The sequence below is a fragment of the Streptomyces sp. KL116D genome (assembly GCF_030766975.1).
In the GTDB taxonomy this organism is placed as follows: Bacteria; Actinomycetota; Actinomycetes; order Streptomycetales; family Streptomycetaceae; genus Streptomyces; species Streptomyces longispororuber_A.
The window spans coordinates 1-57,252 of sequence record NZ_JASERH010000018.1 but is presented as its reverse complement, the minus strand read 5'-3'; the positions used below and the strand labels follow the sequence as shown (position 1 = coordinate 57,252).

45 protein-coding genes, 5 tRNA genes and 9 pseudogenes (1 of these 59 only partly in view) are annotated in these 57,252 nt (G+C 71.3%); 18 read left to right on the top strand and 41 right to left on the bottom strand.

The window, feature by feature from the left end:
- The 5 genes and pseudogenes from RBJ77_RS06485 to RBJ77_RS06465 form a co-directional block, all read right to left on the bottom strand.
- A pseudogene (locus tag RBJ77_RS06485) lies at positions 1–1,485 on the bottom strand ([protein-PII] uridylyltransferase); it reaches 958 nt to the left of the window's first position.
- A gap of 66 nt (positions 1,486–1,551) precedes the next feature.
- Positions 1,552–1,944, bottom strand: a pseudogene (locus RBJ77_RS06480) (P-II family nitrogen regulator).
- 785 nt (positions 1,945–2,729) lie between these two features.
- Positions 2,730–2,897, bottom strand: a complete 168-nt coding sequence (locus RBJ77_RS06475) for a hypothetical protein (RefSeq protein ID WP_372344073.1) — start codon at positions 2,895–2,897, stop codon at positions 2,730–2,732.
- 20 nt (positions 2,898–2,917) lie between these two features.
- Positions 2,918–3,214: a hypothetical protein gene (locus RBJ77_RS06470; protein ID WP_372344072.1), complete on the bottom strand. Its 297-nt coding sequence runs from the start codon at positions 3,212–3,214 to the stop codon at positions 2,918–2,920.
- Between the two features lie 420 nt (positions 3,215–3,634).
- Positions 3,635–5,139: pseudogene (locus tag RBJ77_RS06465) on the bottom strand (hypothetical protein).
- 473 nt (positions 5,140–5,612) lie between these two features.
- On the opposite strand from RBJ77_RS06465, the pseudogene RBJ77_RS06460 reads away from it, so the two are divergent.
- Positions 5,613–6,283, top strand: a pseudogene (locus tag RBJ77_RS06460) (bifunctional DNA primase/polymerase).
- A gap of 306 nt (positions 6,284–6,589) precedes the next feature.
- Here RBJ77_RS06460 and ftsY read toward each other — a convergent pair.
- Positions 6,590–7,812, bottom strand: a pseudogene (gene ftsY / locus RBJ77_RS06455) (signal recognition particle-docking protein FtsY).
- 200 nt (positions 7,813–8,012) lie between these two features.
- Here ftsY and RBJ77_RS06450 point away from each other — a divergent pair.
- The 4 genes and pseudogenes from RBJ77_RS06450 (at position 8,013) to RBJ77_RS06435 (ending at position 10,484) form a co-directional block, all read left to right on the top strand.
- On the top strand, positions 8,013–8,324 hold the full coding sequence (locus RBJ77_RS06450; protein WP_372344097.1) for a cytosine permease: 312 nt from the start codon (positions 8,013–8,015) through the stop codon (positions 8,322–8,324).
- Between the two features lie 173 nt (positions 8,325–8,497).
- Positions 8,498–8,929: a cytosine permease gene (locus RBJ77_RS06445; RefSeq protein WP_372344071.1), complete on the top strand. Its 432-nt coding sequence runs from the start codon at positions 8,498–8,500 to the stop codon at positions 8,927–8,929.
- A gap of 100 nt (positions 8,930–9,029) precedes the next feature.
- On the top strand, positions 9,030–9,491 hold the full coding sequence (locus RBJ77_RS06440; protein WP_372344070.1) for a cytosine permease: 462 nt from the start codon (positions 9,030–9,032) through the stop codon (positions 9,489–9,491).
- Between the two features lie 14 nt (positions 9,492–9,505).
- Positions 9,506–10,484, top strand: a pseudogene (locus RBJ77_RS06435) (LLM class flavin-dependent oxidoreductase).
- Positions 10,485–10,621: 137 nt separating this feature from the next.
- Here the strand turns inward: RBJ77_RS06435 and RBJ77_RS06430 are convergent.
- The 7 genes and pseudogenes from RBJ77_RS06430 to RBJ77_RS06400 all read right to left on the bottom strand — a co-directional run bounded on the left by RBJ77_RS06430 (position 10,622) and on the right by RBJ77_RS06400 (position 17,005).
- Positions 10,622–10,900: a hypothetical protein gene (locus RBJ77_RS06430; RefSeq protein WP_372344096.1), complete on the bottom strand. Its 279-nt coding sequence runs from the start codon at positions 10,898–10,900 to the stop codon at positions 10,622–10,624.
- A gap of 121 nt (positions 10,901–11,021) precedes the next feature.
- Positions 11,022–11,243 (bottom strand): annotated as a pseudogene (locus RBJ77_RS06425) (MFS transporter); the annotation flags it as partial.
- A gap of 207 nt (positions 11,244–11,450) precedes the next feature.
- Complete coding sequence (locus RBJ77_RS06420; protein ID WP_372344095.1) at positions 11,451–11,855, bottom strand: MFS transporter; 405 nt, start codon at positions 11,853–11,855, stop codon at positions 11,451–11,453.
- 35 nt (positions 11,856–11,890) lie between these two features.
- Positions 11,891–12,121: a hypothetical protein gene (locus RBJ77_RS06415; RefSeq protein ID WP_372344069.1), complete on the bottom strand. Its 231-nt coding sequence runs from the start codon at positions 12,119–12,121 to the stop codon at positions 11,891–11,893.
- Between the two features lie 212 nt (positions 12,122–12,333).
- Positions 12,334–15,920 (bottom strand): annotated as a pseudogene (gene smc / locus RBJ77_RS06410) (chromosome segregation protein SMC); the annotation flags it as partial.
- Positions 15,921–16,138: 218 nt separating this feature from the next.
- The gene (locus RBJ77_RS06405) at positions 16,139–16,342 is read right to left on the bottom strand and encodes a hypothetical protein (RefSeq protein WP_018531075.1); all 204 of its coding nucleotides are present in this window, start codon (positions 16,340–16,342) and stop codon (positions 16,139–16,141) included.
- 381 nt (positions 16,343–16,723) lie between these two features.
- Entirely contained in the window at positions 16,724–17,005 is a 282-nt protein-coding gene (locus RBJ77_RS06400) for an acylphosphatase (protein WP_372344068.1), read from the bottom strand.
- Positions 17,006–17,138: 133 nt separating this feature from the next.
- On the opposite strand from RBJ77_RS06400, the gene RBJ77_RS06395 reads away from it, so the two are divergent.
- Positions 17,139–18,221: a CAP domain-containing protein gene (locus RBJ77_RS06395; protein WP_372344067.1), complete on the top strand. Its 1,083-nt coding sequence runs from the start codon at positions 17,139–17,141 to the stop codon at positions 18,219–18,221.
- A 64-nt stretch (positions 18,222–18,285) separates the two neighbouring features.
- A complete protein-coding gene (locus tag RBJ77_RS06390) occupies positions 18,286–18,690 on the top strand; it encodes a winged helix-turn-helix transcriptional regulator (protein WP_372344066.1) in 405 nt (134 codons plus the stop codon).
- Here the strand turns inward: RBJ77_RS06390 and mutM are convergent.
- The 8 genes from mutM to recG form a co-directional block, all read right to left on the bottom strand.
- The gene (gene mutM, locus RBJ77_RS06385) at positions 18,663–19,532 is read right to left on the bottom strand and encodes a bifunctional DNA-formamidopyrimidine glycosylase/DNA-(apurinic or apyrimidinic site) lyase (protein WP_255972309.1); all 870 of its coding nucleotides are present in this window, start codon (positions 19,530–19,532) and stop codon (positions 18,663–18,665) included. The genes RBJ77_RS06390 and mutM overlap by 28 nt on opposite strands.
- A 173-nt stretch (positions 19,533–19,705) precedes the next feature.
- Entirely contained in the window at positions 19,706–20,500 is a 795-nt protein-coding gene (gene rnc / locus RBJ77_RS06380; protein WP_372344065.1) for a ribonuclease III, read from the bottom strand.
- A 19-nt stretch (positions 20,501–20,519) separates the two neighbouring features.
- Positions 20,520–20,693 (bottom strand): 50S ribosomal protein L32, encoded by a 174-nt coding sequence (rpmF, locus tag RBJ77_RS06375; protein WP_030361955.1) that lies wholly within the window; start codon positions 20,691–20,693, stop codon positions 20,520–20,522.
- Between the two features lie 2 nt (positions 20,694–20,695).
- Positions 20,696–21,340 (bottom strand): DUF177 domain-containing protein, encoded by a 645-nt coding sequence (locus tag RBJ77_RS06370; RefSeq protein WP_255972329.1) that lies wholly within the window; start codon positions 21,338–21,340, stop codon positions 20,696–20,698.
- A 153-nt stretch (positions 21,341–21,493) separates the two neighbouring features.
- On the bottom strand, positions 21,494–22,582 hold the full coding sequence (locus tag RBJ77_RS06365) for a cell division initiation protein (RefSeq protein ID WP_372344094.1): 1,089 nt from the start codon (positions 22,580–22,582) through the stop codon (positions 21,494–21,496).
- 91 nt (positions 22,583–22,673) lie between these two features.
- On the bottom strand, positions 22,674–23,153 hold the full coding sequence (gene coaD / locus RBJ77_RS06360) for a pantetheine-phosphate adenylyltransferase (RefSeq protein WP_255972305.1): 480 nt from the start codon (positions 23,151–23,153) through the stop codon (positions 22,674–22,676).
- Positions 23,154–23,179: 26 nt separating this feature from the next.
- Entirely contained in the window at positions 23,180–23,776 is a 597-nt protein-coding gene (rsmD, locus tag RBJ77_RS06355) for a 16S rRNA (guanine(966)-N(2))-methyltransferase RsmD (protein ID WP_255972303.1), read from the bottom strand.
- Positions 23,777–23,873: 97 nt separating this feature from the next.
- Complete coding sequence (gene recG, locus RBJ77_RS06350) at positions 23,874–26,081, bottom strand: ATP-dependent DNA helicase RecG (protein WP_372344064.1); 2,208 nt, start codon at positions 26,079–26,081, stop codon at positions 23,874–23,876.
- Positions 26,082–26,274: 193 nt separating this feature from the next.
- Between recG and RBJ77_RS06345 the strand changes: the two genes are divergently transcribed.
- Both RBJ77_RS06345 and RBJ77_RS06340 read left to right on the top strand, forming a co-directional pair.
- Positions 26,275–28,113 (top strand): HSP90 family protein, encoded by a 1,839-nt coding sequence (locus RBJ77_RS06345; protein ID WP_372344063.1) that lies wholly within the window; start codon positions 26,275–26,277, stop codon positions 28,111–28,113.
- Entirely contained in the window at positions 28,110–30,827 is a 2,718-nt protein-coding gene (locus RBJ77_RS06340) for a tetratricopeptide repeat protein (RefSeq protein ID WP_372344062.1), read from the top strand. The genes RBJ77_RS06345 and RBJ77_RS06340 overlap by 4 nt, the downstream gene beginning before the upstream one ends.
- Positions 30,828–30,845: 18 nt before the next feature.
- Here the strand turns inward: RBJ77_RS06340 and RBJ77_RS06335 are convergent, their stop codons facing one another.
- A complete protein-coding gene (locus RBJ77_RS06335; RefSeq protein WP_372344061.1) occupies positions 30,846–32,567 on the bottom strand; it encodes a DAK2 domain-containing protein in 1,722 nt (573 codons plus the stop codon).
- A gap of 231 nt (positions 32,568–32,798) precedes the next feature.
- Between RBJ77_RS06335 and rpmB the strand changes: the two genes are divergently transcribed.
- From rpmB to RBJ77_RS06320, 3 genes are all read left to right on the top strand, one after another.
- Positions 32,799–32,984, top strand: coding sequence for a 50S ribosomal protein L28 (rpmB, locus tag RBJ77_RS06330; RefSeq protein ID WP_003957616.1), 186 nt, complete (start codon positions 32,799–32,801; stop codon positions 32,982–32,984).
- A gap of 145 nt (positions 32,985–33,129) precedes the next feature.
- Positions 33,130–36,144, top strand: coding sequence for a BTAD domain-containing putative transcriptional regulator (locus RBJ77_RS06325; RefSeq protein WP_372344060.1), 3,015 nt, complete (start codon positions 33,130–33,132; stop codon positions 36,142–36,144).
- 489 nt (positions 36,145–36,633) lie between these two features.
- Positions 36,634–38,055, top strand: coding sequence for an FAD-dependent monooxygenase (locus RBJ77_RS06320; protein ID WP_372344059.1), 1,422 nt, complete (start codon positions 36,634–36,636; stop codon positions 38,053–38,055).
- Here the strand turns inward: RBJ77_RS06320 and thiD are convergent.
- Together thiD and RBJ77_RS06310 are read right to left on the bottom strand one after the other, a co-directional pair.
- Positions 38,040–39,068, bottom strand: a pseudogene (thiD, locus tag RBJ77_RS06315) (bifunctional hydroxymethylpyrimidine kinase/phosphomethylpyrimidine kinase); the annotation flags it as partial. The gene RBJ77_RS06320 and the pseudogene thiD overlap by 16 nt on opposite strands.
- Positions 39,065–40,048, bottom strand: coding sequence for a thiamine-phosphate kinase (locus RBJ77_RS06310; RefSeq protein WP_372344058.1), 984 nt, complete (start codon positions 40,046–40,048; stop codon positions 39,065–39,067). The gene RBJ77_RS06310 and the pseudogene thiD, both read right to left, overlap by 4 nt.
- A 244-nt stretch (positions 40,049–40,292) precedes the next feature.
- Here RBJ77_RS06310 and RBJ77_RS06305 point away from each other — a divergent pair, with 244 nt between their 5' ends.
- Together RBJ77_RS06305 and RBJ77_RS06300 are read left to right on the top strand one after the other, a co-directional pair.
- Complete coding sequence (locus RBJ77_RS06305) at positions 40,293–40,526, top strand: Lrp/AsnC family transcriptional regulator (protein WP_016642988.1); 234 nt, start codon at positions 40,293–40,295, stop codon at positions 40,524–40,526.
- A gap of 20 nt (positions 40,527–40,546) precedes the next feature.
- On the top strand, positions 40,547–41,065 hold the full coding sequence (locus RBJ77_RS06300) for a DUF3515 domain-containing protein (protein WP_372344057.1): 519 nt from the start codon (positions 40,547–40,549) through the stop codon (positions 41,063–41,065).
- 102 nt (positions 41,066–41,167) lie between these two features.
- Here the strand turns inward: RBJ77_RS06300 and RBJ77_RS06295 are convergent, their stop codons facing one another.
- The 3 genes from RBJ77_RS06295 to RBJ77_RS06285 form a co-directional block, all read right to left on the bottom strand.
- Complete coding sequence (locus RBJ77_RS06295) at positions 41,168–42,352, bottom strand: D-alanine--D-alanine ligase family protein (RefSeq protein WP_372344056.1); 1,185 nt, start codon at positions 42,350–42,352, stop codon at positions 41,168–41,170.
- Positions 42,353–42,422: 70 nt separating this feature from the next.
- Positions 42,423–43,433, bottom strand: a complete 1,011-nt coding sequence (locus RBJ77_RS06290; RefSeq protein ID WP_372344055.1) for an NAD(P)H-dependent glycerol-3-phosphate dehydrogenase — start codon at positions 43,431–43,433, stop codon at positions 42,423–42,425.
- Positions 43,430–44,212, bottom strand: coding sequence for a lysophospholipid acyltransferase family protein (locus RBJ77_RS06285; RefSeq protein ID WP_372344054.1), 783 nt, complete (start codon positions 44,210–44,212; stop codon positions 43,430–43,432). Before RBJ77_RS06285 ends, RBJ77_RS06290 begins: the two co-directional genes overlap by 4 nt.
- A gap of 135 nt (positions 44,213–44,347) precedes the next feature.
- Between RBJ77_RS06285 and cofC the strand changes: the two genes are divergently transcribed.
- Both cofC and RBJ77_RS06275 read left to right on the top strand, forming a co-directional pair.
- Positions 44,348–44,983 carry a 2-phospho-L-lactate guanylyltransferase gene (gene cofC / locus RBJ77_RS06280; RefSeq protein WP_372344053.1) on the top strand — a complete coding sequence of 212 codons (636 nt, stop codon included), beginning with the start codon at positions 44,348–44,350 and terminating at the stop codon, positions 44,981–44,983.
- A gap of 13 nt (positions 44,984–44,996) precedes the next feature.
- Positions 44,997–45,200 carry a hypothetical protein gene (locus RBJ77_RS06275; protein ID WP_255972274.1) on the top strand — a complete coding sequence of 68 codons (204 nt, stop codon included), beginning with the start codon at positions 44,997–44,999 and terminating at the stop codon, positions 45,198–45,200.
- Positions 45,201–45,309: 109 nt separating this feature from the next.
- On the opposite strand, the gene RBJ77_RS06270 is transcribed toward RBJ77_RS06275, so the two are convergent.
- The 4 genes from RBJ77_RS06270 to leuC all read right to left on the bottom strand — a co-directional run bounded on the left by RBJ77_RS06270 (position 45,310) and on the right by leuC (position 48,698).
- Complete coding sequence (locus tag RBJ77_RS06270; RefSeq protein ID WP_372344052.1) at positions 45,310–45,987, bottom strand: HU family DNA-binding protein; 678 nt, start codon at positions 45,985–45,987, stop codon at positions 45,310–45,312.
- Between the two features lie 132 nt (positions 45,988–46,119).
- The gene (locus RBJ77_RS06265; RefSeq protein WP_255972270.1) at positions 46,120–46,359 is read right to left on the bottom strand and encodes a hypothetical protein; all 240 of its coding nucleotides are present in this window, start codon (positions 46,357–46,359) and stop codon (positions 46,120–46,122) included.
- 308 nt (positions 46,360–46,667) lie between these two features.
- Positions 46,668–47,261 carry a 3-isopropylmalate dehydratase small subunit gene (gene leuD, locus RBJ77_RS06260; protein WP_372344051.1) on the bottom strand — a complete coding sequence of 198 codons (594 nt, stop codon included), beginning with the start codon at positions 47,259–47,261 and terminating at the stop codon, positions 46,668–46,670.
- Between the two features lie 6 nt (positions 47,262–47,267).
- Positions 47,268–48,698: a 3-isopropylmalate dehydratase large subunit gene (gene leuC, locus RBJ77_RS06255; RefSeq protein WP_372344050.1), complete on the bottom strand. Its 1,431-nt coding sequence runs from the start codon at positions 48,696–48,698 to the stop codon at positions 47,268–47,270.
- Between the two features lie 192 nt (positions 48,699–48,890).
- Between leuC and ndgR the strand changes: the two genes are divergently transcribed.
- Positions 48,891–49,607 carry an IclR family transcriptional regulator NdgR gene (gene ndgR / locus RBJ77_RS06250; RefSeq protein WP_135330737.1) on the top strand — a complete coding sequence of 239 codons (717 nt, stop codon included), beginning with the start codon at positions 48,891–48,893 and terminating at the stop codon, positions 49,605–49,607.
- A 174-nt stretch (positions 49,608–49,781) separates the two neighbouring features.
- On the opposite strand, the gene RBJ77_RS06245 is transcribed toward ndgR, so the two are convergent.
- The 10 genes from RBJ77_RS06245 to RBJ77_RS06200 form a co-directional block, all read right to left on the bottom strand.
- Positions 49,782–49,854: transfer RNA gene (locus RBJ77_RS06245), tRNA-Glu, on the bottom strand.
- 40 nt (positions 49,855–49,894) lie between these two features.
- Positions 49,895–49,966: transfer RNA gene (locus tag RBJ77_RS06240), tRNA-Gln, on the bottom strand.
- Between the two features lie 30 nt (positions 49,967–49,996).
- Positions 49,997–50,069: transfer RNA gene (locus RBJ77_RS06235), tRNA-Glu, on the bottom strand.
- Positions 50,070–50,132: 63 nt separating this feature from the next.
- Positions 50,133–50,205, bottom strand: a tRNA-Glu gene (locus RBJ77_RS06230).
- Between the two features lie 42 nt (positions 50,206–50,247).
- Positions 50,248–50,319, bottom strand: a tRNA-Gln gene (locus RBJ77_RS06225).
- 88 nt (positions 50,320–50,407) lie between these two features.
- On the bottom strand, positions 50,408–51,133 hold the full coding sequence (locus tag RBJ77_RS06220) for an HAD family hydrolase (protein WP_372344049.1): 726 nt from the start codon (positions 51,131–51,133) through the stop codon (positions 50,408–50,410).
- A gap of 18 nt (positions 51,134–51,151) precedes the next feature.
- Positions 51,152–51,820 carry a DUF4241 domain-containing protein gene (locus RBJ77_RS06215; protein WP_372344048.1) on the bottom strand — a complete coding sequence of 223 codons (669 nt, stop codon included), beginning with the start codon at positions 51,818–51,820 and terminating at the stop codon, positions 51,152–51,154.
- A gap of 74 nt (positions 51,821–51,894) precedes the next feature.
- Positions 51,895–53,379, bottom strand: coding sequence for a glutamate--tRNA ligase (gltX, locus tag RBJ77_RS06210; RefSeq protein ID WP_372344047.1), 1,485 nt, complete (start codon positions 53,377–53,379; stop codon positions 51,895–51,897).
- A complete protein-coding gene (locus RBJ77_RS06205; protein ID WP_372344046.1) occupies positions 53,372–54,169 on the bottom strand; it encodes a fumarylacetoacetate hydrolase family protein in 798 nt (265 codons plus the stop codon). The genes gltX and RBJ77_RS06205 overlap by 8 nt, the downstream gene beginning before the upstream one ends.
- A 104-nt stretch (positions 54,170–54,273) precedes the next feature.
- Positions 54,274–54,459: a hypothetical protein gene (locus RBJ77_RS06200; RefSeq protein ID WP_255972254.1), complete on the bottom strand. Its 186-nt coding sequence runs from the start codon at positions 54,457–54,459 to the stop codon at positions 54,274–54,276.
- Positions 54,460–55,036: 577 nt separating this feature from the next.
- On the opposite strand from RBJ77_RS06200, the gene RBJ77_RS06195 reads away from it, so the two are divergent.
- Positions 55,037–57,252, top strand: a 2,216-nt coding sequence (locus RBJ77_RS06195; RefSeq protein WP_372344045.1) for a nitrate- and nitrite sensing domain-containing protein, incomplete at its 3' end; no start/stop codon positions are given.

Sequence of the window (57,252 nt, the reverse complement as noted above, 5' to 3'; positions counted from 1 at the left end):
GTGGCGGTCTCGATGAGCGGCAGGTGATGCCGGACGAGCGAGGCGAGGACGGCGACGTCGGTCCGGTCGAAGCCGATCCGCGCGGCGACGTCCCGGGCGATGATCTCGCCCGCGACCGAGTGGTCGGCCAGCCCTTCCCGATGTCGTGCAGCAGGGCCGCGACCAGGAGCAGGTCGGGGCGGCCGACGCGCCGGGTCAGTTCGGCGGCGCGGACGGCGGTCTCGACGAGGTGCCGGTCGACGGTCCAGGTGTGCACGGCGTTGCGCTGCCGGCAGCGGACCGCTCCCAGTCCGGCAGCAGCCGGGTGATCAGGCCCTCCGCCTCCAGTGCCTCCCACACCTCGACGGTGGGCCGACCGGCGCCGAGCGGCGTCACCAGCTGCTCGCAGGGCCTCGGCGGGCCAGGGGGTGGGCAGCGGGCGGGCGGCCGCGGCCATCCGCCGCACCGCGTGCAGGGACAGCGGCAGACCGGCCTGTGCGGCAGCGGCGGCGGCCCGCAGCGGGAGCACGGGTCCCGGTCGGGCTTGGCGGCGCGGGCCAGCACCACCTCGCCGTCCATCTCGACGACGCCCTCGGCGAGCAGGGGACCGCTCGACCGGCGCCGACCGGCTGCCGCCGCCGAGCATGGCGCGCAGCCGGGGCCGCACGGCACGGGACTTGAGGACGCGGCCCACCTCCCGCCAGGTCACGTCGCTGGCGTAGGAGACGGTGCGCGCGGCCTCGTAGACCTGGCGCAGCAGGGTGTCGGCGTCCAGCAGAGCCGAGTTCGGCGGCGACCTGGTCCTGTTCCTGGAGGGCGAGCCGGTCGGTGGCCCGGCCGGTGGTCAGATGCAGCGCGTCGCGCACGTCGAGCAGCCGGCGCCGGGCGTCGGCCAGGCCCTCGCGCGCGGCGCGTCCGCCAGCCACGAGGCGGCGACGGCCCGCAGCGCGGTCACGTCGGAGGCCGCCCCGCGCCTCGCTTCAGATCGGGTTCGAGCAGATACTGCAGTTCGCCCTGGCGCTCGGCGCGCTCCTCGCACAGCTCGCGCAGTTCCGGCAGGCGCTTGGGCGCCTGGTTGCGCCAGTCCGCGAGGACGGCGGTGCGCAGGCCCGCGGTCAGGTCACGAGGTCACCGGCGACGTGCCGGGCGTCGAGCAGGCCGAGCTGCTACCTGAGGTCGTCGCCCGCGGTCTTGCGCGCCTCCGCCGGGGTCGCGCAGCGGAGTGGTCGAGGGCGAGGCCCAGATCCCAGACGGGGTACCAGATGCGGTCGGCGAGCGCGGCGACCTCGCCGTGGTCCGCGCTGCCGTCGTGCAGCAGGAGCAGGTCGAGGTCGCTGCGCGGGAGAGTTCACCGCGGCCGTATCCGCCGGCGGCGACCAGGGAGACACCCGCGGAGGTCGCTGCCGAGAGTTCGGTGAGACCGGTCGTCGGTGAGAGCTCCGCGAGGACCGCCGAACGGCGCGGCGGCCCGGACCGCGCCTCCCTGGAGGAGGCGCGGCCGGGCACGCACGCACTTAGCCGCTGGGTGCAGGAGCCTTCGTCGTCCGTGCTCCCGGTCCGTGCGTCGTTCACCTACTCGTCGCCCGAGCAGGACTCCCGTTCCGTCCGCGAACGATCGGTTACAGCAGCGTCGGTCCGCGCGCGCTCAGCCGGTCGGACCCGGACGGCGAGTCTCGGCGGGGACCGCCCAGACACTCGCCGTCGATCTTGCCGGTCGCTGCCGCCTTCACTCACGACGTCGATCCGCTGCTCGGCGTCGTCGTCCTCGACCAGCACCTCGATGCGGATCTTGGGCACCAGGTCGACGTGTACTCGGCACGGTAGGCCTCGGTGTGGCCGCGCTGGCGGCCGTAGCCGCTGGCCTCGGTCTACGGTCAGGCCCTGGACGCCGAAGGCCTGGAGGGCCTCGCTGATCTCGTCGAGCCGGTGCGCGGCCCGAGCGGCCCGCTGGTGATGAGACTTCATGCGTCCACCTTCTTGGAGTCCTTGGCAGCGGCGACCGAGATTTGCGGGCACGGCCGTTCGGGCCGCGGTGCCGCCGCCCGCGCCACTGAAGTCGTACGCGGTCTCGGCGTGCTCGACCTGGTCGATGCCGGAGACCTCGTCGTCCTCGCTGGCCACCGCATACCGATCGTCTTGTCGATCAGGAAGGCGAGGATCGCTGGAGGCGACGTAGCTGAGTACGCGAGGACGCGCGCGGCACCCGCGGCTGCTTCCACGGCTGGGCGAGGAGGCCGCCGCCGTAGAAGAGGCCCACACGCCGCGTCGGACTGACCGCCGCCGGTGGCGAAGAGCCGATCGGAGGGAGCCGACGATGCCGCCGACGGGTGGACACCGACGGCGTCGAGAGTCGTCATGTAGGCGACTTGTCTTGAGGCCCACGGCCATGGCGCACAGCTACACCGACGATGAGCGCCGATCGCGATCGCGCCGAGCGGCGAGCAGGACCCACCGGAAGAGCGATCGCGACGAGCGCCGGCGACACGGCACGAGGCGGCACCGAGAGGCGAAGCGCCGCGGGCGCAGCTTCTCGTAGGCCAGCCAGGCGAGCATCGCGGCGGCGGTGGCGACCTGGGTGTTGACGAACATCAGCGCGCCGACGCCGTCGTCGCTGCCGAGCGCGAGCCGGCGTTGAAGCCGAGACCAGCCGAGCGCCCACAGCAGGCCGGCGCCGAGCGTGCGTCACACGGCAGCGGCGTGCGGCGCATCGGGTCCTTCTTGAAGCCGACGCGCTTCGCCGATGACGAGGATCACGCCGAGCGGCGGCAGCGGCGCTGATGTGCACGGCACGTACCACCGGCGAAGTCGATCACGCCGAGGTCGAAGGCCCAGCCGCCGGTCCCCCACGCAGTGGGCGACGGGAAGTAGACGATGGTGGCCCACAGCGCGGTCGAACAGGGCCCAGGCGCTGAACTCACGCGGTCCGCGAGGGCACCGCTTATCCGGCGGGCGTGATGATGGCGAACATCAGCTGGAAGACGGCGAAGACGTAGATCGGGATGGTGTAGCCGTCCCAGAGCTGGGTCAGTCCGATCCCGCTGAGGCCGACGAAGTCGCCGTCCCAGCCGATCAGCGATCCCTTGTCGGTGCCGAATGCGAGAGAGAAGCCGTGCAGCACCCACAGGATCGTGACGATCCCGAGGCTGATGAAGCTCATCATCAGCATGTTCAGGATGTGCTCTTGACGCGGACCATGCCTCCGTAGAAGAAGGCCAGGCCCGGGGTCATAGAGCATCACCAGGGCGGAACAGATCAGCGCATGAAGCCTGTGTTGGCGGACGACAGTGTGGGTGCGTCCGCCGCAAGCGTGATGGCTGATGCCATCGGCGTCTCCTCGTCGTTGGTACGGCCCCGTGCGGGCGCAAGCCTGAAGCGGTCATGAGGGGTGGGCCTGTTATGCGCCAGACTTTGGCCCAGCGCGGTTTCCGTGGGCGCCCCTCGATGTTTCGCCGCAGTGACGAAGAGGTCCTGGGTGTTACGCGTCAATGAACTGCCGGATGGCGGGTCCGCCGATCGTTATCGTGGCGGAACTTCCGCGGACGGCGCCGACCGCGGCCGTCCGTCCTCGATGACCTGGCGTGGGGAGCCGAGTCGAGCTGTTTCGGGACGATCGTGGTCGCGGCCGGGGTCGCGGGCGTGATCCCAGGGATCGGGGTCAGACCGCCGCTTCGGCGGCGGTCTCGGGCAGGTGCACGGCGAGCTGCTCGGTCAGCTGGATGACCTCGGCGACGTCCCGAAATCCCGCACGGCGGTGTCGACGGTCTTGCGGACTCGGGTGCGCGACCCGCTCGAGCGCACCTTCCTGGCGATGCCGAGTGCGTCGCCGGCCGGGAGTCGTGGCCTCGCTCCGGCTCCTTCTGGAGCAGGTGCACCGTGGCCATGCCGATGAGGTTCAGCGCGTACGAACGCTGGTGCTCGGCATCCTTCCTCTGGAACGAGCTCGGCGGCGCGCCGCATCAGCGGCTCGGCCATCGACGCGTACGCGCTGCGCCCGGCGGCAGACGTAGGCGAGGTCGCGGAACGAGCGGCCGTTCTCCCCGTGCAGTTCGGCCTCGGAGAAGAAGCGGATCCAGTCGGGATCGGATCGTCCCAGTCGTCCGCGTCGGTGAAGGTCTCCTCGGCCGATCCGCACGGCGCGCCGGCACCTGCCGGGCCGCCCCATGTTCGCGTACGCGCGGGCCTCCATCGCATGCTACGCATGGACTGGGTGCGGGGGCTGGCGCAGTCGCGGCCGCCGTCGCTGGGCGAGGTGGATGAGCTCCAGGGCGTCCTCGGGGCGGCCGAGGTGGATCATCTGGCGGCTCATGCTGCTGAGGACGTACGAGCGAGCGGCTTGTCGCCCGCTTCCTTGGCGGCGTGCAGGGCGAGCACGAAGTACTTCTGGGCGGTGGGCTGCAGGCCGACGTCGTAGCTCGTCCAGCCGGCCAGCTCCGCGAGTTCGGCAGCGACCTTGAACAGGCGCGCGCACGGTGCTCTCGGGCTGGGACTCCTGAGGCGTCAGGCGACCACGTGCAGCTGCCCCACGGCCGCCTAGCGGCGCAGGCCTCCGCCGCACTGGGCGTCCCACTGCCGGAACATGACGGTGGTGGACTCCAGGAGGTCCAGCTCCGGTTTGGACGGCCGGTTGCCGCGGCGCGTGGCCGGCTGCTCGAGGCTCGGGCTTCGCTTCGACGAGCTGCCGCTTTGGCGTCGGCACTCAGCCGGCGCTGCATCGGCTCGATGAGTCGAGCGGCCCGCGGCGAGGCCGCCAGGGAGCTGCCGAGCGAGCCGCGGCGCGCGAGACATCAGGCGTCGCTGCGCGAGAACTCGCCGATCAGCGCCACGGTCTCGCGGTCCGGTCCACGGCAGGTCGACGCCGGACACCGAGGGCGACTGGTGCGCGGCGCGCAGGCCGAGGTCCTCGACGGCGACGACGCAGCCGAACCGCTCGGAGAACAGCTCGCTGAGGATGCGCGGGGATCGGCTCGCGCGGGTTCTCCCGTCCAGCCAGCGCCGCGCCGCGAGCGTCGACGAGATGTGGTTCGCGCCCAACTGTCGTGCCCGGCGGTTCACCTGGCGCGCCAGCTCGCCCTTGGACCAGCCACTGCGCACGAACCACGAGCCGAGCGGTTCGTTCGGGCGCTTCTCAGCGTTCATCACGCTTCCGCCGCTGCCGCCCACTGGAACGCCCCCATCCCTGAAGCCTCTTAGGCGACTCAACGCCAAGTCCTGTGTCGGCCACTCTTGTCAGCAAGCCCTACCAGGAGCGCCGGCGTCAACCACGGCCTCCCGTCCGGCAGTTGTCACTCCTCGAACAGGAAACCGACTTGCCTGCGGCATGCCCACACGGGTGCACTCACCCTCAGGGTTCGATGCGCTGAAAGTAATCCTACGATCACCCCTCCGGCGAGGGCGAGCCCGGAAACGCCACCTCATTCGCCACCCCTTCGAATGAACTCAGCGGCGGCCACACGCGATTCACTTGACATGGACAACTGGAACTGCGAACGGTGTGCGCCGGGAGCGCGTGGCACGGGGCGCACCACCCTCGAGCACGTCGCGGCGCCGTCACGATACCAGGCGGCGTGCGCAATCCGGGTCACGATCGATTCCGTCACGTAACCACCGACGCGCAGGACCCGCCGGAGGTGCGCATGGGCTTCACGATCGGCGGCACTCGCGAGATGCGCGCTCCGGCTCACGTCGCCGCGGCCGCACGTCCGGCCGCGCTTCGGACTGCACCACGGTGGCGGAGTTCACCGGACTGTGGGGCTGGGACGTGGTGCCGGGCGCGCGTGCCGCGGCGGCGCGTGCTCCTGCGGCAAGGCGGACTGCCCGGCACCGGGCGCGCGCCCGCTCGACCCGGCGGCGGTGGTGCCGGCGGGCGCCACGCTCGACGAGGTGACCGAGTCCTGCGGGACGGTTCCCTCGGCGCCGCGGTGCTGCTCGTGGGCCGCGCCTTCGACATCGCCCGACGTCGAGCCGGCCGATGGCCGCCGCGCCCTGACCCGCCTGGAGCGCATGGGGCCGCCGCTGGGCCCGGTCGTCGCCACGAGGGCCGCGCGCACTGCTTCGTCGCGCGGCGCGGCCGCCGAGCTCCCCGCCCTGCTCTACCGCATGGGCTGGGACGACGCGTCCCTCGACCTGCACGCGCGCTGGGCGCCGGCGCGTACGTATCACGGCCCCGCCCTCGGACCGCGCGGGCCTAGGCCCCACGTCCTGGCTGCGCGCCCGTCCCTGGACACCGCAGCACAACTCACCCCAGAGCACGCCTGCTCCACTCGGCACCCTGGCCTACGTGGCCCACAGGTCCCCCTGCACGTAAAAACAGCGCCCCTGAAAGGGGCGCGAACTGCGCGACCAGCCACACACGGGCCCCGAAAGAGGACGCGCGCAACTCCACGACCGGCGACACACAGAGCCCTGAAAGGGGCGCGCCGAACTCACACGCCCAGCCACACACGGGCCTGAGGGGCGCGGGAACTGCGCGACCAGCCGCAACGGCCCCGCAGTCCACACACACAGAACACCCCACGACGCGAGATCCACACACGGCGCACGCACCACATCGGGCACGCGCCCCAGCACACACCCATCACGGGCACACGATCGGACCCCGCAAGCGGAGCGCCTACTCCCCGATCAACGCATCCACGAGCGCACTCAGGCTCGAACGGCGCCAGATCGTCCGCCCCTCGCCGAGACCCACGCTTCACCGGCGCGCCCAGCTCCCGCTGCACGGCCACGACGATGCCGCCCTTGGCCAGCGCCGTCCAGCTTGGTCAGCACGATGCCGGTGATGTCGACGACCTCGGCGAACACCCGGGCCTGCACGAGCCCGTTCTGCCCGGTCGTCGCGTCGAGCACCAGCAGCACCTCGTCGAGCGGGGCGTGCTTCTCGACGACGCGCTTGACCTTGCCGAGCTCGTCCATCAGACCGGTCTTGGTGTGCAGACGCCCGGCGGTGTCGATGAGCACGACGTCCGCGCCCGCCTCGATGCCCTCCTTGACGGCGTCGAAGGCGATGGACGCCGGGTCGCCGCCTCGGGGCCGCGCACGGTGCGGGCGCCGACGCGCTCGCCCCAGGTCTGCAGCTGGTCGGCGGCGGCGGCCCGGAAGGTGTCCGCGGCGCCCAGCACGACGTTCTGCCGTCGGCGACCAGGACGCGGGCGAGCTTGCCGGTGGTGGTGGTCTTGCCGTGCCGTTGACCCCGACGACCATCACGATGCCCGGCGTGTCCAGGTTCGAGTCCGTCTTCACGGAGCGGTCGAACCCGGGCACGAGCAGCTTGAGCAGCTCCTCGCGGAGCAGGCCGCGCAGTTCGTCCGGCGTGCGGGTGCCGAGCACCTTCACGCGCTCGCGCAGGTTCTCGACCAGCTCCGTGGTGGGCTGCACACCGACGTCGGCGGTGAGCAGGGTGTCCTCGATCTCCTCCCAGGTGTCCTCGTCGAGGTGCTCGCGCGACAGGAGCGTCAGCGGCCCCTTGCCGAGCGCGTTCTGCGAGCGGGACAGCCGGGCGCGCAGCCGCACCAGGCGGCCCGCGGTCGGCTCCGGCACCTCGATCTCGGGTGCGGCCGGAGCCGTCGGAGCTTCTTCGACGACCTCCTCGGTGGCCGGCTCGGCAGCCGGGAGGTCGACCTCCTCGATCGTGCGCGGCGCGCCTCGTCGCGCGGTGTCTCGGCCTCGTCGCCGACGTGCGGCTCGGCCGGCGGAGCGGCGGTGATGTCGGGCGCCGAGCGGCGGGGGCAGCTGCTTCTTCCTGCGACTGCCGACCACGACGCCCGCCGAGCGCGCCGATCACGACCACGGCGATGACCATACAGCAAGGATGACGATGTCGCATAACCCGTCCAGTATCAGCCATGGGGCCTGCGCGAGGCCGTTCTGGTTGCTTCCTCCAAAGAACATACGGAACCGGAGGGACGACTCGGACTAAAGTACGATGGAAGAGGCCGCGTCAACGCGCGTAGAGTCCATCGCGATCACCCTCCCCGTGGTCATCCCCGCCCCACCCCACAGAGGCACGGAACCCCACCGCATGAGCAAGACCGCGAATCCGAAGGCGCCCTGAGACGCGCGGCATCGAGCCCGTCCCCGATTCCGAGCGCACCGCCCAGACCCGCGAGCTCTTCCCTACGTGGGTCGCGGCCAACATCAGCGTGCTGCTGCTCACGATGGGCGCGAGCCTCGTCGTGGCGTACAAGCTCAACTTCTGGCAGGCCCTCGTCGTCGCGATCGCGGCGCCGATCGTGCCGTACGGCCTCGTCGGTCTCATCGGCATCGCGGGCAAGCGCGGCGGCGCCCCGGCATGGCCCTGTCCCGCGCGGTCTTCGGGCAGCGCGGCAACCCGCCGCCCGGCTCGCTGATCTGGGTGGCCCGCTGGCTGGGAGACGATCAACGCGGTGACGGGCGCGTACGCCGTGCTCACCGTCCTGGACATCCTGTTCGACATCAGCAGAACGACTCCTGGTGATCGTCACGCTGCTGTGCTTCGTGGTCGCCACGTTCGCGATCTCGGGCCTCGGCATCAACGCCGTGCATGAAGTGCAACAAGTACGCGACGTACCTCTTCGGTATCTTCTCGGTCCTGGTCCCGGTGTGCCTGATCATCGACACCGACTGGTCCGAGGTCTTCGGGCGGCCCGCCGGCTCGACGTCGCTGATGGTCGCGGGCATCGGCATGATCGCCGCGGGCGGCGTCAGCTGGATCCCGTCCTCCCCCGACTTCACGCGCTACCTGCCGCGCACGGCCTCGTCGAGGGCGATCGTCGGGAACTCGATCGGCGGCGCCGGAATCGTCGTGCTGCCGATGCGTCCTGATGGGTGCCGTCATGGCGGTCTCCGTGCCGGACCTGGCGAACGCCCCGACCCGGTCTCCTTCCTCGGCGAGATCCTGCCGATGTGGATCGCGGTGCCGTACCTGTTGATCGCCCTGGTCGGCATGCTGCTGATCAACGCGATGTCGATGTGACTCGGCCGGCTTCACCGCCAGACGCTCGGCTTCAAGGTCCCGCGCCACTGGGCCGTGTCCATCAACGCGCTGATCTCGCTGGTCTTCGGCGCCACTCCTGATGCTCGTCGCGACCAGCCCGCATGGGTCGTCCATCGCGTTCCTCTCGCTGCTCGCGGTCGTGCCTTCTCCGCGTGGGCCGGCGTCTTCGGTGCGGACATGTACCAAGCGCAGGCACTATCTGACGGCGCCGCCCCGATCGACACGACTCCGCACCAGCGCCTACTGGTACAAGGGCGGCTTCTCCCCCGCGGCGGTGATCGCGTGGGCGGTCGGCCTGGTGAGCGGGCTGCGCTTCACGTCCTCCGACCGACCTACGGACCGCTCGCCTCGAACAACTTCATCGCGAGCACGGCCTCGGCTGGGTCGTCACGATCGTCGCCTCAGGACTGCTCTACCTGGCCCTGCCGAAAGCCAGCGGACACCACGACGGCGCACGGACGATTGGTCTGGCCGAGGAGTCCGCGGCCCTGGCTGTCTGACGCTCCGTCGCTACCGTCCCGCTTCACCCGAGTCCGTGTGAAGGGGACTCGTCGCATGCCCGTGTCCGCCGCACGGTTCAACCTGGTCGACCCCGCCGGTGCGCCGAGCCGCTGAGCTGCCTTCCCGCCACAAGCGCGGTGCACGTGGAGATGGCGGCGTACGCCGACGACCGGGAGCATCGACACCGTCCAGACCGAGGAGCACCACGGGGTCGCCAGCAACTGCGCGTGCCCTCGCCCTTCACCTTCGCGGCGCGCGGTCTTCGGCGCCACCCGCCGCATCGCGAGTCACGGTCTCGGCGATCATCGGCCCGCTGCACGATCCAGCTGCGGCTCGCCGAGGACATCGCCGTACCGGACCCGGCGAGCGGCGGACGCCTGAGACGGTCGCCGACCGGCTACCGGCGCGGAGGACGCGCAGATCGACGTGGAGTGGAAGCGGCGCGGCGAGGCTCCAGGACGAGCTGCTCGAGACGCTGCTGACGGCGTGGACCGGCGAGGAGTTCACGTTCCGGGGGCGTGCCGGGTCCGCGTCACCCCGCGCCCGTTCACCGTAGCCCGTCCGCTCCTGCTGGTCGGCGGCTCCTCGCAGGCGGCGCGCGCCGGGCGGCCCGGCTCGGCCTCCTTCTTCCCGAGCGCGCACCTGCCGGACAGCTGAGACGTACTACAAGGAGCGCCTGGTCGAGTACGGGACCGAGTGGCTGGACCATGATAGCGGCGAGACGACCCCGCTCCTGCACCTCTCCGAGGACGCGACCGCACCTGGGCCGAGCACGGCGCGCACTCTCCTGCACGAGGCGCGGACCTACGCGTCGCGCAGTCGCAGGACATCAAGTCGGCGGTGCGCTCGGGCGCCACGACGGTCGAGGAGCTGCGCGCCGAGGGCGTGTACCGGATCGTCACGCCCGACGGTGCCTGGCGCAGGGCCTCGACAACTACGTCACTGCATCCACTGAGCGGCGGCATGCCTCGACGAGGGCTGGCGCAGCCTCGGGCTGTACTGCGAGAGCGTGCTGCCGCGGCTCAAGGACTGAGCAGGGATCCTCGACGCCGCACGGATACCGGGGACCGCGCCTCGAATTCGCCGTCGGGACGCGTGGCCGGGAATCGACCTCGCGACATGACGACGCCGCCCTCCGGTCCGCGCGAGGCGGGTGAGAGGGCGGCGACGTCAACGGGGGGCCGGCAGCGGGGACTTGACCCGTCCCCCGGGTCTCGCGGGAGGAGCGGGGGTCAGCCCATCTCCTCCAGTGCCTTGCCCTTGGTCTCCTTGACGAGCTTGAGCACGAAGGGGATGGAGAGCGCGGCGAAGATCGTGCAGATGACGTACGTCGCGGAGAGGTTCCAGCTCGGACAGCGACGGGAAGCTCGCGGTGATCGCCCAGTTGGCGAGCCACTGGGCCGAGGCGGCCACGCCGAGCGCCGCGGCGCGGATGTTGGTCGGGAACATCTCGCCGAGGAAGACCCAGACGACGACGCCCCACGACATCGCGAAGAAGAAGACGAAGAGCGTGCGCCGCGATCAGGGCGACCCTAGCGCCCTGCGTGCTCGGCAGCTTGCCGTCGACGAGGTCGTAGCTGAACGCCCAGGCCTCGAGGGCGAGCCCGATCACCATGCCGACGGAGCCGACGAGGGCCAGGGGCCTGCGGCCGATCCGGTCGACGAAGATCATCGCGACGACGGTACCGATGATGTTGATGATCGACGTCGTGAACGAGTAGAAGAACGAGTCGGTCGGGTCGACGCCAACGGACCGCCACAGCGTCGAGGAGTAGTAGAACGCGACGTTGATACCGACGAACTGCTGGAAGACCGACAGGCCGATACCGACCCAGACGATCGGCTTGAAGAAGCAGCTGCGCCGAGCAGGTCCTCGAAGGTGGACTTGTGCTCGCTGCGCATGGCCGTGTGGATCTCGGCGACCCGGCGTCGAGGTCGACCTCCTTGCCCTCGACCTCCTCCAGGACTTCTTGGCCTCTCTCCTCCTTGCCGGCGGAGATCAGGTAGCGCGGGGACTCGGGGATCGCGAGGACAGCAGGCCGTAGAGGACGGCCGGGATGACCATGACGCCGAGCATGACTGCCAGGCCTCCAGGCCCATCAGCTCGCCGCGCTGGTCGCCGCCCGCGAGCGTTCAGCAGGCCCCAGTTGACGAGCTGCGAGATCGCGATGCCGATGACGATCGCGGCCTGCTGGAAGGAGCCAAGACGGCCCGGTACGCGGCGGGCGACCTCGGCGATATAGGCCGGGCCGATCACGGACGCCATGCCGATGGCGAAGCCGCCGATGATCCGCCAGAACGCGAGGTCCCACAGTGCGAACGGCAGCGCGGAACGACGGCGCTGACGGTGAAGAGACCGCCGCGATCTGCATGCAGCGCGGATCCGGCCGATGCGGTCGGCGATCCGGCCTGCGGTCGCCGCGCCGATCGCACAGCCGATCAGCGCGATGGCGATGACCTGGCGAGCGCGGCGGAGCCGACGCGTCGCTGGCGGTCGCGGATGGCCTCGACCGCGCCGTTGATGACGGCGCTGTCGTAGCCGAAGAGGAAGCCGCCCATGGCGGCCGCGGCCGCGATGAAGGCGACGTGGCCGAGGTGGTCGGGCTGGGCGTGCCCGGGCGCCCGGCTGCGTGCAGCGCAGTGCTGGTCGACGTGTGCTCCTCGGGCCACCGGCCTCGCTCGCCGTGGGGCGAGCCCTTCGGTTGCGCTCCAGTGGCGCACAAGCTCGCGCCGCCCACCACCTGAAGGTAAAAGCAACGTCGCAGAGACTATGCCTTCAGCTTTCGAAGTCAACAGGTGGTGTCGTGACTTTTCGGCATGGAAGTAGCACAGCTTGAGCTCAAGACTTGAGACATGACTCGGCGCCAACCCGCAGCAGCTGACCGCGGCCGCTGGCTGATCACCTTCGACACCCCGTCGCCCTGCATGGAGACGCCGTACAACGCGTCGGCGACCTCCATCGTGCGCTTCTGGTGCGTGATCACGATCAGCTGCGAGGCTCCTGCAGCTCCTGCATGATGCGGATGAGCCGCTGCAGGTTGGTGTCGTCGAGGGCGGCCTCGACCTCGTCCATCACGTAGAACGGGCTGGGCCGCGCCTTGAAGATGGAGACCAGCAACGCCACGGCGGTCAGCGACCGCTCACCGCCGGAGAGCAGGCTCAGACGCTTGACCTTCTTGCCCGGCGGACGGGCCTCGACGTCCACGCCCGTGGTGAGCATGTTGTCGGGATCGGTCAGGATCAGCCGGCCGTCGCCGCCCGGGAAGAGCCGGCCGAAGACGCCCTCGAACTCCCGGGCCGTGTCCCGGTAGGCCTCGGTGAAGACCTGCTCCACACGCTCGTCGACCTCCTTCACGACCTGAAGGAGGTCGGCCCGGGTCTTCTTGAGGTCCTCCAGTTGCTCACTGAGGAACTTGTGGCGCTCTTCCAGCGCCGCGAACTCCTCCAGGGCCAGCGGATTGACCTTCCCGAGCTGCTGGTACGCCCGTTCGGCTGACTTGAGCCGCTTCTCCTGCTCCGCCCGGACGAACGGCCGCGGCTTGTTCCGCGGGTGCTCCGGGTCCTCCGGCAGCTCCTCCCCCTCGGCGGGGAGCGAGGGCGGCACGAGCTGTCCGGGACCGTAGTCCGCGACGAGCCCGGCCGGTTCGACACCCAGTTCCTCCAGCGCCTTGGTCTCCAGCTGCTCGATCCGCAGCCGCTTCTCGGCGCCGAGTACCTCGCCGCGGTGGACCGAATCCGTCAGCTTGTCGAGTTCCGCCTTGAGATCACGGCCCCGGGTCCGCTCGGCGACGAGCTCCTGCTCCCGCGCGGCCTTGGCCCGCTCGGCGAGGGTCCGCTCCGCGTCGGCCCGCGCGATGGACACCTCCACGTGCCCGAGCAGCTGCCGGGCGCCGGACGCGACGGCCTCGGCGACGGTGGCCTCGTGCTTCAGGCGGGCCCGCTGCCGCTCGGCACGCGCGCGTGCCTCGCGTTCGGCGCGGGCGGCCCGGTCGAGGGAGTCGGCCCGGCCCGCGAGCCCCTTGACCCGCTCCTCGTGCGTACGGGCCTGGAGCCGCGCCTCCATCTCCGTCTGCCGCGCGTTGGCACCGTCGGCGGAGAGCCGGTCCCGCACGGACGTGTCGGGTTCCTCGTCCCCGCCTTCCCCGAAGGGGGCCTGCTCCTCCGCGACGGCGAGCCGCTCGGCCAGCTCCTCGGCGTCCATCGCGGCCTTCTCCAGGGCGTCCTGCGCCTTGGCCGCGGCGGCGGCGCTGCGTTCGGCCTCCCCCGCAGCTCCCCGCGCCTGCCCGGCGAGCCGGCCCAGCTGCTGGGCCCGCCCGGACCGCTCCCGCTCTATGGCCCGCTGCCGCTGCCCCAACTCCTCGACGAGCGCGGCACACTCCGTGCGCCGCTCCCCCGCGGCGCGCTGCGCCCCGGCCAGCTCCTCGCACTGGGCCGCGAGCTGCTCCAGCTCGGCGGCGGCCTCGTCGACGGACGCCTGCACCTCGAGGAGGCTGGGCGCCCCGGCCGAGCCGCCCTGCGCGAAGTGCGCCCCGAGCAGGTCCCCTTCGGCGGTCACGGCGGTCAGCTCCGGCCGCGCGTAGACCAGGTCCTCGGCGTCCTCCAGGGTCCCCACGACCACGATGCCGCGCAGCAGCCGTCGCACGGCGGGCATCAACTCGGCCGGTCCGCGGACCAGTTCGGCGGCGTACGGGGGGCTGCTCGGTCCCTCGCTCCCCGAGGCGGCGTCGGGGGCATTTGTGGCGTCGGCCGCGTCGCCCGCGAGGAGCAGCGCGGCCCGCCCCCCGTCCTGCTTGCGCAGCAGGCGAATCGCTTCGGCGGCGGAGGCGGGCGAGGCCACGGCGATCGCGTCGGCCCCGGCACCGAAGGCCGCGGCCACCGGCACCTCGAACCCCGGCGCCACGGTCAGCAGCTCCGCGGCCGGCCCGAGCAGTCCGGTCAGCCGGTCCTTCGCGCCGAGCAGTGCCCCGGTGCCGTCCTTGCGGCGCAGCCCGAGGGCCAGCGCCTCGCGGCGGGCGGCGACGGCGGCCCGCTTGCGCTCGGCGGAGGTCGCGGCCTCGCGGGCGGCGGACGCTGCGGCCTCGGCGCCGGCGAGGGCCGACTTGGCGTCCTCCAGCTGCCGCACGAGCTCCTCGTCACCGGCGTCGAGGCCGTCGACCTCGGCCTTCAGCTCCTCGTACTCCTCCTGCGCGGCGACGGCCCGCTGCTGTGCCTCGTCCCGGGCGGCGGCCAGCCGGTCGATCTCGGCCTGTGCGGACGCGGCCCTGCTGCGGGCCGCGTTGACCTGGCCCTGGAGCCGGGCGAGACCCTCGCGGCGGTCGGCGATGGCGCGGGCGACGTCCTTGAGCCGGCGCTCCTCGACCGCCAGCTCCCGTTCCAGCTCGGCCCGGTGGGAGACCGTCTCCTCCAGCGCGGTCTGCGCCGCTTCGAGGGCGGCTGCCAGTTCGGCCTCCTGCTCGCGCACCCGGGCGGCCTCGCGCTCCAGGTCCTCGGGGTCGCGGCCGCGCCGCTCCTCGGTGGGCGCGGAGGTGGCGCTCTTCACCCGGGCGTCGGCCAGCGAGACGGTGCCGCGCACCCGCTCGGCGAGCTGCGACAGCTCGTACCAGGTCTGCTGCGCCCGCTGCAGCCGCGGCGTCAGCCGGCGCACCTCGTCCTCCAGGTGCCCCTCCTTCTGGAGGGCCTTCTTCAGCTCTTCCTCGGCGGTCTCCTTGCGCCGCTTCAGCTCGGCCTCGTCGGCGACCTCGGCGCTGAGCGCCTCCCGCAGCCGTACGAGATCGTCGGCGAGGAGCCGCAGCCGGGTGTCCCGCAGATCCGCCTGGATGACGGCGGCCCGCCGCGCGACGGCGGCCTGCCTGCCCAACGGCTTCAGCTGCCGCCGCAGTTCGTCGGTCAGGTCCTGCACGCGGGCCAGATTGGCCTGCATCGCGTCCAGCTTCCGCAGCGCCTTCTCCTTGCGCTTGCGGTGCTTGAGGACGCCGGCGGCCTCCTCGATGAAGGCGCGGCGGCCCATGGGGTCGGCGTGCAGCACGGAGTCGAGCTGGCCCTGGCCGACGATGACGTGCATCTCGCGACCGATGCCGGAGTCGGAGAGCAGGTCCTGGATGTCGAGCAGCCGGCAGGTGTCGCCGTTGATCTGGTACTCGCTGCCGCCGTTGCGGAACATGATCCGCGTGATGGTGACCTCGGCGTACTCGATGGGGAGCGCCCCGTCGGAGTTGTCGATGGTCAGCGACACCTCGGCGCGGCCGAGCGGCGGGCGCCCGGTGGTGCCCGCGAAGATGACGTCCTCCATCTTGCCGCCACGCAGCGACTTGGCGCCCTGCTCGCCCATGACCCAGCTCAGGGCGTCCACGACATTGGACTTGCCCGAACCGTTGGGACCCACGACGCAGGTGATGCCCGGCTCGAAGCGCAGCGTGGTGGCCGAGGCGAACGATTTGAACCCGCGCAGGGTCAGAGCCTTGAGGTGCACGCCGTCGGACTCTACCGGGCGCCCCTGTCTCACTCCATGAACCCACGGTTTCACCGATGAAGGTGCAGGGCACATCAGACGTTAAGAAAGCGCTTCGGTGCGCGGGGGGTCGGGTCCGGAGCAGGCAAGAAAAGAAAGAAGGGACGCCGAAGCGTCCCTTGCATATCTCTGTCAAGCGGCTGTCACGGCAGCCCGACCACGTACGTCTTTGGATGTGGTCAGGTGAGCGCAGGCTCCGCCTGGGGTACGTCGATGCTCTCCAGGAGCGAATCGTGAGAAGCGGCAGCCGCGAGCGCGTCGTTCTCGGCCTGGATCCGGCCGAGCTCGGATTCAAGATCCTGGACGCGCTGCTGGAGCCGTCGCATCTCGGCGAGGAGTCGCGGGTCGCTGCCGCCGACGTAACCGAGAAGCGCCTTTGCCATGATGGATGGTCCTCCACACTGAGTGACCGACCGAAGCGGTGTGGGTCGTGAGGGAATCGCACCCGCGGTGCTTGGCACTTCTTGTCTTGCTGCCGTTCTTACATGCCAAACAGCTAAGGTGCGCGGGGATTCCAGAGTCTCACCAAAAAGTTTGACGGTCAACACGATCACGCCCCGTATTGGCGGGCAACCCGGGGGCTCGGCGCCGGGAAACATCCGGCGCGGCCTGACGCTCGGGGCCCGGGGGGCGTGGAGATCATCCGTCTTTCGGGAGCCTGCCACGAGTCCCCCTTCTTGGCAACCACCAGGGCGTTTCTGCCCGGAGCAGTTGCCTGCGGCATCTCTTTCCGGGGTGCGTGCGCCGCCGCCTGGGCCGACGTGTCAGCGGATGGCAAATCCGTCGTAGCCGCCACGGGGCGTGTCCCAGATCTCAGTCACACCGTCGACGCGGCCGGGTGTGTCGTCGCCGTGGAGCCAGTCGAGCAGTTGCTGGCATCCCTCGCGCGGCCCCTCGGCGACCACTTGCACACGGCCGTCCTCCAAATTGAGAGCAAAGCCACTCAGGCCACCGATCTCCAGAGCACGTGCACGGGTGAACCACCGAAAACCCACACGTTGGACGCGTCCTCGCACCCAGGCGACGAGCCGCACTTCTTCGTTCATGGGTGCACGCTAACCGGCCAATTGCACTCGGAGCACTTCGTCCCCTTGCGTCTTGGGGTACCGTCGCGGACCGATGAGCCTCACTCGTACGGGTGAGTCACATTGACGACCGCGAGGATGAGGAAGGCCAGACATGGGACGCCACCGACGCTCCGCCGCCGGACGCGCCGCCACGGGCCGCGCCGAGGGGACCCCGGACAGTTACGCCGAGGGCACGTACACCGAAGGATATGGCCAGGCGTACGACGCCGATCACGCAGGGTCGTACACCGGTGGGCGCTCCGACGCGCACCCCCTTTACTCCCCCTACTCCGCCTACTCGGCCCACGACGAGACCGTGACCGCCGTGTACGGCTCCATCTCCTCGGCCGGCGGGTCGGGGGACGAGCCGCACGGGCGCTCCTCCCACCGGCGCAAGAAGCGCGGCGGCGTGCCCGTGCGCACCGGGCTGCTCGGCGTCTCCGCCGCCGTCGCCATGGGCGCGGTGGCCGTCGCGTCGGGTCTGATCCCGGGCGCCGACAACTACAAGCTCGGCGGCGACCACGGCAACAAGGTGCAGGCCGCCGACTCGCCCACCGTCGAGGCGCAGGGCGGCACGGACGGCTCGGTCGAGGACCGCGCCCCGTCGGCCGCGAGCCGGAACACCGAGCGCGCCACGCCGTCGGCGTCCCCGTCGAAGTCCGCGCCGGCCAAGCCGTCCGCGGAGCCCTCGAAGAAGCCGGCGCCGTCCAGGACCTCCGCCGCCGGGGGCGGGACGACGACGAAGAGCGCGAGCCCGTCCACGAAGGCGCCCGAGAGGACGAAGGCGCCCACCTCCGCCGCGCCCGCGACGTCGTCAGAGAGCGCGGCCGCGGCCCAGGTGCTGTCCCTCGTCAACCAGGAGCGCGCCAAGGTCGGCTGCTCCCCGGTCACCGCGGACGGCGGTCTCGCCGCTCTGGCCACGGCGTTCAGCGAGGACATGGCCGCCCGGAACTTCTTCGACCACACGGACCCGGACGGCGCGACGCCGTGGGACCGGGCCAAGAAGGCCGGGATCACCGACCTCGGCGGCGAGAACATCGCCCGCGGCCAGGCCAACGCCCAGTCCGTCATGGACGCCTGGATGAACAGCCCCGGCCACAAGGCGAACATCCTCAACTGCGACTACAAGACCCTGGGCGTCGGCGTGCACTTCGGCTCCGGCGGTCCGTGGTGGACGCAGGACTTCGGCTTCTAGTCGAGCACTAACCCCTGGTTAGCGCCCTCCGGGGGTTCGCGCTGCGCGGGAGTATGCTCGGCATATGACCACGACCGGGACCGACAGCGCCGTCGCCGCCGACCTTCCGTACGACGTGTTCTCCAAGGCCTGTCCGTCCCGCGGCACCCTGGAGCACGTCACCGGACGCTGGGGCGCGCTCACGCTCGGGGCGCTGCACGAGGGCTCGCTCCGCTTCAACGAGCTGCGCCGCCGGGTCGACGGCGTGAGCGAGAAGATGCTGTCCCAGACGCTGCACGCGCTGGAGCGCGACGGCCTGGTGCACCGCGAGGCGCAGCCGACGAACCCGCCGCGCGTGGACTACGAACTGACGCCGCTCGGCCGGGACGTGGCCGAGCGCCTCCTCGCCCTCATCCACTTCGTGGAAGGGCGGATGGACGACGTGCTGGTGGCGCGCGGCCGCTACGACGAGACGCGCGGAACCCGCTGACAGCGCGGGCAGTAGTAGCTCGACCGGTTCATCCAGGGGCGCCGCCGCATCGGTGTGGCACACCGGCGGCAGGGCTCGCCCTCCCGCCCGTACGCGTCGAGCGACCGGTCGAAGTACCCGGACTCCCCGTTCACGTTGACGTAGAGCGCGTCGAAGCTCGTCCCGCCGACCGCGAGCGCCGCGTTCATCACGTCGCGCACGTGGCCCAGGAGTTCGGCGGTGCGCGGGCGGGTGAGGGTCGCGGTGGGCCGCTCGTAGTGCAGCTTCGCGCGCCACAGTGCCTCGTCGGCGTAGATGTTGCCGACGCCGCTGATGAGGGACTGGTCGAGCAGGGCGCGCTTGATGGTGGTGCGCTTGCCGCGCAGGGCCGTGTGGAAGGCCGCGTCGTCGAAGAGCGGATCGAGCGGGTCGCGCGCGATGTGCGCGATGACGTCCGGCAGACCGTCCGCACTGTTCTCCGCGGTCTCGTGCAGCGAGAGCCCGCCGAAGGTGCGCTGGTCCACGAAGCGGAGCTCCGTGCCGAGGTCGTCCGCGAACCGGACGCGGATGCGCAGGTGCTTCTCGTCCGGGGCGTCGTGCGGCTGGACCAGCAGCTGGCCACTCATGCCCAGGTGCGCGAGGACGGACACGTGCGTCGTCTCGAGCGGCAGCCACAGGTACTTGCCGCGACGGCTCGGCTCGCCGATCCGCTGCCCCTTGAGGCGGTACGCGAAGTCCTCGCCACCCGCGATGTGCCGGCGCACGGCCCGTGGGTGCAGCACTTCGGCGTCGGCGACGGTCCGGTGGGCCACCCACCGCGCGAGCCCGCGCCGTACGACCTCGACTTCGGGCAGCTCGGGCACGGGGTTCCTCCGGACAAGGGGCTGATGACAGCGGTGCAGCGACCCTATCGCGCCCCGGAGGGGCGCGGGGAACCGCGCGAGAAGCCCCCTGGCCCGGCAGCCGACGACCGACGAAAAGCCGCCCGTTCCCATCGGCGAACCGATGGGAACGGGCGGCTGAGGAAGCGGAGCGCTTACGCGCCGGAGGCGGTGTCGGCGGCCGCCCCTTCAGAGGCCGCGGCCTCTTCGGACGCGGCAGCCTTGGCGCGCTCGTCCGCGGCGGCGCGAATCGCACGCCACGCGGACTCGGCGGCCTGCTGCTCCGCTTCCTTCTTGCTGCGGCCGGTGCCGGTGCCGTACGAGACGCCTCCGACGCGGGCGGCAGCAGTGAAGGTCTTCTCGTGGTCCGGGCCGGTCTCGGAGACCAGGTACTCGGGAACGCCGAGCCCCTCGGTCGCCGTGAGCTCCTGGAGACTGGTCTTCCAGTCCAGGCCGGCACCCAGATTCGAGGACTTCTCGATCAACGGGTCGAAGAGACGGTGGACGAGTTCGCCCGCCGCTTCCAGACCCTGGTCCAGATACACAGCGCCGATCACCGCTTCGAGGGTGTCGGCGAGGATGGACGCCTTGTCCCGGCCGCCCGTGCCCTCTTCACCACGGCCGAGCCGGATGAAGGAACCCAGGTCGAGCCCCCGGCTGACCTCCGCAAGCGCACGCGAATTGACCACCGCGGCCCGCAGCTTGGCCAGCTGGCCTTCAGGCAGGTCGGGGTGGGTGCGATACAGGGTGTCGGTGACCACGAGGCCGAGCACGGAGTCCCCGAGGAACTCGAGGCGCTCGTTCGTGGGCAGACCACCGTTCTCGTACGCGTACGAACGATGCGTCAGCGCACGCACCAGAAGGGCGGACTCGAGTTGATACCCGAGCCGCCCTTCCAGAAGCGTGTGGGACGAGGCTGTGGTGTCCGCCTTTTTCTTGGCGTCAGACATAGAGCCTCTCACCAGCCGCTCAGACCTCGAGGACCTGGCGCTTGTTGTAGGTGCCACAAGCGGGGCACGCGATGTGCTGCAGCTTGGGCTCCTGGCAACGCTCACACGAAACCAGGGTGGGGACCGCAGCCTTCCACTGCGACCGGCGGTGGCGCGTGTTGCTGCGCGACATCTTCCGCTTCGGAACAGCCACGGCTACTTCTCCTGCTTCTCGTCGACGCCCGCTTGTGCTTCGGCGCCGCTCATCTCGTCCTTCTCGCCGTCCTGGATGGTGCCAGCGAGTCCCTGCAGTGCCGCCCAACGGATGTCGACGGCGTCGTGGTGGTGGCCCGGCTCGTCCGAAAGCCGCACTCCGCACTCGGAGCACAGTCCTTCGCAGTCGTCCTGGCACACCGGCTGCATCGGCAGTGCGAGCACCACCGCATCACGCAGCACAGGCTCGAGGTCGAACATGCCGTCCTCGAGAAAGAGCCTGTCCTCGTCTTCCTCGGCGTCGTCGGCCGGCTCCGCTTTCACACGGCCCCGGTCGTCGGCGTCAGGGTACGAGAACATCTCCTGGAAGTCCGCGTCGACCTCTTGGTCGAGCGGCTCCAGACACCTTACGCACTCCCCCTTCGCCGATGCACGGGCGGTGCCTGTGACAAGCACCCCTTCCATGACCGACTCCAGACGGAGGTCGAGCTCCACCGGGGCGCCTTCCGGCACCTCGATGACTCCCTGGATACCGAAGTCCTTGGGAGCGTCGATCGTGCGGGACAGCCGCTGCATGGCACCAGGACGCCGACCCAGCTCGTGCGTATCGAACACGAACGGGTTGCGGTGATCGAGGTGGGTGTTCAGGGCTGGTCCCGCTTTCGTTCTTCGAAGCTCATGAGGTCGCTGCCCCGATCTTCCGGGCAGCTCGGATCACACGTGTACGCGCGACCGAAGAGCCAGGATACTGGACCTTTCGCTCTCGGCCCAATCCGGTCCCGGCCACCCTGCGCGACTCGGTCAGCGGCCCTGGTCGTACTGCCGCTCGTACTCCCGCACCTGATCCATGTTGATCATGCTGGTGTCGAAGAGACTGGTCTCGTCGAGCGCACCGTTCTGCTCCTGCTGCACCTGCGCCTGCTGCTGGTACGCGTACGGATCCTGCTGATAGGCCGCGTACGGATCCTGCTGCTGTTGCTGCTGCTGGTACGCGTAGGGGTCCTGCTGGTACGCGGCGTACGGGTCCTGCTGGCCGTAGGGCTGCTGCTGGTACCCGTACTGGTCCTGCTGCTGCGCGTACGCCGGAGCCGGCTGCTGGGCCGGGATCTGCGGGGCCTCGGGCTCCTGGCGCTCCTGGCGCTCCTGGCGGTCCTGGCGGTCCTGGTTGCCGATCTCGGCGAGGCCCGCGAGGTAGTCGGCGTCACTGGTGTGCGCCTGGGTGCCGCCCTCGCCGTCCAGGGTGAGGGCGCCGAGGTCGTCCTGGGCGATGCGGCCGTGGAGCTTCTGGCGGCCCTTGCCGACGGCCTCCAGGGTCTTGGCGAGCACCGCCTCGAAGGCGCCGAGCTTGACGTCCACGTACGCGTCGGCGTCGCGCCGCAGCGTCTCGGGGTCGTGGCTGCGCTCCGGGGCGTCCTCGTCCTCGTAGCCCTGCTCGTCCGTGCCGGGGCCGGTGCCGAGCAGCTTCTCGCGGCCGCGGCCGACCGAGCCGAGGGTCTTGTTGAGGACGACCTCGAAGTTGGCGAGTTTCGAGTCGACGTAGTCGTCGGCCTCGGCGCGGACCTCCTCGGCCTCCTGGCGGGCCTCGGCCAGGATCCGGTCGGCCTCGTCCTGGGAGCGGCGGGCGATCTCGGTGTCGGCGATCAGGGTGCCGCGCTCGGCGTGCGCGGTCTCGATGATCCGCTCGGCCTCGACGCGGGCCTGCTCGACCATCTGCTCGCGGCCGCCGATGAGCTCCTGGGCCTGGGCGAGGGAGCCGGGCAGCGCCTGGCGCACCTCGTCGAGCATCGCGAGCAGATCGGCGCGGTTGACCACGCACGAGGCCGACATGGGCATGGACCGGGCGTTGCCTACCGCGGCGACGATCTCGTCGAGCTTCTTCTGCACGTCCACCGTGTGCTCGCCACTCTCTCGTCTGCTCACAGGGATGTGAGGGGTGTTGGAGACGGACGGGACGACTGTATGCCCAACTGGCGCGTGCGTGTCACTTCTTGGGGAGGCGTTCGGTCAGGGCCCGGTGCACCAGCGGCGGGACCAGGTGCGACACGTCTCCGCCCCAGGCGGCGACCTCCTTGACGAGCGAGGAGGACAGGAAGCTGTACGTGGGGTTGGTGGGGACGAAGAGCGTCTCCACGCCGGACAGGCCGTTGTTCATCTGGGCCATCTGCAGCTCGTAGTCGAAGTCGCTGACCGCGCGCAGGCCCTTCACGATGGCCGGGATGTCGCGCTGCTTGCAGAAGTCGACGAGGAGGCCGTGGAAGGACTCCACCTCCACGTTGCCGAACTCGGCCGTGACCTCGCGGATCAGCTCGATCCGCTCGTCGACCGCGAACAGGCCCTGCTTGGACTGATTGATCATCACCGCGACGTGCACGACGTCGTACAGCTTGGAGGCTCGGGCGATGATGTCGAGGTGGCCGTTGGTGATGGGGTCGAACGACCCCGGACAGACTGCGCGGCGCACGGGATGTCCCTCGCTCTCCGGTCCGGTCATCGTGCGTCGTCGCACGTGAGGGTGGTGTTCAAGGCGGCGCGACCGTACCAAAACGTGCCCTCGCCGTAACGACGGGACCTCAGTCCCTCGAACCCGTCGGGCCACCGGAATTCGCCGCCTCTGGTGCTGCGTTCAACGGTGACGAGCGCTTCGTCCGCGAGCCAGCCCTGAGTGCGGAGTGTGAGCAGAATCTCCCGAAGATCGTCGTCCGAGACCGCGTACGGAGGGTCGAGGAAGACCAGGTCGTACGGGGTGGAAGGGGGCGATCCGGAGATGACTTGTTCCGCTTTTCCGGTACGTGCCTCCGCGCCGGGCAGGGCGACCGCCTTGATGTTCTCCCGGATGGTGCGGGCGGCCCGGGCGTCGGCCTCGACGAGCAGGGCGTGCGCGGCCCCGCGCGAGAGGGCCTCCAGGCCCACGGCCCCCGATCCCGCGTAGAGATCGGCGACGCGGGTGCCGTCCAGCGTGCCGAGCAGGGCCTGCCAGGTGGAGAAGAGGCCCTCGCGCGCACGGTCGGAGGTGGGGCGGGTGCCGTTGCCCGGCGGCACGGCCAGGCGGCGTCCGCCGGCGCGCCCGGCGATCACGCGGGTCATGTCAGTCCTTCACCGTGTCTTCAGCATGAGCGGGATCCTGCGCGGATCACTCCGGGACCGCTCCCGGATCCGCGCCCGATCTTTCCCCGTCAGTGTCTCAGCCCTTGTCCAGGTACTGCTCACGCTCCTCGTCCAGGAGGGCGTCCAGGGCCGTCCGCAGACCGGGCAGGCCCGCCAGGTCCGGGTCGGCCGCGACGACCCTGGTCGCCTCCTCGCGCGCCTCGGCGATGATCTCCTCGTCCTCGATGACGGCGAGCATCCGCAGGGACGAGCGGACCCCGGACTGGGCCTGCCCGAGGACGTCGCCCTCGCGGCGCTGCTCCAGGTCGATCCGGGACAGCTCGAAGCCGTCGAGCGTGGAGGCGACGGCGCCGAGGCGGGCGCGCGCGGGGCTGGCCTCGGGCATCTCGGTGACCAGCAGGCACAGGCCGGGCGCCGAGCCACGGCCGACGCGGCCGCGCAGCTGGTGGAGCTGGGAGACGCCGAAGCGGTCGGCATCCATGATCACCATCGCCGTCGCGTTCGGCACGTTCACCCCGACCTCGATGACCGTCGTCGCGACCAGGACGTCCGTCTCCCCGGCGGCGAAGCGGCGCATCACGGCGTCCTTGTCGTCGGGCTGCATCCGGCCGTGCAGCACCTCGACCCTGAGCCCCTGGAGGGGGCCGTGCGCCAGCTCGTCGGCCACGTCGAGGACGGCGAGCGGCGGGCGCTTCTCGGCCTCGTCCTCGGCGGACTTCTTCTTGGCGCCCTTCTTGGGCTTGTCGTCCTCGTCGTCCCCGATGCGGGGGCAGACCACGTACGCCTGGTGTCCCTTGCCCACCTCTTCCCTCACGCGCTCCCACGCGCGGGCGAGGAAGTGCGGCTTGTCGGCGGCGGGCACGACGTGGCTGGCGATCGGCGAGCGGCCGGCCGGGAGCTGGTCGAGGACCGAGGTCTCCAGGTCGCCGAAGACCGTCATGGCGACCGTGCGCGGAATAGGCGTCGCCGTCATGACCAGGAGGTGCGGGGGCTGCTTGCCCTTGGAGCGCAGGGCGTCGCGCTGCTCCACGCCGAACCGGTGCTGCTCGTCCACCACGACCAGGCCCAGGTCGTGGAACTGCACCTTGTCCTCGATCAGCGCGTGCGTGCCGATGACGACGCCGGCCTCGCCGGTGACGATGTCGAGCAGGGCCTGCTTGCGGGCGGCCGTGCCCATGGAGCCGGTGAGCAGCACGACCTTCGTGGAGTGCTCGGCGCCGCCGAGCATGCCTCCCTCGGCCAGCTCGCCCATCATCTCGGTGATCGAGCGGTGGTGCTGCTGGGCGAGGACCTCGGTGGGCGCGAGCATCGCGGCCTGGCCGCCCGCGTCGACGACGGTGAGCATGGCGCGCAGCGCGACCATCGTCTTTCCGGAGCCGACCTCGCCCTGGAGCAGCCGGTGCATCGGGTGCTCTGTGGCCAGGTCGTCGAAGATCTCCTTGGAGACCTTCTGCTGGCCTTCGGTGAGGGTGAACGGCAGCTTCGCGTCGAACGCCGTGAGGAGTCCGTCCGGCTGCGGCACGCGCGCGACGGCGGTGAGCTGGGTGTCGGCGAACCGGCGCCTGGCGAGGGCGACTTGGAGGACGAACGCCTCGTCCCACTTCAGCCGGGACCGCGCGTCGGCGATGTCGGCCTTGCTGTGCGGCCGGTGGATCTTGAGCAGGGCCTCGGTGAGCGGGACGAGGCCGCGGCCCTCGCGCAGCGACTCCGGGAGCGGGTCGACGGCGTCCTGTGCACTGGGCAGCACCAGGTCGACGGCCTTGGCGATCTTCCAGGACTCCAGCTTGGCGGTGGCGGGGTAGATCGGCAGGAGGGCGCCGGCCCAGGAACCGACGGCCTCGGCGGCCTCCTCCGAGGAGTCGGCGCGCAGCAACTGGTAGGCCGGATGCGCCAGTTGCATCTTGCGGTTGAAGACGCCGACCTTGCCGGCGAACATCGCGCGCGTGCCCGGCAGCAGGTCCTTGTGCGGCTTGTGGATGCCCCGGCCGAAGAAGACGAGCTGGAGCTGTCCGCTGCCGTCGGTGATGGTGACTTCGAGGCGCTGGCCGCTGCCGCCGTTGAACCTCAGGACGCGGGCGCTCGCGACCTGGGCGACGACCGTGACGTGCTCGTCGAGCGGCAGCTCGGCGAGGGCGGTGAGCTCTCCGCGCTCCGCGTATCTGCGCGGATAGTGGTGCAGGAGATCACCGACGGTGTGCAGGCCTAGGTGCTCGGCCATCACCTTCGCGGTGGCGGGACCGAGCGCTTTCTTCAGCGGTTCTTCGAGCGCGGGCACGAGATCCATTGCACACCACGCCACTGACAATCACGCGCGGTCCCTCGCGGTTCCGTCCGAACAATCCCGTGCAGGTCCTTGAAAACTGCTGGTCAGCAGCGGCTTCCCGGCCCTAGGATGACCGCCTTCCGCCCTCTTCGCGGTCACCTCGCGGGGCCGCCCTACCCGCGCCGTCGCCAGTCCCCCCACCGGCGCAGCGACGATGGATTCCCAGACTTCTCACGATGCCCAGCGCGCTCAGGCGCCGCACACGTTCCAGGTCGACCTGCGTGGTCTCGTCGATCTGCTCTCCCACCACCTGTACTCCAGCCCCAAGGTCTACCTGCGCGAGCTGTTGCAGAACGCGGTGGACGCCATCACCGCGCGCCGCGCCGAGGAGCCCGGATCCCCCGCCACGGTGCGCCTGTTCGCCGAGGGCGGTGCGCTGCGCGTCGAGGACTCCGGAATCGGTCTGACCGAGGCGGACGTGCACAGTCTCCTCGCGACGATCGGCCGCAGTTCCAAGCGCGGCGACGGCCTGGAGTCGGCCCGCGCCGACTTCCTCGGCCAGTTCGGCATCGGACTGCTCGCCTGCTTCGTCGTCGCGGAGCGGATCCGTGTCGTCAGCCGCAGCGCGCGCACGCCTCAGGCGCCGCCGGTCGAGTGGACGGCCCGTGACGACGGCTCGTACACGGTCCGTACGCTCCCGGACTCGGCCCGCCCCGAACCGGGCACGACCGTGCACCTGGAGGCCCGCGCGGGCGCCGGCGACTGGCTGACCGAGCCGCGGGTGCTGGCCCTGGCCCGCGACTTCGGCTCGCTGCTGCCGTACGACGTGCGGGTGGGCGACGCCACCGTGACGGACCTTCCGGCCGTCTGGGACCGCGCGCATCCGAGCCCGGCCGCGCGCCGGGTGGCACTCGCCCGCCACTGCCACGACCTGTTCGGCTTCACTCCGCTGGACTCGATCGAGCTGGACGTGCCGGTGGCCGGCATCCGGGGTGTCGCGCACGTACTGCCGCAGGCGGTCAGTCCGGCGCAGCGCGCGGGCCACCGGGTGCACCTGAAGGGCATGCTGCTCACCGAGCGGGCCGAGCAGCTCCTGCCCGACTGGGCCTTCTTCGTGCGCTGCGTGATCGACACGGACAGCCTGCGCCCGACGGCGTCGCGCGAGTCGCTCTACGAGGACGAGACGCTGGCCGCCGTGCGGGAGGCTCTGGGCGAGCGGGTTCGGGAGTGGCTGACGGCGCTCGCGGCGGGCGATCCCGAGCGGCTCGCGGCCTTCCTGTCCGTGCACCATCTGGGCGTCAAGTCCCTTGCGCGGCACGACAAGGAGATGCTGCGCACCATGCTTCCCTGGCTGCCGTTCGAGACGACGGACGGGCAGCTCTCCCTGGAGGAGTTCGCGCAGCGCCACCCGGTGGTGCACTTCACGCGGACGGTGGAGGAGTTCCGGCAGGTCGCGCCGATCGCCTCCGCACAGGGCATCGGTGTCGTCAACGGCGGTTACACGTATGACGCCGATCTGGTCGAGGCGCTGCCCTCGGTGCGGCCCGGCACGGCCGTCGCCGAGCTGGACGCGGACACGGTGACCGCGCACCTGGACGCCGTCGACCCGGCGGAGGAGCTGGCCCTGTCGGCGTTCCTGGCGGCGGCCCGGGCCAGCCTCGACCCGCTGGGCTGCGACGTCGTCCTGCGCGCCTTCCACCCGCTGACGGTGCCCGCGCTGCACCTGGACGACCGGGCGGCCCGGCACGAGCAGGCACGGGCGGAGGCGGAGGGGCAGGCCGACGACCTGTGGGCGGGGATCCTGGGCTCGCTGCGCGGCACTGCTCCACGCGCGCGGCTGGTGCTCAACCACCTCAACCCGCTGGTCCGGCGGGTGAGTTCACTGGCCGACGCCGAGCTGATCGGCACGGCGGCCGAGGCCCTGTACGGCCAGGCCCTGCTGATGGCGCAGCGCCCGCTGCGGCCCGCCGACTCGGCGCTCCTGAACCGTTCGTTCATCGGCCTCCTGGAGTGGGCCACGCATCCCGGTACCGGAAAGGACGACCTTCGATGAGCGACCTGGACTTCGACGGCCTGCGTCGGGCGATGGCGGAGAACGCCGCGCGGCCCGAGGGGCCCGCACGCGGTGCGCGCGCCGAGCAGCTGCTCGTCGAGGCCGAGCGGCTCGGCATCCCGCTCGCCGTGATCGAGGCCCTCGGACACCAGCTGCAGATGTACAACTACAGCTCCGAGAAGGACAAGATGTTCGTCCCCTTCGCGCGGCTGCTGCGCATGTGGGACGAGCGCCCGGAGGACTTCGACGCCTACGAGACGCACTCGCTGCACTGGGTCTTCAAGTGGATGTCCGGCGGCATGCTCAACCAGCCGCACATCCCGCTCGCCTCCATGGAGAAGTGGCTCGGCGAGATGGAGCACCGCTACCGGGTGGCCGGTCACTCCGAGCGTGCCGTCCGTATGAGCGAGTTCTACGTCGCCGACCACATAGGCGACGAGGAGCGGGCCACGCGCGCGTACGACGCGTGGCTCGCGGCGGACCGTGACGACATGGCCGACTGCCACGCCTGCGAGCTCAACGGGCAGGGCGCCCGCCAGTCCGACCTGCGCAACGACGAGCGGGCCCTCGAACTGTGGCGACCGGTCCTGGAGGGCGAGTTCACGTGCGCCCACGAGCCGCACGCGGCGCTCGCCTCGTCGCTGCTGCCCCTGCTGCGCCTGGGCCGCCCCGAGGAGGCCCGGGCGAACCATCTGCGCGGCTACCGCCTCGTACGGCAGATGGAGTCCATGCGGGGCGCCTTCGCCTCGCACGTGGAGTTCTGCACCCTGACCGGTAACGAGGCGCGGGCCCTTGAACTGCTGGCGGAGCGGCCCGCGTACTTCAGCGACAGCGGCAACCCGCACGGCCTGATGGACTTCCTCGGCGTCACGGCGCTGGTCATGGACCGACTCGTCGAGCTCGGTCTGGGCGAGCAGGGCGTACCCGGACCCACCGGCCGCGCGTGGACGGCGGCCGAACTGGCCGGGCACGCGCGCGTGGAGGCCCTCGCCCTGGCCGCCCGGTTCGACGAGCGCAACGGCACACCGCACGTGGGGGCCCGGCTGCGGGAGCGGATGGACCAGCGGCCCGTGCTGGAGCGGCTGCCGCTGGGCGTCCGGGTCGTGCGGACGGCCGTCCCCGCGAAGCCGGTCTCCCCCGCGCCCGTGGAGCGGCCCGCGGACGCGGCGTCCCTGGTGGCCGAGGCACGGCGGATCTCCGCGGAGGAGGGCGGCCCGGACGCGGGCCGCGCCTGGGAAGCGGCGGCCCGGGCCGCCCAGACGGAGGGCCTCGAACTCACCGTCCACGACCGCGCGGAGATCGCCGACTACGAGGCCATGCGCGCGGACGACGACGGCGCCGGACTGTTCGGCCGGGCGGCCGCGCTGTACGAGGCGGCCGGCGACCCGGACGAGGCCAGGGCGGCACGCGCGCGTGCCGCGTACGCACAGGCCCTCGCCGGGCACGTGGACGAGGCGCTCGCCGCGATCCGGGAGCCGTACGAGCAGGTGCTCGCGCTGCTGCCGGACGTGGACGCCACGACGGCCAGGCCCGCGGCGGCCGTGCTGGCGTGCCGCGCGCGCATCCTGCTGCTGGCGCACTCCGGCGACGCCGAGGTCGCCGAGGCGGAGGACGGCGCCCGCCGGCTCCTGGCACTCGCGGAGCCGTTCCCCGACGTCCCGCGACTCGCGTCGCAGGCAGCGGCGGCCCGGGCGATGCTCGGGGACATCGCGGTGCACCGCGGGGACCCGGAGGCGGCCGGCGCGCTGTACGAGCAGGCGGCGGCCGCTCATGTGGCGGCCGGGCGGCCCTGGCTGGCCGTGGACTGCGAGGTGCGGATCGCGGGCCTCGCCCGTGACCGCGAGGACGCGCCGGGCGCCGAGCGGGCGCTGCGGGCGGCCCTGGAGCACGGGGCGGGATACCTGGAGCCGGCCGGTGCCGCGCAGCTGCATCTCCAGCTGGCCGAGGTCCTGGCGGCCGGAGGGCAGTTCGGGCCCGCCGCCGACCACGCCCTGGAGGCCGCTCACTGGGCGGACGAGTCGGGCGGGAACGCGGGGCTCGGCGCCTGGGCACGGTTCCAGCTGGGCGGGCACCTGTTGCGCGCCGAACGCACCGCGGAGGCCGCCGAGGTCCTGGAGTCGGCGCTGCTCGACCTGACCGCCGACGACCACGGCGACGGGGCGATCGTGCAGGCCCAGTGGTGGCTCGGCGACTGCGCCCGCGCGCTCGGCGAGGACCTCCAGGCCGCCGAGGCGTGGCTGAAGGCGGCGGAGATCGCCCAGCACTGGCCGGAGCAGCGGGACCACGCGATGCTCGCGAACCTGGCGGCGGACGCCCTCGACCGGGCCGGACGCCCCGAGGACGCGGATCGCGCCTACGCGCGCGCGGGCGAGCTGTGGGGCTCCTTGGGGCACGTGCATGCCGTGGCGCGCTGCCTCCGCGCGCGTGCCTGGCTCGACTCGGCGTCGGCGCAGGACGAGCGGGAACTGATGACCGCGGCGATCCGGGCCTGTGAGGAGGCCCTCGCCACGGCCGGAACCGACCGGGCCGAGCTGCTGTCCGAGCTGGGGCACACGCACCGGCAGTTCGCGGAGCTCCTGGACCGGCGCACCGAGGACGGTGACGACACGGACTCGGCGGCCCAACTGGAGCGGGCCGCGGCCGCGTTCGGCGAGGCCGGTGACACCGAGCGGCGGGACGAGGCGGAGACCGCGCGCGCCGCCCTGTCCGCGTAGGACCGTCGTGGTGGGCGGCTACTCGACGCCGATGAGCATCAGCGCCGACTGCCGCCCGCCGCGGTACACCATGGTGTCCACCGCCAGGTAGGACTCGCGGACGTGCTGCTCCAGACCGTCCGCGACCTCGTCGGGGACGTCCTCGCCGAGGACGAGCGTGACGAGTTCGCCGCCCGCCGCGAGCATCCGGTCCAGGACGGTGCGGGCGGTCGCCGGCACCTCGCTGCCGATGACCGCCACGTCACCGTCGATGAGGCCGAGGACGTCACCGGCCTGACAGATGCCGGCCATGGTCCAGGACTGCCGCTCGGCGACGGCGAGTTCGGCGTACCGGGTCGCGCCCGCGGCCGAGGTCATCGCGACGACGTCCTCGTCGAAGCGCCGGTCGGGCTCGTGGACGGCGAGCGCGGCGATGCCCTGGACCGCGGACCGGGTCGGGATCAGGGCGACCCGTACGCCCTCGGAGCGGGCCTGCTCGGCGGCGGCCGCCGCGGTGTGCCGCAGCTCGGCGTCGTTGGGCAGCAGCACCACCTCACGCGCGTGGGCACGGCGGATCGCGTCGACGAGCTCTCCGCTGGCGGGCGGCTCCCCGGGCCGGTCGGGCACGGTCGTCGCGCCCGCCTCCGCGTAGAGACCGGCGAGCCCGTCGCCCGGCACGACCGCCACCACGGCGCGCTGGGCGCGCTCGCGGGGCGGTGCCGAGGCACGGCCCGTGTGCACGTCCCCGACGCCGAAGTGGGTGATGCGGATCCGGTAGGGGCGGCCGGCCTCGACGCCCGCCTCCACGGCCGCACCGGCGTCGTCGACGTGCACGTGGACGTTCCACAGGCCGTCCCCGCCGACGACGACCAGGGAGTCCCCGAGGGCGTCCAGCCTGGTCCGCAGCCGGGCCACGGCCCGGTCGTCGGCCTCCAGCAGATAGATGACCTCGAAGGCGGGTCCCGCGACGCCGTGCTCCTCGGGGCATTCAAGTGCGGTGTCGCCGGGGATCGCCTCCACGCGCGCGTGCCCGCCGTCCGCGCGGCTCCGTACCGGCGCGCTCTCCCCCGAGACGGCCTCGCTCAGCGCCCCGAGAACCGCGACGAGACCCCGTCCGCCCGCGTCCACGACCCCGGCCCTGCCCAGGACCGCCAGCTGCCCGGGTGTCGCGTCGAGCGCCGCGCACGCGCCTTCGTAGGCGGCCCGGGCGACGGCGCCGCAGTCGCCATCGACCCCGGAGGCGGAGTCCGCGGCCGCCGTGGCGACCGTCAGCACCGTGCCTTCCACGGGGTGGGCGACCGCCTCCCGCGCGGACTCCGAGGCCCGCCGCAGCGCGAGCCGCAGCTCCCCCGGGGCGGCCCCGCCGGCGTGATCTCCCTCACGCGCCTGCCCGTCGGCCAGCACCTGGGCCATGCCGCGCAGCAGCTGCGCGAGGATCGTCCCCGAGTTGCCGCGGGCGCCGATGAGCGCCCCGTGCGCCATCGCGCGCATCACTTCGGGCAGCGCGGGCGCGGCAGGCTCCGGGCCCGCCTCCAGACCGGCGAAGACCGCCTCGACGGCCTGATGCGCCGACTCGACGGTCAGATAGAGATTGGTGCCGGTGTCCCCGTCGGCCACGGGATACACGTTGATCGCGTCGATCTCCGCGCGCTCCCGCCCGAGCGCCTCCAGGGCGAGTGAGCACCAGGCGCGCACCGCGACGACGTCGAGCACATGCGGCACCTGCGGCACCTGCGCCTCCTTGAGCTGCTGGACTGGCATCGCAGAGTAGACCCCGGAGGGAGGCCGTCCGGAAGAGGGCCTGGTCCGGTCCCCGGGACAGCGGCCCGGGCAGTCATGGTAGTTTCGTTGTACCGAAGCAGCCGTTGTATGCTGCTCCGGTTGCCCGATATTCATCGGGCCACCCCCTGGCACCGCCACTCAGATCCTCTGATCTTGATCCCGGCATGCCGGGATCAACCGTAAGTGCATCTGAAGTCTTTGGAGTGACCCGTGGCTGCCAACTGCGACGTCTGCGGCAAGGGGCCGGGCTTCGGCAACAACATTTCGCACTCGCACCGCCGTACGTCCCGTCGCTGGAACCCGAACATCCAGCGTGTGCGTGCAGTGGTCGGTCGGACGCCGAAGCGGCTCAACGTCTGCACCTCGTGCATCAAGGCCGGCAAGGTCTCGCGCTGACGTAACGCGTAGCGCGGCCACCTCGCTGGTTGCTTGAAGGAACCGGTCCCCTCGGGGGCCGGTTTTTTCTTGCCCTCGATCACGCCCCCCGACGGGATCCGGCGCTCGGGGCACGACTGTCAGTGCTGACTGCGAGACTCAGCGCATGCGGTTCGGCATCCTCGGCCCCCTCGACGTGCGGGCCCCAGACGGCAGCCCCCTGGACCCCGGGGGGCCGCGGCCGCGCGCGCTGCTGACGCTGCTGCTCCTGGACGCCGGCAGGACCGTCTCGGTGGAGCGCCTGATCGACGGCCTGTACGGCGAGGATCCCCCGGCCCAAGCGGCCAATGCGCTGCAGTCGCAGGTCTCGCGGCTGCGCAGGCGCCTGGCCGTGGACATCGAGGCGGGGCCTGCCGGGTACCGGCTCGTGGTCGATCCGGACGACGTGGACCTGCACCGCTTCGAGCGGCTCGCGCGCGAGGGCGGGCAGGCGCTGGCCGTCGGCGAGCACGCGCGGGCGGCGGCGCTGCTGCGCGAGGGCCTCACGCTGTGGCGCGGCCCGGCCCCCGCCGATCTGCCGCGCCTGGAGGAGCTGCGGCTCGGCGCGGTGCAGGACCGGATCGAGGCCGATCTCGCCCTGGGTGGCGGCGGGGACCTGGTCGCGGAGATCCGTGAACTGCTCGCCGCGCACCCGCTCGGCGAGCGCGTGTACGGGCTGCTGATGCGCGCGCTGCACACCGCGGGGCGGCCGGCCGAGGCACTGCGGGTCTTCGAGGAGGCGCGGCGCACGCTCGCCGACGAGCTGGGCGCGGATCCGTCCCCGGAACTGTCGGCGCTGCATCTGGAGCTGTTGCGGGGACAGGAGCCCGTGCGGCAGCGCGGGGTGCCGGCGCAGCTGACCCGGTTCGTGGGCCGGGCGGACGAGCTGGCCAGGATCGACGCCCTGCTGGGCGGGGCGCGGCTGGTGACGCTGACCGGGCCGGGCGGCGCGGGCAAGACGCGGCTCGCGGTCGAGGCGGCGCGCTCCCGAGCGGACGTCTGTTACGTGGAGCTGGCACCGCTCGCCGACGGGGCGCAGATCCCGTACGCGGTCCTCGGTGCGCTCGGCGTCCGCGAAGGGCTGCGCGGGCCGCAGGGCGAGGACGCGGCCGAGCGGCTCGTGGCCGCCCTGGAGAGCCGTGACCTTCTGCTCGTGCTCGACAACTGTGAGCATCTCGTCGACGGAGCGGCCCAGGTCGCGGGTGTGCTCCTCGGCACCTGCCCGGGCCTGCGGATCCTGGCGACGAGCCGCGAGGCGCTCGGCATCACCGGGGAGGCCCTGTGTCCGGTGCCGCCCCTCGCCGCGGGCCCGGCGGCGCAGCTCTTCCTCGACCGGGCGGCGGCCGTGCGCCCGGACTTCGAGGCGTCGGGGCACGCGCGCGTGGCCGCGATCGACGACATCTGCTCGGCCCTGGACGGGCTGCCGCTCGCGATCGAGCTGGCCGCGGCCCGACTGCGCACCCTCACCGTCGAGGAGCTCGCGGAGCGGCTCGGCGACCGCTTCCGGGTCCTGTCCCGCGGGGACCGCACGAAGGCGCCCCGGCACCGCACGCTCCGCGCGGTCGTGGAGTGGAGCTGGGAGCTGCTCGACGACGAGGAGCGGGACCTGGCCTGCCGGATGACGGTGTTCACGGGCGGCGGCCGGTCCGGTGGCGCGACGCTGGACGCGGTGGAGGCGGTGTGCGGCATCCCGTATCCGGAGGATCTGCTCGCCTCGCTGGCGGAGAAGTCGTTCCTGGACGCCTCCGAAGGGCGCTACGGGATGCTGGAGACGATCCGCGCCTTCTGTGCCGAGCACCTCACGGATCCCGTCCGCCAGGAGCTTCGGGACGCGCACGCCGCGTACTTCCTGCGGCTCGCCGAGGAGGCCGAGCCGCGCCTGCGCGGCGCCGATCAACTCCCGTGGCTGGCCCGGCTGTCCACGGAGCGCGGCAATCTGGACGCGGCCCTGCGCCACTTCGTCGTGGCCGCGCCGGCCGACGGACTGCGTCTGATGGCGGCCCTGTCCTGGTTCTGGCGGCTGCACGGCCTCGCCGGGGAGCGTGTGCCGCTGGCCCGCGAGCTGGTCGACGCGGTGGGCGCTGAGCCGCCCCCCGGTCTGGAGGAGGAGTACGCGCTGTGCGGGCTCAACTCCGTGGCGTCCGTCGCGGACCGGGGCGACGAGGCACGGCTCGTCCGCGCGGACCGGGTGCTGGCCACGATCGACCGCCAGTTGAGACTGCCGTTCACCGTCGTCCTGTGGACCCTCGCCGTCGGGCCCGAGCGGTCCAGGGACGAGCGGGTGCAGGCGCAGGTCGGGAGTGACCCGTGGGGCCGGGCGCTGCTCGGCATCGGGCTCGGGTTCCAGGAGCAGTTCGCCGGACGCCCCGACGCGTCGGAGGCACTGTTCGCGGAAGCTCTCGAAGGGTTCCGGAGGACGGGTGACCGGTGGGGCATGGCCAACTCCCTCGACCAGCTGGGCATGTTCGCGGACTGGCGCGGTGACCGGACGCGCGCGCTGGAGCTGATCGACGAGGCCCTCGGCTACGCACGGGAGCTGGCGGCCCCCGAGGAGACCGCCGACTTGTTGTGCCGGCGCGGCACGGTCCTGCTGCGCAGCGGCCTCCACGAGGAGGCCGCCGCCGACTTCGCGCGGGCGGCCGGCCTCGCGCGCACCGCGGGCGCACCCGAGAAGGTGGCGGGCGCCCACTGGGGCATGGGCGACGCGGCCCGTATGACCGGGGACACGACGCGGGCGCGTGAGCACTACGAGACGGCCCTGGAGACGAGCGCGGGGTCCTGGTTCAGCGCGGGCCAGACGGTCCACATCTTCCTCGGCCTGGGCCGCGCTGCGCTCGCGGAGGGGCATCAGGACGAGGCCGACGACTGGTTCCGGCAGGCCCGCACCCTGTCGACCGACGGCAGGACGCAAGGGCTCGAACTCGCGGAGGTGGCCGAGGCGTTGGCGTCCCGCGCGGACGGGCCCGAGCAGGCCGCGACGCTCCTCGGCGCCGCGTCGGCCCTGCGCGGCCGGCTGATCGTGGACGACCCGGACGTCACTCCGGTCGAGCGCCGGATCAGAACGCTGCTCGCGCCGGACGTGTACCGGAAGGCCTTCGAGCTGGGCGGACGCCTGCGCGGGGCGGCGGTCGACGGGGTGTGAGGCTGGGGCGGGCCGTGGCGTGTGGGGTGAGCGGGCTGCGAGTCACGACCTCGCGGTCGGCACGTCGGGGCTTGGCGGTCGCAGGCCACCACCCGGCGGTCGGCACGTCGGGGCTTGGCGATCGGCAGGCCACCGCCTCACGATCAGCACGTCCCGGCCCGGCGACCGGCAGGCCACCGCACCGACGGTCGGCAGGCCACCGCCTCACGGTCAGCACGTCCCGGCCCGGCGACCGGCAGGCCACCGCACCGACGGTCGGCAGGCCACGACCCCACCGTCAGCGCGTCACGGCCCGACGGCCAGCAGGTCAGCAGTTCCAAGCCCCACGGTCAGCAGGTCAAGGCCTCAGGGGCAGCGGGTCAGCAGGTCAGCGGGTCAAGGCCTCACGGCCAGCAGGTCAGCAGGTTAAGGCCCCACGGTCAGCAGCCGGTAAGGCACGGTCAGCGGGCGGTCAGCGAACGGTAAGCGGTCGGCCGCAAGCTCACTGGCATGACGAAGCAGACGCACACCAACGCCGGCCACCAGACCACCACCACCGGCAACAACCCGCGGGCCACCCCCACCGACAGCAGCCACCCGGCGACCGCCGCCCAGCCCGGCCCGACGGCCGACGCCCTCTCCCACCTCGACGTCCTCGTCTCCGGCGCCAGCATCGCGGGCCCCGCCATCGCCTTCTGGCTCTCACGGCAGGGCGCCCGGGTCACGGTCGTCGAGAAGGCGGCCACTCTGCGCGAGGGCGGCTTCGCGGTCGACTTCCGGGGTCACGTCCACCGCACCGTGCTCACCCGCATGGGCATCTGGGACGAGCTGCACCGGATCCAGACCGACATGGGCCGCCAGACCATCGTCGACGCGGACGACCGGGAGCGCGTCGATCTCCCCGCCCACCTCATGAGCGGAGACGTCGAAGTCTTCCGCGGCGACCTCGCCATGCTGATGTACGAGCGCACCAGGGACTCGGTGGAGTACGTGTTCGGCGACTCGATCGCCTCGCTCACGGAGACGGCCACGGGCGTCGACGTCACCTTCGACCACGGCGTGCCCCGCACGTTCGACCTGGTCGTCGGCGCCGACGGCCTGCACTCCCACACCCGCCGTCTGGTCTTCGGCGACGAGTCGCAGTACCTGCACCGGACCGACTACTACGTCGCCGGGTTCGACATGCCCAACCACCTGGGCCTCGACCGCACGGCCCGGCTGTACACCGAGCCCGGCCGCACCGCCATGATCAACAACTATGACGGTGACCCGGTCCGGGCCGGAGCCGGCGTGGTCTTTCGGTCGGAGAAGCTCACGTACGACCGCCGGGACACCGCCCAGCAGAAGCGGATCGTCGCGGATCAGCTGCGCTACATGGCGTGGCCGCACGTGCGGCAGATCCTCGACGCGCTCGACGCGACGGACGACCTCTACTTCGACGCCATCGCCCAGATCCACATAGACCGGCTCTCCAAGGGCCGGGTGATCCTGCTCGGCGACGCGGGACACGGCGCGACGATGGGAGGCATAGGCACCGGCACGGCACTGGTGTCGGCGTACGTCCTGGCGGGCGAGCTCGTCGCGGCCCGCGGCGACCACCGCACGGCGTTCGCGGCCTTCGAAGCGGCGATCACCAAGTACGCGAAGGGCTGTCAGAAGCTCTCCGGGAACGCCGGCCCCTTCCTGGCCCCGCCCACCGAGAAGAAGATCCGCAGCCGCGACCGGGCGTACCGGATGCTCGGCTCGCGCTTCCTCGCGGGCATCTTCAAGCGGATCACGGAGAGGGCGGCGAGCAATCTGACGCTGAAGGACTACGCCCTCTCCGCCGACCCACTGCTCCCGTCCAGCCCCGCACCCGCACCTGCCCCCGTACCCATGCCCTCACCGGCGCCCGCATCCGAACTCGCCACCGACGTCAACCGCCAGCCGTGATCCACGGGCCCGATGCCGCCGCCCAGCGCGAACCCGGCGGCGATCGCCCCGGTCACGTACTCCTTGGCCGCGTGCACGGCCTCGGGCACCGACTGCCCCTTCGCGAGCTGCGCCGCGATCGCGGAGGCGAGGGTGCAGCCCGTGCCGTGGGTGTGCCGGTTGTCGTGGCGCGGGGCGCGCAGCCAGTACTCCTCGGTGCCGTCCGTGAGCAGATCGACGGCGTCGGCCGACCCGGCCCGCGCGCGCACGGTACCAAGCCCCGAAGCATCACCCGACCCTGAAGCCAAACCCGCCCCCGAGCTCACACCCGACCCCGAAGCCGAACCCACCCCCGATCCCGCACCCGCACCCGCACCCGCACCCGCACCCAGCACCACACCGGAACCCGAGCCCGGATCCGCACCCGCACCCACACCCACACCCACACCCACACCCGAGGAGGACAGATGCCCACCCTTGATGACCACCCAGCGCGGCCCATACGCGAGGACGGCCGCCGCGGCGCGACGCATCCCGTCCTCCGACTCGACCTGGATGCCGGTGAGTTGAGCCACCTCGTCGAGGTTCGGGGTCGCCACGGTGGCGGTCGGCAGCAGCTTGGTGCGGACGGAGTCGAGCGCGGAGGCGGCGAGCAGGGAGTCACCGTGCTTGGACACGCCGACCGGGTCGACCACGACCGGGGCGTCGGTACCGGCGAGCAACTCGGCGACGCACTCCACGAGTTCGGGCGACGCGAGCATCCCCGTCTTGACGGCCTGCACGCCGATGTCGTCGACGACGCTGCGGTACTGCGCGCGCACCGCTTCCACCGGGAGTTCCCAGGCTCCCTGCACTCCGAGGGAGTTCTGGGCGGTCACCGCGGTGATGACGCTCATGCCGTGGGTGCCGAGCGCCAGCATCGTCTTCAGGTCGGCCTGGATCCCGGCGCCCCCGCCGGAGTCGGACCCGGCCACGGTGAGCACCCGCACCGGCGGGGACCCGGCGGTGCGCGCCGCGCCGACGGGCGCCGTCACGACTCGATCTCCCCACCGGGGAAGTCGTCACCGAAGTGGTCCCAGCCGCCCTTGCTGGTCCAGGGCGCGCCGTCGACGGTGACCTGGGGCAGGGCCGACGGGTTGAGCACCTCGCCGATCACCTTCCAGCGGGCGGGCAGCTTCACGTCCGGCGGGAAGGTGGCCACGATCGCGTGGTCCTCTCCCCCGGTGAGGACCCACTGCAGCGGGTCGACGCCGACGGCCTGGCCGATGTCGTTCATCTGCGACGGCACGTCCACCTTGCCGGACTTGATGTCGATGCGGACCTTGCTGGACTCGGCGATGTGGCCCAGGTCGGCGATGAGTCCGTCACTCACGTCGCACATGGCGGTCGCGCCGAGACCGGCCGCGGCGGGACCGGCGTGGTACGGCGGTTCGGGCCTGCGGTGCGCCTCGACGAAGGCGCGGGGCGAGCGGAAGCCCCGGGAGAGCACCGCGTATCCGGCCGCGGACCAGCCCAGCCAGCCCGTCACGGCCACGACGTCACCGGGCTGCGCCCCGGCCCGGGTGACCGGCTCGTGGTTGCGCAGATCGCCGAGGGCGGTGATCGCGATGGTGATGGTGTCGCCGCGCACGACGTCTCCGCCGACCACCGCGGCGCCGGCCACCTGGCACTCGTCGCGCAGCCCGTCCATCAGCTCGGAGGGCCAGGACGCGGGCAGCTCGGCGGGCACCACGAGGCCGAGCAGCAGCGCGGTCGGCACGGCGCCCATGGCGGCGATGTCCGCGAGGTTCTGTGCGGCGGCCTTGCGCCCGACGTCGTACGCCGTGGACCAGTCCCGCCGGAAGTGCCTGTTCTCCAGCAGGACGTCCGTGCTGGCGACGACCCTGCGGTCCGGTGCGGCGACCACGGCGGCGTCGTCGCCGGGGCCGATCCGGACGGCCGGGGTGGTGGTGAGCCGCGAGGTCAGCTCTCGGATGAGCCCGAACTCCCCCAGCTCTCCGACGGTGCCCTTCATGCGCGTACTGCCCCTTCTGCCACGGTCCGCTCGCGGTCGCGGACCGTCTCTGTCATGGGTACGGTTTGTGTCACGGGCGTGCCCTCTGCTTCCGTCATGGGACCGCCCCTACGATGCCTTGCGCTCCCCGCGCATACACGGCGAGTACGCCACAGCCACCCCGGGTCTCCCCGCGACGAGCGGCGACGCGATACCGTGGCGTCCCTTCTCCCCACATGATCCTCGTGGCCGCCCTGGAGGTTCCGTGGTACAGGCGTACATCCTGATCCAGACCGAAGTAGGCAAGGCGTCGACTGTCGCCGAGCTCATCGGGAAGATTCCAGGAGTCATTCAGGCCGAGGATGTCACCGGCCCCTATGACGTGATCGTCCGCGCTCAGGCGGACACGGTCGACGAGCTCGGTCGCATGGTGGTTGCCAAGGTCCAGCAAGTGGACGGCATCACGCGCACCCTGACCTGCCCGGTCGTCCACCTGTAGCCCCCGTCTACCCTGTGCCGGTGAACTCTTTCCGTCACCGGCTCCGCCTTGGCCGACTCGTCATCGGGTCGTCCGCACTGTCCCTGCTGATCGCCACCGCGGGTTGTTCCTCAGCAGACGGCAGCGCGTCGGCTGCGGTTCCCAGCCCGGGGACGACGGTCACGAAGCTGTGCCAGAACCTGGACAAGGTGCTGCCGTCGAAGGTGGACGGACTCAGTCGCAAGGACCCCGAGCCCTCGTCGAAGCTGACCGCGGGCTGGGGAGGCAACGCGATCATACTGCGCTGCGGTGTCCCGCAACCCCCCAAGATGATCGACCCCAAGGTCGCCGAGGGCGGGGACCCCGACGCGGTGGCCGGCGGGGTCGACGGGGTGGACTGGCTGATGGAGAAGCAGGACGACGATTCGTACCGCTTCACGACCGCCAACCGAGAGGCGTACGTCGAGGTGGCCGCGGAGAAGGGGCGCGACAGTTCGAGCGTCCTGGTCGACCTGGGCCCGGCCATCAAGAAAGCGATCCCCGAAGGGATCGCTTCCTGACAGCTCCCTGACAGCTCCCTGGCAGCTTCCTGACGAGCGGTTCCTGCCCCGCCTGCCCGCTGCCCTGACCGGGCGTGGGTCAGGCGGGCCGGAGCCGGACGGCTATCGCAGCCCCGTCGGGCGGCGCAGGGCGGCCTGCAGCAGGCGGTCCACCAGTTCCGGGTAGCTGACGCCGCTCTCCTGCCACATGCGCGGGTACATGGAGATCGGGGTGAAGCCGGGCAGCGTGTTGATCTCGTTGATCACGAACTCGCCGTCCTCGGTGAGGAAGAAGTCCGCGCGGACGATTCCCTCGCAGGCCACGGCCTCGAAGGCCTCGACGGCCAGCCGCTGGACCTCGGCGGTCTCCTCGTCGGTGAGCGGGGCCGGCACGATCCCGGAGGCCGAGTCGATGTACTTGGCCTCGAAGTCGTAGAAGTCGTGGGACTGGACGGGCGGGATCTCGGCCGGGACGGAGGCACGCGGCCCGTCCTCGAACTCCAGGACACCGCACTCGATCTCGCGGCCGACGATCCCCGCCTCGATGATCACCTTCGGGTCGAAGGAGCGGGCCGTCTCCATCGCCTCGTCGAGCCCATCGAAGGAGTCGATCTTCGTGATGCCGAACGAGGAGCCCGCGCGGGCGGGCTTCACGAACAGCGGCCAGCCGTGCTCGCCCACGAAGTCGGCGATGCGCCGACGGGTGGCGTCCCGCCTGCTCCCGCCGTCCGCGTCCGGGGCGGACTGCTCCCACTCGCGCGGCCGGACGACGAGGTAAGGCCCGACCTTCAGCCCGAAGGAGGTGAAGATCCGCTTCATGTACTCCTTGTCCTGGCCGACGGCCGAGGAGAGCACGCCGCAGCCGACGTACGGCGTCCCGGACAGGTCCAGGAGACCCTGGATCGTGCCGTCCTCGCCGTACGGACCGTGCAGCACGGGGAAGACGACGTCGACGTCGCCGAGGACCTTGGGCACGGAGCCCGGCTCGTTGTAGACGACCTCGCGCGAGGACGGGTCGACCGGGAGCACCACGCCGCCCTCGGGCGACTCGGCGAGATCGGCGACGTCCGGCACCTGACGGTCGGTGATGGCCATCCGCTCGGGATCGTCCGCCGTCAGCGCCCAACGCCCCTCACGCGTGATGCCGATGGGCAGCACGTCGTACTTGGAGCGGTCGATGGCGCGGAGCACGGCGCCCGCCGTGACGACGGAGACACCGTGCTCGGAGCTGCGACCGCCGAAGACGACGGCCACGCGCGGCTTCTGCCCGTGCGGCGCAGGGCTCTGGGGGAGGTTCTCGCTGCTCATATCGCGTTGAGCGTACCTGCTGGTAGTACGAGAGTCAGCGCCCCGCCGAGCCACGTCGTGCCGCCGTCGCTCAGCGTCGCTCCGACTTGGCGGAGCGCGACATGAGCTCCTTCACGGCGACGACCGGCGGCTTCCCCTCGTGGACGATCGCGACGACCGTCTCGGTGATCGGCATGTCGACCCCGTAGCGGCGCGCCAGATCCAGCACGGACTCGCAGGACTTGACGCCCTCGGCGGTCTGCTTGGTGACCGCGATGGTCTCGTCGAGGGTCATGCCCTTGCCGAGGTTGGTGCCGAAGGTGTGGTTGCGCGACAGCGGGGACGAGCAGGTGGCCACCAGGTCGCCGAGGCCGGCGAGTCCGGAGAACGTCAGCGGGTCGGCGCCCATGGCGAGGCCGAGCCGGGTGGTCTCGGCGAGGCCGCGCGTGATGAGCGAGCCCTTGGCGTTGTCGCCCAGGCCCATGCCGTCCGCGATGCCCACCGCGAGCCCGATGACGTTCTTGACGGCGCCGCCCAGCTCGCAGCCGACCACGTCCGTGTTCGTGTACGGCCTGAAGTACGGGGTGTGGCAGGCGACTTGGAGGCGCCGGGCGACAGCCTCGTCGCGGCAGGCGACGACCGCGGCGGCGGGCTGCCGGGCGGCGATCTCGCGCGCGAGGTTCGGCCCGGTGACGATCGCGATGCGGTCCTCGCCGACCTTGGTGACGTCCTCGATGACCTCGCTCATCCGCATCGCCGAGCCGAGCTCGACGCCCTTCATCAGCGAGACGAGGACGGTGTCGGGGGCGAGCAGCGGCGTCCAGTCGGCGAGGTTGGCGCGCAGCGTCTGCGACGGCACGGCGAGGACGGTGAAGTCCGCGTCCGCGGCGGCCTCGGCCGCGTCGGTCGTCGCCCGCAGGTTCTCCGGGAGCTCGACGCCGGGCAGGTAATCCGGGTTCGTCCGCGTGGAGTTGACGGCCTCGGCGAGTTCGGCGCGGCGGCCCCAGAGCGTGACCTCGCACCCCGCGTCGGCGAGGACCATGCCAAATGCCGTGCCCCACGAGCCGGTTCCGAAAACGGCGGCCTTCACGGGTCGGGTCACTTGCTGCTCTCCTCGGTCGTACTGCCGGGCGCCGAACTCCCGCTGTCCGTCTGCGACTTGCGGCGCTGCTCGATGCGCGCCTCACGCGGGTCGTAGCGCTTCGTCGGCGGGGTCTCGCCGCGCAACTCCCCCACCAGGGCGGTGATATCGCCCATGATGACCTCGGTCGCCTCCTTCAGGAGCTCCGGTGTCATCTCCTTGTCGTAGTACGCCGACAGGTCGACGGGCGTACCGGCGAGCACGTGGTGCGTCTTCCGCGGGAAGAAATCCGGCTTCTTCGCATACGGCGCGAGCGCGTCGGTGGCGCCCCACTGGCCGACGGGAATGACCGGGCACTTGGTCTGCAGGGCCACGCGGGCGACGCCCGTCTTACCGGTCATGGGCCACAGTTGCGGATCCCGGGTAAGCGTTCCTTCCGGATAGAAGGCGACGCACTCACCGCGCTCCACGGCGTCGATCGCGGCGCGGAAGGCGCTCAGCGCGTTCGTCGACTCGCGATAGACGGGAATCTGCCCGGTGCCCCGCATCGCCGCGCCCACGAACCCCTTCTTGAAGAGGCCGTGCTTGGCGAGGAAACGAGGGACTCGTCCGCTGTTGTACTGAAAGTGCGCGTACAGGAACGGGTCCAGATGCGAATTGTGGTTGACCGCGGTGATAAAGCCGCCGTCCGCCGGAATGTTCTCCATTCCGCGCCAGTCCCGCTTGAACAGAACCACCAGCGGCGGTTTGCAGAGGACCGCAGCGAAGCGGTACCAGAAGCCGATTCTGCGGCGGGACACTCGGACACCTTCCTCTAGGACCTGGCGGGCCGTACCCGGCGGGCCGCACAAGTGTCGCCCCAGGCCACCGGTCTGTCGAGAACACCGTACGCCCGCCCGAAGGGGCTCACCTCATGCACAGGTCACAATAGGCGCGTGCAGTGGACCCTGGTGATACCGCTGAAACCGCTGATGCGGGCCAAAAGCAGGCTGGCCCCCACGGCGGGGGACGCCCTGCGCCCGGGCCTCGCCCTCGCGTTCGCGCAGGACACGGTGGCCGCCGCACGGGCCTGTGCGGCGGTGGGCGATGTGGTGGTCGTCACGGACGACGCCCGCGCCGGACGCGAACTGAGGGCGCTGGGCGCCCGTATCGTCCCCGACAGCCCCCAGGCGGGCCTGAACGCCGCTCTCGCGCACGGAGAGGCGTCCGTGCGCTCCGTGCACCCGGGGACTCCCGTGGTGGCCCTGAACGCCGATCTGCCGGCGCTGCGGTCCGTGGAATTGGCCCGGGTTCTCGCCTCGGCCGCCGCATTTCCCCGGGCATTTCTGCCCGATGCCGCCGGAATCGGCACCACTCTCTTGTCGGCGGCCGTCGGCACGGAATTGCTCCCCGCATTCGGCGCGGCCTCCCGCGCCCGGCACACGGCGTCCGGGGCCGTGGAACTCCCCCTCGGCGGCGTCGACTCCGTCCGCCAGGACGTGGACACCGGCGACGACCTGCGCGCCGCGCTCGCCCTCGGCGTGGGCCCGCACACGGCGAAGGCCACCGCGGGGCTGCTGCTCGTGGACTGAGTACGCTGCCCGTATGCAGGCCACCGCGTACACGTACGACCCCGAGACCCGTTCCGGCAGCGTCCTCCTGGACGACGGCACCCCGGTGTCCTTCGACGGCGCCGCCTTCGACGCGGGCGGCCTCCGGCTGCTCCGTCCGGGGCAGCGGGTCCGGATCGAGGTCAGGGGCGAGGGCGAGGCCCGGCAGATCACGCTCGTGACGCTGCAGACCTTCTGAGGGCCGCTCCCCGCGGACCCCGCACATGCCGCGGGCCGGGCTCCCCGAGGGGAGCCCGGCCCGGCGCGTGACAGCCTGGGGCGCAAGCCCGAGAAGACAGGCAGGTGCCTTACTTCTTGCGGGCGGTGGCCTTCTTGGCGGTGGTCTTGCGGGCCGTCGACTTCTTGGCGGGCGCCTTCTTGGCCGTGGCCTTCTTGGCGGGCGCCGTCTTCTTCGCGGTGACCTTCTTGGCGGTGGTCGCCTTCTTGGCCGGGGCCGCCTTCTTGGCCGTGGTCTTCTTCGCCGTGGCCTTCTTGGCGGTGGCGGTGGTCTTCTTCGCGGTCGCCTTCTTCGCGGCGGCCGTGGTCTTCTTCGCGGCGGCCGTCGTCTTCTTCGCCGGCGTCGCCTTCTTGGCAGCGGCCTTCTTGGCGGTGGTCTTCTTGGCCGCGGCCTTCTTGACCGTCGCCGAAGCGGCGCCGGTCAGGCTGCCCTTGGGCGCCTTCTTGACCGCGACGTCGTTCTTCGGGAGCTTCTTCGAGCCCGCGACGAGGTCCTTGAAGCCCTGGCCCGCACGGAAGCGCGGCACCGACGTCTTCTTGACCCGGACGCGCTCACCCGTCTGCGGGTTACGGGCGTAACGGGCCGGACGGTCGACCTTCTCGAACGAACCGAAGCCGGTGACCGAAACGCGGTCGCCGTTCACCACGGCACGGACGATGGCGTCGAGTACGGCGTCGACAGCCTCGGCGGCCTGCTGACGGCCACCGACCTTGTCGGCAATCGCTTCTACGAGCTGCGCCTTGTTCACGTCTTCCCCTTCGGAGACATTGCCGGAGCGAATCTCTTTCGACCCGGCTTTTTCGCACGTTAGGCAGATATATACCGCAAATCAAACACGAAACGGGCTAATCACCCTTGTGCCGCAACGAACTCGGCTGTCTCAGAGTTCCTCTTGGGTGCCGGAGCCCTCGTCGAAGTCGTCGAGGTCCGCCATGAATCGCTCCAGACGCCTTGCCGCACCGGCGAGATCGTGTTTGGCCGCAGCCGTAATGGCCAGCAGCTTCCGGGTCAGCGCCATCCGTACGCCCTCCGGGACTTGCAGTGCGCGCACTCGGGCGTGCGCTTCCTTGAGTTGGTTCGCGACCGCCGTGTACATCTGGAGTTGGCCGTCGTGTTCCATGCACAGATTGTGCCATCTGGGGCGAGTTGTCGCCTCCGCAGGGGGTAACTCCCGCCCCACGAGGGCCTCCTGGGCCCTCGCACGACTTGCCCGCTCAGCACGGTGCCGAGGCACGCGTACCCCAGGAACACCCTTGGTATTCAAGGGAGTTGGCAGGTCACGGAGACCACCCGTTCAGGTCAGTGGCGGGCCGCGGGAGCCGCACACAGAAGTACCCCCAACCGGTGCACGATTGGGGGTACGGGGTCTGCGGATGTGGCCGGAATGAGCCTTGCAAAGAGCCTGTCCCGGCAGCCGATCCAGCCGGGTCAGACTTGGAGGGTCCGCGGCTTGAAGGAGGGGCGCTCCGCCTCGTAGGCGGCGATGTCCGGCTCGTTCTGCAGGGTGATGCTGATGTCGTCGAGCCCGTTCAGCAGCCGCCAGCGGGAATTCTCGTCGAGCTCGAAGGGAGCGGTGATCCCCTCGGCCCGGACCTCGCGGGCCTCCAGGTCCACCGTGACCTCGGCCTGCGGGTCGCTCTCGACCAGCTCCCACAGGGCGTCCACGACCTTCTGGTCCAGAACGACGGTCAGCAGACCGTTCTTGAGGGAGTTGCCGCGGAAGATGTCCGCGAAGCGGGAGGAGATGACGGCCTTGAACCCGTAGTTCTGCAGCGCCCAGACGGCGTGCTCACGGGACGAGCCGGTGCCGAAGTCGGGCCCGGCGACCAGGACCGTGGCCCCGGCCCGCTCGGGCTTGTTGAGCACGAACTCGGGGTCCTTGCGCCAGGCCTCGAACAGCCCGTCCTCGAACCCGTCCCGCGTGACCTTCTTGAGCCAGTGAGCAGGGATGATCTGGTCGGTGTCGACGTTGCTGCGGCGCAGCGGGACGGCCCGGCCGGTGTGCGTGGTGAATGCTTCCATGGCTGATCAGACTCCAGCGGGCGTACGGGCGTCGGTCTCGGTGAGGTCCGCCGGGGAGGCCAGGTGGCCCAGGACGGCGGTGGCGGCGGCGACCTGGGGCGAGACCAGGTGCGTACGCCCGCCCTTGCCCTGCCGGCCCTCGAAGTTGCGGTTGGAGGTGGACGCGGAACGCTCGCCGGGGGCGAGTTGGTCCGGGTTCATGCCCAGGCACATGGAGCAGCCCGCGTGCCGCCACTCGGCACCGGCCGCCTTGAAGACCTTGTCCAGGCCCTCGGAGACGGCCTGCAGGCCCACCCGCGCGGAACCGGGAACGACCAGCATCCGCACGCCGTCGGCGACTTTGCGGCCCTTGACGATGTCGGCCACGGCGCGCAGGTCCTCGATGCGGCCGTTGGTGCACGAACCTACGAAGACGGTGTCGACCTTGACGTCGCGCAGCGCCTGTCCGGCCTCCAACCCCATGTACTCCAGGGCCTTTTCGGCGGCGAGGCGCTCCGAAGCGTCTTCGTACGAAGCCGGGTCGGGGACGGAGGCCGAAAGCGGCGCGCCCTGCCCAGGGTTGGTGCCCCAGGTGACGAACGGGGACAGTTCCTCGGCCTTGATGAAGACCTCGGCGTCGAAGACCGCGTCGTCGTCCGTCCTCAGCGTCTTCCAGTACGCGACGGCGGCGTCCCAGTCCTCGCCCTTCGGGGCGTGCTCACGGCCCTCGAGGTAGGCGAAGGTGGTCTCGTCCGGGGCGATCATGCCCGCGCGGGCACCGGCCTCGATGGACATGTTGCAGATGGTCATCCGCGCTTCCATCGACAGCTTCTCGATGGCGGAGCCGCGGTACTCCAGGACGTAGCCCTGGCCGCCGCCCGTGCCGATCTTGGCGATGATCGCCAGGATCAGGTCCTTGGCGGTGACGCCCTCGGGCAGGTCGCCGTCGACCGTGATGGCCATCGTCTTCGGGCGGGCCAGCGGCAGCGTCTGCGTGGCGAGGACGTGCTCGACCTGCGAGGTGCCGATGCCGAAGGCCAGGCCGCCGAAGGCGCCGTGCGTGGAGGTGTGCGAGTCGCCGCAGACGACCGTCATGCCCGGCTGCGTCAGGCCCAGCTGCGGGCCCACGACGTGCACGACGCCCTGCTCGACGTCGCCCAGGGAGTGCAGGCGGACGCCGAACTCCGCGGCGTTCTTGCGCAGCGTCTCCAGCTGGACGCGCGAGACCGGGTCGGCGATCGGCTTGTCGATGTCGAGGGTCGGGGTGTTGTGATCCTCGGTGGCGATGGTGAGGTCGAGGCGCCGCACCTGGCGACCGCTCTTGCGGAGGCCGTCGAAGGCCTGCGGGCTGGTCACCTCGTGCAGCAGGTGCAGATCGATGAAGAGGAGGTCGGGCTCGCCCTCGGCGCGCCGGACGACGTGGTCGTCCCAGACCTTCTCCGCGAGTGTCCTACCCATCGCTTTCCCTCCGACCGGCTTGTGGTGCGCCGGCCCAACTAGAGATTTCGGGATCGCCGACATCCGTACCCCTCGTACCGGACGCCGACGGCCGGGCCCGTTTTGGTCCACGGGCCGGTGTGACGTCCAGAGTGGCAAGTTCCACGGAAAATTGAACTTGCGTTTCACAGAGTGAGACGGGAGTATCGACGCATGGACAACAGTAGCGGCGTCGGCGTTCTGGACAAGGCAGCCCTTGTCCTGAGCGCCCTGGAGTCCGGACCCGCGACCCTTGCTGGCCTTGTCGCGGCCACCGGATTGGCAAGACCGACGGCCCACCGCCTGGCGGTGGCCCTTGAGCACCACCGCATGGTGGCGCGTGACATGCAGGGCCGTTTCATTCTCGGCCCGCGCCTCTCGGAGCTCGCGGCGGCCGCGGGCGAGGACCGCCTGCTCGCGACCGCGGGCCCGGTCCTCACGCACCTGCGGGACGTCACGGGCGAGAGCGCCCAGCTCTATCGCCGCCAGGGCGACATGCGCATCTGCGTCGCCGCGGCGGAGCGCCTGTCCGGCCTGCGGGACACGGTTCCGGTCGGTTCGACGCTCACGATGAAGGCGGGCTCCTCCGCGCAGATCCTGATGGCCTGGGAGGAGCCGGAGCGCCTGCACCGCGGCCTCCAGGGCGCCCGCTTCACGGCGACGGCCCTGTCGGGCGTCAGGCGCCGCGGCTGGGCCCAGTCGATCGGCGAGCGGGAGCCGGGCGTCGCTTCCGTCTCCGCGCCCGTCCGCGGCCCGTCGAACCGCGTGGTGGCCGCCGTCTCGGTCTCCGGCCCCATCGAGCGTCTGACGCGCCACCCGGGCCGCATGCACGCCCAGGCCGTCATCGACGCCGCCGGCCGTCTCTCCGAGGCACTGCGCCGCACCGGCTGATCCACAACTTCCCTTACGTTCCCGCCTGTTCCCGGCCGGTCGCTCCAACGCCGCAGCGACCGGCCGGACTTGTGTCCGGGACCGGCCGGCTTCCGTACGCGCCACGGGAGTTGACCACCTCCGAGACCACGCGAAGAGGCCCTTCCCGCACACGGGAAGGGCCTCTTCGTCTTGTACCCCCGACCGGATTCGAACCGGCGCTACCGCCTTGAGAGGGCGGCGTGCTAGGCCGCTACACAACGGGGGCCTTGCGGATGAGATCCGCGGTTGCAGATGAGCTCTGCGAGCTGGCCTACCAGGACTCGAACCTAGAATGACGGTACCAGAAACCGTAGTGTTGCCAATTACACCATAGGCCATAGTGGTTTAGACCAATGCGGTCCAACCCGTACCCCCGACCGGATTCGAACCGGCGCTACCGCCTTGAGAGGGCGGCGTGCTAGGCCGCTACACAACGGGGGCCCTAGCGATCCTGGCATCAAGGTCGGCGGGAGCTACCCATACCGTCCTCACGAGAAGGATCTGTACCCCCGACCGGATTCGAACCGGCGCTACTGCCTTGAGAGGGCAGCGTGCTAGGCCGCTACACAACGGGGGCTTTGTGGACCTGGGATCCACGGTTGCAGATGAGCTCTGCGAGCTGGCCTACCAGGACTCGAACCTAGACTAACGGAACCAGAAACCGTCGTGCTGCCAATTACACCATAGGCCACCGAAACTCAATCCCCTGAGGGACTTTGCTTGGCTTGCGCTTCCGGGCTTCGGCCTTTCGGCTCGCTCCCCTCGGCGCAGGAAGAACATTACCTGAAGGTGTCCGGCGCTCCAAAACGGGTATCCCGCGCCAGCAGCGGGGGCAGCTGGTCAAGCCCCGTGATGCGGACGAGTTCGGGCCGGCCGCCCAGTCCCAGGCGGTCCAGCCAGATGCCGGTCAGGCCCGCTTCGACCGCTCCGCGGGCGTCGGTGTCCGGCTGGTCACCGACGTACGCGACCTCCTGCGGCGCCAGGCCGAGCTCCTCGCAGACGGCGTGGAAGGCGGCCGCTTCGGGCTTGGCGACGCCGAGTTCGGCCGCACAGACGACGGCCTCGAAGCGGTCGCGGACGCCGAGGACGCGGAGCTTGCGGTCCTGGTTGTGCAGCGAGGAGTTGGACAGGACGGCGTGCCGGTAGCCGTCGGCGAGGGTGTCGAGGGCCGGGACCGTGTCGGGGAACAGGCTCCACGCCGACTCGTAGTGACGCAGATAACGGGCGAACCAGGCGTCGGCCTCCGCGTCCCGCAGCTCCTGCCCCACGAAGCCGCGCACCCGGTCCCTGCGCTGCCCCTCCCAGTCCGCCTCGCCCGCCTCGAAGCGGGCCCAGTGCTCGCGGGTCAGGGCCCGCCAGCGGGCGAGGGCCTGCTCGACGGTGCCGAAACCGTCGAGCAGGCCCTCGGAGGTGAGGTGGGCGCGCATGCCGGCCGTGTCGGCCGTCGCGTAGTCGAAGATCGTGTCGTCGACGTCCCAGACCACTGCTTTGATCGGCGTCCCCATGGGACGACCGTACGTCGGTCAGGCCTCGCCCTCCCCCGGGATCACGAAGAAGTCCGTGACGAAACAGGCGACGGCGCCGGTCTTGGTGCGGCCGATCCAGGTGGGGTAGGCGCCGTCGCCCCAGCCGGAGCCGAACGCGGCCAGGGTGTGGCCCGTGGACGGCGACGTGATCAGGTACGGGCCGGGGGCGTGGTCGTGTTCCTCGAAGGCGTCCCAGAGCGGGCCCTCGTCGCCCTCGCACTCGGGGAAGGCGCCGTCGGACTCGGCGTCGTAGAAGCAGCCGGTGCCGGCGTCGACGCCGTAGCCGTAGAACTCGTCGTCGGAGAGTTCGGCGAGGTCCTGGCCGGGCTGGAGGGCGTGCTCCCAGGTGACGACCGGTTCGTCGCGTATGACGAGGCGGGCGGCGGCGACGCGCAGGTGCGGGGTGTCGGGGGCCGGTTCGTCGGGGTCGGCGAGGGTGGCCACCGCCGCCTCGACGCGGTAGCGGCCGGGCTCGACGGTGACCGTGAACGGCTCGCTCTCGCCGGCGCCGAGCGCCACGAACGGGTCGCAGGCGACGACGCGGCCGGAGGGCAGGGACAGCTCGCCGGCCGGACGGACGTCGATGGTGCCGATCGTGCCCGTCTCGTACGCGAAGGTGTGACCTGGGGTGAAGTAGCGCGTGTAGTCGCGCGGGGACATCGGCATGGGTCGGGCCTCTCGTTGCGGGTACGAGCGGAGGCCGGAACCCGTGCGGGTTCCGGCCTCTGGTGGCGCTGTGGTTATCCGGCGAGCTTCGCGAGGGCCGCGTCGATCCGGGCCAGGGTCTGCTCCTTGCCCAGGATCTCCAGGGACTCGAAGAGCGGCAGGCCGATCGTACGGCCGGTGACGGCGACGCGGACCGGGGCCTGGGCCTTGCCGAGCTTGAGGCCGTGCGCCTCGCCGGCGGCCAGGACGGCCTCCTTGAGCGACTCGGCGGAGGACCAGTCGGCGGCGTCGAGCTTCTCGCGGGCCGTGGTCAGCAGGGCGTCGGAGCCCTCCTTCATGGCCTTCGTCCAGCTCGGCTCGTCGAAGACGGGCTCGGGCAGGAAGAGGAAGTCGACGTTGTCCGTGATCTCGGACAGGACCTTCAGGCGGGTCTGCGCGTGCGGGGCGATCGCGGCCCACTTGGCCTCGTCGAAGTCCTCGGCGGCCCACGGCGCGAAGGGGGCCTTGAGCCACGGGGCGCAGCGCTCGGCGAAGTCCTTCGGGTCGAGCAGGCGGATGTGGTCGCCGTTGATCGACTCGCACTTCTTGAGGTCGAAGCGGGCCGGGTTGGGCTGGACGTCCTTGACGTCGAAGGCCGCCACCATCTCCTCGATCGAGAAGATGTCGCGGTCGGCCGAGAGGGACCAGCCGAGCAGCGACAGGTAGTTGAGCAGGCCCTCGGGGAGGAAGCCGCGCTCGCGGTAGAGGTTCAGCGACGACTGCGGGTCGCGCTTGCTGAGCTTCTTGTTGCCCTCGCCCATGACGTACGGGAGGTGGCCGAACTCGGGCGTGAACCTGGCGATGCCCAGGTCCGTCAGCGCCTTGTACAGGGCGATCTGGCGGGGCGTGGAGGAGAGCAGGTCCTCGCCGCGCAGGACGTGGGTGATCTCCATCAGGGCGTCGTCGACCGGGTTGACGAGCGTGTAGAGCGGGGCGCCGTTCGCGCGGACGATGCCGTAGTCCGGCACGTTCTCCGGCTCGTACGTGATGTCGCCGCGGACCAGGTCCGTGAACGTGATCGTCTCGTCGGGCATCCGGAAGCGGGTGATGGGCTTGCGGCCCTCCGCCTCGTAGGCCTGCTTCTGCTCGGCGGTCAGCTCGCGGCAGTGGCCGTCGTAGCCGGACGGCTTGCCGGCGGCGCGGGCCGCGTCGCGGCGGGCGTCCAGCTCCTCGGTCGAGCAGTAGCAGGGGTACGCGTAGCCGCCGTCGACGAGCTTCTGCGCGACGTCCTGGTAGATGTCCATCCGCTGGGACTGGCGGTACGGGGCGTGCGGTCCGCCCACCTCCGGGCCCTCGTCCCAGTCGAAGCCCAGCCAGCGCATCGCGTCGAGCAGCTGCTCGTACGACTCCTCGCTGTCGCGGGCCGCGTCGGTGTCCTCGATGCGGAAGACCAGGGTGCCCTGGTTGTGGCGCGCGAAGGCCCAGTTGAACAGGGCGGTGCGGACCAGGCCCACGTGCGGGTTGCCGGTGGGCGAGGGGCAGAAACGGACACGGACTGCTGGAGCGGATGCGCTAGCCACGCTTGACAACCTTGTTGGTGAGAGTGCCGATGCCTTCGATGCTGACGGCGACCTCGTCGCCGACGCTGAGCGGGCCGACCCCTTCCGGGGTGCCCGTGAGGATGACGTCGCCGGGGAGCAGCGTCATGGCCTCGGAGATGTTCGCGATCAGGTCCGCGATGGGCGTGATCATCTGCGACGTGCGGCCGAGCTGGCGCTGCTGGCCGTTGACCGTGCACTGGATCGTGAGGTCCGACGCCGCCGCGACGTCGAGGTCCGTCTCCACCCAGGGGCCCAGCGGGCAGGAGGTGTCGAAGCCCTTCGCGCGGGCCCACTGCTTCTCGCGCTTCTGGACGTCGCGGGCGGTCACGTCGTTCGCCGCGGTGTAACCGAGGATCACGTCGTTCACGCGCTCGGGCGGGACCTCGCGGCACATGCGGCCGATGACCACGGCCAGCTCGGCCTCGTGGTGGAGGTCCTGCGAGAAGGACGGGTACTGGATCTCGTCGCCGGGGCCGATGACCGAGGTCGACGGCTTGAAGAAGGCGAAGGGGGCGTCCGGGACCTCGTTGCCCAGCTCCTTGGCGTGCTCCGCGTAGTTGCGGCCGAAGGCGATCACCTTGTTCGGGAGCACGGGGGGCAGCAGCCGGACCTTGGTGAGCGGGACCTTGGTGCCGCTCAGCTCGAAGTCGGCGAACGGGATGCCCTTGATGATGTCGAGCACGAGCCCCTCGTAGGACCCGGGGGGACTGTCGCCTTCGACCGCGCCGAAGGCGACGTTCCCGTCGATGGAGAATCTGGCGATGCGCACGGGTGGCTGCGCCCCTTTTTCTTGCCGGTGGGCCCGGGTGGGTTTGACCGGTCAAGGCTAACGCGGCGCGTGGGGGCGTGGTCCGTCGTGCGGCTCGCGCCGCCTCAGGCGGCCGGGGTGATCTCCGGGGCGACCATCAGGATGGTGCGGCGCGGGTTGGCCGTGTTCGTGGGGAGCGTGGCCGAGTGTTCCGGGACGGCGGGCGCGGCCTGGATCTCGTCGGCGTCCTTGAGGTGCGCCAGCGTCGTGCGCCGCGGGTTGGCAATGTTGTGGAACATCATCGTCTTCATGACTGCGCTCTGGAACCTTTTCGGTCGTGTGCTCGGTTGTCTGGTGGGCCATCCCTGTAAAGCGTCAGGCTAAACATCAGATTCCCGCCGAAAGCCGGGAAGTTGCGATCCTCGCCATGTGAGTTTGCTCACGAAGGGCCTCGCAAAAGGGGCAGTTCGGAACGCCAACCCCGGCGCTCGAAACGGACATTGCGTACCTGAAGCCACCATTCCGCTCCCGATCATGGCGACTGGGACACCCCCGGGCCGTACCTGGAAAGTCCAGCATTGCCCTTTTTCCCCTAGATCACTTTCTACGTCTCGTAACACTCTCCTCACGCCGCGTCACAGACGGCGCGGCGCAGGCCTCGGGCCTTGTTGGAGATCCTGCACTGTGCTGGAATCCCTGGGACCGCCGCGGGATCGAACCGGCGCACGGGGGCGCGAAGCAGCGCCCGGCCGGCGGCGGGGAGGGGGAGACCAGCGCCGGTCACTCACGACCACAGGGGGGCGTTTCAGGTCGCCCCTCGAACTACGCCGACACCGTCTTGTCCGCGCATGCGGGGGCAGGGCGCCTGGTCCAGAGGTTGCGACGCTAGTGCAGGGACGTAAGAACAGGGATGGCAGCGCTGCGGCGGAGCCGGAGCCGCGCGGCGGGACCGGCCCGATAGCCGGCGGTTCCCAGCCCCCGCACGCCCAGAGCCCGGGGCGCACCGCGTCCGTCGACGCCGGGGAGCGCGACGGGCGCTCCAGCGTGTCCGGGGCCGCGGCCCCGCCGTCGCCGGCCTCGGTGAAGAGCAAGGGACCGACGGGTCCCGGCTCGCGAATAGCCCTGCGCAACTGGCGCATCTCGACGCGTCTGGTCTCGCTGCTCGCGCTCCCCGTGGTCGCCGCGACCTCGCTGGGTGCGCTGCGCATCGCCGAGTCCCTGAACGACATCGAGCAGCTCGACAACATGAAGCTGCTCACCGAGATGACGAAGCAGGCCACCGACCTGGCCTCGGCGCTCCAGGAGGAGCGCGACCAGTCGGCCGGACCGCTGTCGAACGACCCCAAGGCGACCGGCGACTTCAGCATCAAGTCCGCGCGCGAGAAGACCAACCGCGCCCGTGACACGTTCCTGCAGAGCACCACGGACATCGAGGGCGACGGCCAGTCGGGCAGCCTGCGCGGTGTGCGGGAGCACGCCGTCCAGATCGCCCACGAGCTGATCACGCTCAACACCATCCGGCAGGACGCGTACGCCAGCAAGACCAACTCGTCGCAGACGGTCGAGGCGTACGGCCGCATCGTCGAGCAGCTGCTCTCGCTCTCCACCGACATGGCGCAGGCGACCAGCAGCCCCGAGATGATCCAGCGCACCCGTGCCCTCGCCGCCTTCTCCTCCGCCAAGGAGTACGCCTCCGAGCAGCGCGCCGTCATCGCGGCCGCCCTCCCGCCGAACAGCTCCACGGTCGGCAAGCTCTCGGAGACCGACCGGCAGTACGCACAGGCCGCGTCGGACAACCAGGACTCCCAGCTCGACTCGTTCCGCAGCGTGTACGGCAACGTCGCCGCGGCCGAGCTGCTCAAGCCGCTCGACGAGAACAACGCCACCATCAAGGCCGCGGACACCTACGCCGAGCGCGTGCTGTCCAAGCCCGAGGGCATCAAGACCCAGGACAAGCGCTCCTACAAGGACTGGGTCGACGCGGACAGCTCCCGCATCCAGGAAATGGGCAAGATCGAGCTGACGCTGCTCAACCAGATGGAGCAGGAGGCCCGCGAGCTGCGGAACGCCTCCGAGCGGTCCGCCATCATCAACGGTGCGCTGATCCTGCTCGTGCTGGGCGTCTCGCTCGTCGGCGCGTTCGTCGTGGCCCGCTCCATGATCCGCTCGCTGCGCCGCCTCCAGGACACCGCGACCAAGGTCGCCCAGGACCGCCTGCCCGAGCTGGTCAAGGAGCTCTCCGAGTCCGACCCGCAGGACGTCGACACGTCCGTGGAGTCGGTCGGTGTGCACTCCCGGGACGAGATCGGCCAGGTGGCCGCGGCCTTCGACGACGTGCACCGCGAGGCCGTCCGCCTCGCCGCCGAGCAGGCCCTCCTGCGAGGCAACGTCAACGCGATGTTCACCAACCTCTCGCGGCGTTCGCAGGGCCTCATCCAGCGCCAGCTCTCGCTCATCTCCGAGCTGGAGTCGCGCGAGGCCGACCCGGACCAGCTGTCGTCGCTGTTCAAGCTCGACCACCTCGCCACCCGCATGCGCCGTAACGGTGAGAACCTGCTCGTCCTCGCCGGTGAGGAGCCCGGCCGTCGGTGGACGCGGCCCGTGCCGCTCGTCGACGTGCTGCGTGCCGCCGCGTCCGAGGTGGAGCAGTACGAGCGCATCGAGCTGGCCTCCGTGCCCGCCACGGACGTCGCGGGTCGCGTCGTCAACGACCTCGTGCACCTGCTCGCCGAGCTCCTCGAGAACGCCACGTCGTTCTCGTCCCCGCAGACCAAGGTCAAGGTCACCGGTCACGCGCTGCCCGACGGCCGGGTGCTGATCGAGATCCACGACACCGGCATCGGCCTCTCCCCCGAGGACCTCGCGGCGATCAACGAGCGGCTCGCGTCACCGCCCACCGTGGACGTCTCGGTGTCGCGCCGCATGGGTCTGTTCGTGGTCGGCCGGCTGTCCCAGCGCCACGGCATCCGCATCCAGCTGCGGCCCTCCGACTCCGGTGGTACGACCGCGCTGGTCATGCTGCCCGTCGACGTCGCCCAGGGCGGCAAGAAGGTTCCCGGCAAGCCGGGTGGCCCGGGCGGCTCCGGCGGTCCCGCCGCCGCGCA

Coding starts and splice junctions, on each gene's coding strand:
- RBJ77_RS06470 (WP_372344072.1), bottom strand. CDS start 3,214: ATGCTCTATGACCCCGGGCCTGGCCTTCTTCTACGGAGGCATGGTCCG.
- RBJ77_RS06445 (WP_372344071.1), top strand. CDS start 8,498: ATGAAGTGCAACAAGTACGCGACGTACCTCTTCGGTATCTTCTCGGTC.
- RBJ77_RS06440 (WP_372344070.1), top strand. CDS start 9,030: ATGCTCGTCGCGACCAGCCCGCATGGGTCGTCCATCGCGTTCCTCTCG.
- RBJ77_RS06430 (WP_372344096.1), bottom strand. CDS start 10,900: ATGTTCCCGACCAACATCCGCGCCGCGGCGCTCGGCGTGGCCGCCTCG.
- RBJ77_RS06405 (WP_018531075.1), bottom strand. CDS start 16,342: ATGGCAAAGGCGCTTCTCGGTTACGTCGGCGGCAGCGACCCGCGACTC.
- RBJ77_RS06400 (WP_372344068.1), bottom strand. CDS start 17,005: ATGAACGAAGAAGTGCGGCTCGTCGCCTGGGTGCGAGGACGCGTCCAA.
- RBJ77_RS06395 (WP_372344067.1), top strand. CDS start 17,139: ATGGGACGCCACCGACGCTCCGCCGCCGGACGCGCCGCCACGGGCCGC.
- RBJ77_RS06390 (WP_372344066.1), top strand. CDS start 18,286: ATGACCACGACCGGGACCGACAGCGCCGTCGCCGCCGACCTTCCGTAC.
- rnc (WP_372344065.1), bottom strand. CDS start 20,500: ATGTCTGACGCCAAGAAAAAGGCGGACACCACAGCCTCGTCCCACACG.
- rsmD (WP_255972303.1), bottom strand. CDS start 23,776: ATGACCCGCGTGATCGCCGGGCGCGCCGGCGGACGCCGCCTGGCCGTG.
- recG (WP_372344064.1), bottom strand. CDS start 26,081: ATGGATCTCGTGCCCGCGCTCGAAGAACCGCTGAAGAAAGCGCTCGGT.
- RBJ77_RS06345 (WP_372344063.1), top strand. CDS start 26,275: ATGGATTCCCAGACTTCTCACGATGCCCAGCGCGCTCAGGCGCCGCAC.
- RBJ77_RS06340 (WP_372344062.1), top strand. CDS start 28,110: ATGAGCGACCTGGACTTCGACGGCCTGCGTCGGGCGATGGCGGAGAAC.
- RBJ77_RS06335 (WP_372344061.1), bottom strand. CDS start 32,567: ATGCCAGTCCAGCAGCTCAAGGAGGCGCAGGTGCCGCAGGTGCCGCAT.
- RBJ77_RS06325 (WP_372344060.1), top strand. CDS start 33,130: ATGCGGTTCGGCATCCTCGGCCCCCTCGACGTGCGGGCCCCAGACGGC.
- RBJ77_RS06320 (WP_372344059.1), top strand. CDS start 36,634: ATGACGAAGCAGACGCACACCAACGCCGGCCACCAGACCACCACCACC.
- RBJ77_RS06310 (WP_372344058.1), bottom strand. CDS start 40,048: ATGAAGGGCACCGTCGGAGAGCTGGGGGAGTTCGGGCTCATCCGAGAG.
- RBJ77_RS06295 (WP_372344056.1), bottom strand. CDS start 42,352: ATGAGCAGCGAGAACCTCCCCCAGAGCCCTGCGCCGCACGGGCAGAAG.
- RBJ77_RS06275 (WP_255972274.1), top strand. CDS start 44,997: ATGCAGGCCACCGCGTACACGTACGACCCCGAGACCCGTTCCGGCAGC.
- RBJ77_RS06265 (WP_255972270.1), bottom strand. CDS start 46,359: ATGGAACACGACGGCCAACTCCAGATGTACACGGCGGTCGCGAACCAA.
- leuD (WP_372344051.1), bottom strand. CDS start 47,261: ATGGAAGCATTCACCACGCACACCGGCCGGGCCGTCCCGCTGCGCCGC.
- leuC (WP_372344050.1), bottom strand. CDS start 48,698: ATGGGTAGGACACTCGCGGAGAAGGTCTGGGACGACCACGTCGTCCGG.
- ndgR (WP_135330737.1), top strand. CDS start 48,891: ATGGACAACAGTAGCGGCGTCGGCGTTCTGGACAAGGCAGCCCTTGTC.
- RBJ77_RS06220 (WP_372344049.1), bottom strand. CDS start 51,133: ATGGGGACGCCGATCAAAGCAGTGGTCTGGGACGTCGACGACACGATC.
- RBJ77_RS06215 (WP_372344048.1), bottom strand. CDS start 51,820: ATGCCGATGTCCCCGCGCGACTACACGCGCTACTTCACCCCAGGTCAC.
- RBJ77_RS06200 (WP_255972254.1), bottom strand. CDS start 54,459: ATGAAGACGATGATGTTCCACAACATTGCCAACCCGCGGCGCACGACG.